Genomic DNA, 56,454 nt, shown 5'->3' on the forward strand with positions numbered 1-56,454 from the left:
AGCGGCACCGGCCCGTACACCTGCCGGAGCATCCGGAACGATGACGGCGAATGCACAGGAAATCCCAGATGACGACACCTTCCTGGCCGGTGAAGAGGTTCGGCCGGGGGTTTACCGCACTGCCGGACCCACCGATGACGCCACAGGCTGCTACTGGGCGCGTCTGAAGGGCACCACGGGCGATTCCAGCGAGATCATCGCCAACAGCTCCGGCAAAGGACCGATCACCGTCACCGTCCTCGCCGGCGACAAGGCCTTCCAGACCTCCGGCTGCCAGGCCTGGAAGCCTCTCCCGTGAGCCCATGCACAAGGAGCCGCACCGCGGGTCCCCCCCTCGGTGCGGGGACGCTGTTGGCGAATTCCAGGCCTGAACGTGACGTCGGTTTTCATGACCCGTTGCGGTCGTGAAGGTCGACGTTGTTTTGGGGAGGGTGTCGGTGTCTTTGCATGCCAGAAAGATCGTCGGGGTTCCGGAGGAGATGGCCCGGCCGGCGCTGGTGTCGGCCATGCAGTTCGTCGAGGGATGGTCGGACCGGCAGACCGCTGACGCGGTGGGCGGGCGGGACGCCCTACGACACCGACGCGCGAGGCAACGTGAAACGCGGCACCTTCTGGGACGGCTAGAAGGTTCACCTCAGCGAAACCTGCGAGCCGGACCGGCACCTGGACGGCGGAGGCTTCTCCCAGGCCGACTTCACCATCGACTGGGACAACCAACGGGTGACCTGCCCCAACGGCATCACCACCAGGAACCGGTGGGAGGACCGCTCCCCGTACGGGGCGGCAGTGGTCCGGGCACGGTTCCCGACGGCTGCCTGCCGGCCCTGCAAGGCACGAGACCAGTGCACCTGCTCCCACGATAGATCGGACATAGGCCGCTGGATCACCCTCCGCCGGCAAGCTGAGCAGGAGGTGATCCAGCAGACACGGCCCCAGGGAAACACCCCGGAGCGGAAGGAGCAGTACGCACACCGGGTCGGTGTCGAAGGACGGTCTCCCAGGGAGTACGAGTTTTCGACCTGCGGCGATGCCGGTATCACGGCCTACCCGAGGCCCAGCTGCGACACCAGCTCACCGCGACCGCGATGAACTTCCACCGCCTCAGCGCATGGCCGACCGACGCCCCAAGAGCCCGGACCCGTATATCCCGTCTTGCAACTCTTCCGGCCTGCCCGTCAGACGCGGCAGGACTGCGTCCACCAGGGGCCGGGGGGTGGCCATCAGTCCCACGAGTTGAAGAGCGTTGCGCCAAGGGTCTCCGGCCGCCAGTGCTTGATCTGACGCCACTCCGTCACAGACAGAGCAGAGGTGTCCGACTCCGCCAGCGGCGACAGGAGCTGTGCCGCGCTCAAGACGACAAAGCCGAGGTCGGTGAGGGCGGTGGTCCACGTGGGAGGCTCCTGGAACTCGTCGGTGTACCAGTAGCGCCGGTCTCCGACAAAGGCGATCAGCGGGTGGTGAGCGTGGAACAGCGCGATGTGCGCGCCGTCCCGATCGCTGATCGTGGCGCTGTGGAAGTTCTGCGGGTACTCCTGCTCCGTGAAGTCCTCGACCTGTCCGCCCGCAGCCCGGGCCGCGGCATACCAGGCGGCACGGCATGTCCGGGGATCGGTACTCGGCAGGGGCGGGTCACGCCGATCACGGAACCCGGTCACGCCCGGCTCCAAGCGGAAGGCGACTTCCGAGTCCTCCACGTTCACCCCTCCGAGCAGCCGTTCAACTTGGTGGCACAAGCCTAGTGATCACCAACCTCCGTCGACACAGGACATTTGCCAAAAATGTCGTGAGGGTGCCAGGGGGGCATGGACGGTACGGGTGGCGATTACCGGTCACAGGCTTTGGAGGAGTCACCCGGGACCGCTCTGGGCAGCGCGAACCGGTGGACTCGGCAGCGGATGGCCGGGGGTCAGAACACCATGTTGTAGGGGCTGTTCGGTGCGGCACCCAGGACCGGGCCGGCCGTCCGGGCCTTGAAGGGGGCCTTCCAGTCGCCCGTACCGGCGTAGAAGTACGAGGTGTTCCCCGTGTCGCGGGCGTACAGGTCGGGCCTGCCGTCGCCGTTGGCGTCACCGATGCCGACGATGTCGGTGTACGGGCCCCAGCCGCCGCCGATCGGCGTCCGGGGGGCGAAGGTGCCGTCCCCCTTGCCGAGGTACAGCCACAGTTTCCCGTCCTTGTCGCGGGCGATGAGGTCGCCGGCCGGTTCGCCGCCGATGTTCCCGGTGGCGGTGATCTGGTTGTAGATCCCCCAGCCGTGGCCGATCTTCTCGCGCGGGGCGAACGGAGCGGAGGCGGTACCGGTGGACTCGTACAGGTACAGGTCGCCGGCCTTGTCGACGGCGACGAGGTCGGGCGTCCCGTCACCGGTGAGGTCGCTGCCGCCGGTCAGCTCCGTGTACGTGTTCCAGCCGCCGCCGACCTTCCGCCGGGGCGTGAGCGCCTCGCTGGAGAGCGGCCCGGCACCGTAGTGGATCCAGAGTACGCCGCTCTTGTCGCGGGTGACGAAGTCGCCCGCTTCACCACCCGTGTTGCCGATGGACTCGATCCGGTCGTAGTCGGCCCAGCCGACCCCGGCCCGCTTGCGCGGTGCGGCGGCCGTCAGGGTCTTCGCGGACGTGTCGTAGGCGGTGTCGATCTGCCACACGTCGCCCTCGGCGTCCCGGGCGAGCAGGTCGGGGGTGTGGTTGTCGTTGAGGTCGTGGGGGTCGGCCGTGTGCTTGGCGTGGAACTCGCCGGAGGCGTTCAGGTCGGGACCGATGCCGTTCTGCGGGACGGCCCGGAACGACCAGTCGTAGACACCGTTGTACGCGGCCCTGCCCAGCTTGGACTTCGCGGCGATCTCCGCCCAGGACAGGCCGAAGGTCCGGTCGTCGTAGGTGTAGGCGCCGGCGGACTCGCGGTAGAGGTGCATCGTGAGCTCGAAGGTCTCGCCGGACCTCCGGTGGGTCAGCTTGAGGTGCACGTCGGCGTTGACCCGGGACATCCGCCACTTCAGGTGGATCTTGGCGGGGTCGTCGTCGAGGTCGAGCGCGTGGAGGTCGGTTCCGAGGTAGGTCAGCTCGGTCGGCCGCCCGTTGGAGGCGACGAGTTCGGCGGTCGGCCTGCCGTCCTCGCCGGGGGCGATCCGGTAGAGGCCCTCGCCCTTCCCGACGAGGCCGCCGCGCACCAGCAGGGTCCCGTCGGGAGCGGGCACGGCGTCGGTCATGTGGTCGAGGAGCCTGATCGTCTCGTCCGTGGTCGCGGACCTGGCCGTGAGCGCCTGGATCACGTCGACCGGCGGGGAGTCCATGTCCCGGTCGAGCCCGATCGGCGTGCCGTACGTGACCCAGGTGCCCAGCACGCCGACGTTGGTTCCGCCGTCGAGCTGCTTCCCCACGGCGACGCGCCGTACCTTCTCGGTGATCCGGTCGGCGATGGCCAGGGTCACGGCGGAGCCGGTGCCCTCCGACCAGGCCGCGTGCGTGTCGGAGAGGCCGTGGGTGCTGCCGGGGAGGCTGCTCTCCAGGACGGAGTGGGCCGGACCGGCCGTGGCGGTGGCCACGTCCACGATGGTCAGCCGGGGGTCGAGAACGGTCTCGGAGCGAGCGACGACGTCGACCAGCGCGGCCCCGGAGCGGGAGGCCTGGACAGAGCCGATGAGCGCGCCTTCGGGCAGGCCGGACACTTTCCGGGCGGACTGCGCGTCACCCGTCGCGTCGAGAAGCAGCAGTTCCTTGGCGCCGTCCTCGTTCGTTCCCGTGGCGAAGAGCGTGTCGCCGACGAGGCCCGCGAACCGGTAGTCGGCGCCGAGCTCGGTGAAGTCGACGTCGACGGGGGCGGCGCCCGTGGTCATGTTCCGCAGCGTGATGTGCTGGGACCGGTCGTTCCACCGGCCCTCCTCGGACGTCATGACGATGTCCGAGGTCTCCGTGAAGAAGACCTCGGCGCGCGTCGATCCCGTCGCGGGCAGCGTGATCGTCGTGCCGTCCGCGTACGCCGTCCAGCGGAGCTGGTGGGTGTCGCCGACGAGGGCCCGGTTCAGGAAGCCGGCCCGGCCGGCACCGAGGAGGACACCTCCGGGATCGGCGATCGGGGCCGCCGCCTCGGCCACCGCCTTGAAGGAGGCGGGGGCCGCCGTCGCCGGAGCGGCGAGGAGCCCCGCTCCGAGGGTGATCGCGAGGACTGTGGTGACGGCGGTGGTGAGACGACGTCGGCTGGCGCGTGCTGCGTTCAAGAGATCCCCCATGAGATGCGAAACAACGCGCAAACATGCGCGCGTTGTTCGATCAGACTCTTGATCGGCACCACAGGTTGCAGGGAAGGGGGCAACTTCTTTGCTGATCGTTTCAGAATGAGGTTCGTAGGCGTCGCAAGCAGATGACGTGCAGGCGTTTGAGCTGGTGGAGCCGGACGAAGGCCCGTTCCGCGGCCCATGGGGTCTTGCCCAGGTCGGAGCCGTGTTCCGTGAGCGATCAATCCGACAGTCACATGATCCGCCGGGCGGAACCCAAGCACGTTCTCGCGGTCGTGTTCCTCACTTCTCGGTGGCGGGACGGATGATCCAGCGCGTGCCGACCAGGACGAGCCCCACGACAACCAGGGCTGTGCCGACGGTCATCTGCGTCTCCCCGGTGTCCACCTGCTCCCGGGCGGCCGTGTACGCGGCGTCCTGGTCACTGTCGAAGCCGAGTACGTCGCCCCACGCGGATGCGGAGTTCATGTCGGCTCGGTTGGTGCCGGTGACTTTGTTGTCGTCACCGACGAGCCACAGGATGCCACCGAGGAGAGTGAGGGCGAGTCCGGCGAAGGTGGCGATGAGGCGGGCGCGTCTGGGGTTGCGGGCAGTGGCAGCCATGGGGATCCTCACTTCTCAGCGGTGCGGTCGGCGGTGTTGCGGTCGTGCAGCAGGTTCATGGATACGCCTCATTCGCACAGCACGGGCCCCGGCCGTTCGCCTTGGCACTCTCCCACCGCAGGAGCAGTGCTGACCCTCGTAGACGTGACAACGAACGGAGTACGGGCCGTTAGCAGGCGATTGTCGTCGGCGATGACCTTGGTGCATCAAGAAGTTCATCGCCGCGTCCCTCAGGCTTCGGTGACGAAGTAGATGGCCCGGTGCTCGTCGATCTTCTCCAGCAGGCCGCTGTCCGCCAGCCGCCGGTACACCTCGCGAATGTACTTCTCGGAGGGGTGATACCCGGCGTCCCGCAGGGTCTGCATGCCGCGGCTCGGGTCCCAGGTGCCGCCGAGTGCGCGAAGGGACTTCTCCAGCGACTCCCGCTGACTGCTCTCCGCCTTCTGCACCTTGGCCATGTGATTGCGGATGCTGCCGGGGGCGCCCTTGTAGTCGCAGTGGTCGCACTTCTTCCAGGCGCCGGCCTTGACGGCTGCGTCAGTGATGGAGTTGTCGGGTCCGTAGCCCTTCTCCTTGAGGAGTTCGGCGACGGAGCCGTTGTGGTGGACGGCAAGGTAGGCGGCTTCGGCGATCTTGTCGTGGCCGGCGGCGAAGGTGCGGCCGTAGCCGGTCTCCTTGCCGCATCCGCAGTAGCAACGATCGGTGGTTGCGTTTTCTGTCATGGCGTCAAGTTAGCCAACCAAGCCATGCCCGACAATGCTTGGGAATCTTTGGATTCCAAGGAGTGGTGAAGGCGGGTGTGCCCCGCACGCCTGGACCATTCCTTCCACAGGATCCGCTCTCCCGGAGAAGCGCATAACGTGTGCCGTAGGCGGGACGGGGACCATCCCCGTGCAGGCAGGGAGCGGCGGCGTGGTGAGCAGATTCCGGAACGCTCGCCCTCACGAGGTGCGGCCCGCAGGCGGGCGTACCCCGTCCGGCCGCCGACCGGGACGGGCGGATCAGACCGGGGCCGAGGAGGACAGGACCGGACGGCCGATGTGGTGGCGCTCGATGTCGACGCCGTACGCCCGGTCCCAAGCCTCCCGGAGTCGCGGCCGAAGGCGCATCCGTGGACGCTCGTACGGCGTGGGGTACGCCCCGACGGAAGAATCTGCAGGTTCACCTCCAGCACCGTGGCCGGGGGAGGCGGTCCGAAACCGCTGCCACGGAAAGACGGCTTGCGGCGGAGCGTGAGCCGTCGCCGTATGTCAGAGGAACAGCCGCGCTGTTCCGCCGGCGGCAGAACAGCGGCCCGATCGGAGTCGACGATCACTACAGTCCGGTCGCATGACGACGATTACGACGCGCACGGTCGAGTACCCGGCCGACGGTCTGACGATGATCGGGCACCTCGCGCTCCCGGCCGGAGTCGATCGCCGACCCGCGGTACTGCTCGGGCCGGAGGGCATGGGGCTCAGCGACGTCGAGCGCCGCCGGGCCGATGCTCTGGCCGAGCTGGGATACGTAGCGCTGGCCTTCGACCTTCACGGCGGGCGATATGTGGCCGATCCCGAGGAGATGCTGGCCCGTTGTCTGCCGCTGCTCGCCGCCCCCGACCGGATGCGGGGCATCGGTCATGCGGCGCTCGACGTGTTGCGCGCCGAGCCGCGGACCGACCCTGCCCGGATCGCCGCCGTCGGCTACGGCACCGGGGGCGCCGTCGCGCTGGAACTCGGGCGCGACGGCGTCGACCTGCGTGCGATCGGGACGGTCAACGGACTGACCACGGGCCGACCGGGTGAGGCGGCGCGCATCCGCTGCCCGGTGTGGGCCGGGGTCGGGTCGGAAGACCCGATCATGCCGGCCGCGCGACGGCACGCGTTCACCGCCGAGATGCAGGCCGCGGGCGTCGACTGGCGCCTCGTGGTCTACGGCGGCGCCTTGCACGCCTTCCACCACCCGCCGGTCGACCACCCCGTGGTCCCCGGCGTCGGCTACCACCCACGGCACGCGCAGCGAGCCTGGCACGACGTCGTCGACCTGCTCGCCGAGTGCCTGACCGTAACGGAATGATCTGGTCGGCAGCCGTGATTCCGGGCCGCGGGCCAGGTCGTCGACCGCCACCGGCTCCGGTGGTCGTGCCCTCGACGCGGTCAGCGGCCGGCGGGGTCCGTGGGGAGGTGCAGATACGGGACGGTCGCCGGGGTCCGCACCCAGGTCGTGGAAGGCATTACTCCTGGCGGGGTCGAGGAACTCTTCGAGGGCGGCTGGTTCGCCGAGGGGCACGAAGGCGTTGCATCATTCATCAACTGCGAGTGGGAATCGCTGCTCTCGGACCGGCCCTTGGAGGGGTTCTGATGATCAGAAGAATCGGCTTTGCGGTCGCGGCGGCATCACTCATGCTGCTCGTCGGCTGCAGCAGCTCGCAGGACACCGCCGACGCACCGCGTTCCGGCACGCCGGCCGGAGCACAGTCGTCCACCGCCGTGGACGACGACAACGGCACAGTCGAGTGCGCCGACCGGCCCGGACCGGCTGATGCGGACAAGCAGTACGGCGAAGGTGTTTACCGCGTCCCCGAAGACATGTGTCCCGGCACCTACTCCACGCTCGGCGCGGTCGACGCCTCCGCGGGCCGATGCAGTATCGACAACGACTCGACCCACCCGGACGCCAAGGTGAAGGCGCGCTACGTCCCGGCAGGCGAGATGGCCACCTTCGAGGTCGAGCTCGTGGACGAGCAGATCAAGATCTCCGGAAACTGCGAACCCTGGCTCCGCGTCGAGTAGTCGTCCGGCGCGTACGGCACCGTGAAGCGGCGCCCGACTCCGATAGTCGACCTCTGGCTTCGACAGCACCGGTTTTCGCCAGGGCTGGTGAAACCAGCCACTCTCAGTGGACAGCCGGAAAAGGTCGACTGATCCATCCCCGCGCAGGCGGGGAGCAGTCCATCGGAGCGGGTCGTACAGCGCCCGCTCGCCGGGCGCCGTCCCAACGAGCTCGTGCACGGTAGGGAGTTTCCTCCGGATCATCTGATCGAGCGATCTGCGTCCGCGGACGCAGGATGGCCCGGCGTCCGCCTCAGTACCGCTTCTCGTCGGCCGGGAAGGGCGCGGGAGAGCTCTCTTCGCGTCGAACCGAATCCGTGCCCACGGTGAACGACCTGAAGTACTCGCGCAGCTTCATGACGGCTATCGGAACCCCTGCCTGAACCCCACCCAAGACAGCACACAAGATCAGAGACCTCGGCTCCTCCGTGAACCGACCACCGATCCACCAGAACGTGGTCACGGCCAGCCACAGTGCACCCCACAGAAGAGGCGCCGGGGCCCTTCTCAACCCATCATGCATGAACGGAGGTTACCGGCCAGACGCACTTCCTTCGCCACCCTGACCAGGCCAGTGACGTGATCCGAAGGAAACGGTCCGGCCCGAGGGCTGTCCCGCAATAGCCGCTCATAGCTCCGGGAACGGCGGGATGCAGTCCATCTCCTGCAAAAACTTCCGAGCAGGCGTCGCTTCCTCTGGCCGTACGGAGGAGGCGACGCCCTCGATGACTGACCGGCCCGCGTACACAACTGTCCTTGCTTCTGCCTCCCAGCCGGGCTGCTGCTGGAAGCTCGCATCGTGCTTGCGGTCCTGCGCTGCCGCAGCGGCGGAATGCCACTGGTCGGCCCGGCAGATGCTTCCCAGCAGGTCTGGCAACTCGGCCTTGCAGGCCACGTGCGGGGACCCGAGCAGTTCAAGAAGGAACGGCACCGTGGGAGCTGTCGCCTCGCCAACGACGAACCCCAGAGCACAGATGGCATCGCCCAGGTCGTCGATGGCGATGCGGGCCGTGTCCTCATCCCCGTATGCGATCCGGGACAGCAGAGGGGGAACACCGTCGGCTGTGGCGCCCGTCGCGTCGCGTAGTTCGCCCAGCGGACCCCGGAAACGCCCTTCAACAGACTTCCCACGCCCTGCTCCTCATCAGATCGTCGTGCCGGTCCTGGCAGTGCTTTGAGCATGGTGCAGCTATGAGTGAGGCCCTGACCATGCGGCCCGTGACGGGGGGTGCTGCAGGACCCCGGCTTGGCGTCATGATCTTGCTGTGACTGAAGTGATCACCGCGTCGGCCGTGGAGGTTGCCGCTGGAGGACGGAGTGCTGCTGTTCACGACGTACTGGCGGACAAGCTTGACGTTGCGCCGGCTTGCCCCGCTCTTCGGAGTATCGAAGTCCGCGACCGACCGCGTCATCAGACACCTCGGCCCCTTGCTCGTGCTCCGGCCGCGCAAGCGGTTCCGCAAGAACACTGTGCTGATCGTGGACGGAACCCTGACCCCCACACACGACCACACGGTGGCCGAGCAGTCGAAGAACTATCGATACTCCACGAATCGCCAATTCGTCATAGACGCCGGCACCCGCATCGTCGTGGTGGTCGGCCAACGCCTGTCCGGCAATCGCAATGGTTGCAAGGCATAGGAACTGTCCGACGCCAAACCCGCAGTCGGCCGCACCACTGTGGTCGCTGACTGGGGCTACCGGGGCACCGGTCTGGTCATCCCGCACCGTCGCGAGCGCGGGTAGAGCGAACCGCCCGCCGCGAATGTCCAGCAGGAGGCCGTCCAGCGGAACGCCGACGCGCTCGGCGTAGGCCTGGTTCGGCTTCGGATCGGGTCGATCAGCTTCCCGGCCGCCGCTCGGTGCGGCGGAGGACGTGGGTCCTGCCGGTCCGGGGCGCTTCCTGGTCCCGACGGCGCTCCGTGGTTCTGGGCGTCGTACGCGAGGGTGAGCAGGGATGGGTACCGTCCTGCGGCTTCAGCGGCTCGCCGAACGGCGCCGCGGGCGCCTGGAGGGATGCTGCGTGGCTACGGGCTGCTGCCCGCCCGTAGCCACGCTCGCGAGGGCCCGGGGCGTCGGGAACCGCGCGGTCGGCGAGACGGTCCGGGTGGTTGTACTCCGTCAGTGGAGCTGGTGGTCGCTCCACAGTGAGCCGGTGTGCTGCCGGGGGGCGAACGGTGTCGCCCACTGGCCCGTGCCCCGGTGGAGGAGAAGGGCGGTCTGCGGGGAGTCGGCGGCCGGATTGCCGTCCACTTCCTCTCCTACGACGTCGTTGCGGCCGTCGCCGTCCACGTCGCCGACTGCGAGGATCTGCTGGTAGTGCTGCCAGCCGCCGCCGATGCGGGTGCGGGCGGCGAAGGTGCCGTCGCCCCTGCCGAGGTAGAGCCAGAGGACGCCGTCCTTGTCGCGGGCGACGAGGTCTCCGGCGGCGGCGCCCGCGAGGTCGCCGGTGGCCGTGATCTGGTTGTAGACCTGCCAGCCGCCGCCGATCTTCACGCGCGGCTTGAAGGGGGCCGTGGCGCTGCCGGTGCCGCGGTAGAGCCACAGGACGCCGGAGCGGTCGGTGGCCAGGAGGTCATTACGGCCGTCGCCGGTCAGGTCGGAGCCGCCGGTGAGCTTGTCGTACACCTGCCAGCCCCCGCCGATCCGGGTGCGCGGCGCGAAGGGCGCCTTGTGGGTGCCCTTGCCCGCGTAGAACCAGAGCACGCCGGAGCGGTCGCGCGCGACGAGGTCGGCGTCGCGGGTGCCGGCGAGGTCCCCGGTGGGGGTGATGCGGTCGTAGATGTTCCAGCCGCCGCCGATCTGTGCCTCGTACGGCTGCTGGAAGGGCTTCAGGCTCCGCAGCTGCCGGAGATCGTACGCGCCGAGGTGGCCGGACTCCGTGCGGGAGAGCACGTCCGGCGAGCCGTTGCCGTCGAAGTCGTGCGGGCGGGGCGCACGGGTCAGCGTGAAGGCGCCCTGGCGCTCGACGGCCGGGCCGACGCCGTTGGCGGGCTCGGCGCGCATCGTCCAGGTGTAGGCGCCGTTGTGGGCCGGCAGGCCGTCGTCGTACAGGCCGTTCCAGTCGAGCGGGAAGGTGGTCGCTCCCTCGCCGGGCGTCTTGCCGGTGATCTTCACGGTCCGGCCGGATGCCGTGTGCCTCAGCGTCAGGGAGGTCTTGGCGTTGGGGCGGCTGAGCGTCCAGCCGGCCGGCAGTCTGCCGCCCGCGCGGTCGAAGTCGACGGCGCCGGTCGGCGGCAGGGTCTGCGTCAGCGCGGTGAGGGCGGTCGGCTGTCCGGAGGAGCGGACGAGGGTCGCGGCGGGTCTTCCGGTGTCGGCGTCCAGGGCGATCCGGTACAGGCCCTCGCCCTGGGCGAGGGTGCCGCCGACGGCGAGCAGGCCGCCGTCGGCGTCGGGGGCGAGGGACGTGGCGTGGTCCAGGAGCGGGAACGCCGCGCCGGTCTTCACCGAGCGGACGGTGACCTGGTGGAAGCCGTTCGGGGAGAGCGCGGTGCCGCCGCCCGGCTTGGTGTGCGCGATCCAGTCGCCGAGGGTGTGGAGGACGGCGCCGGTCGCGGTGCCCGGGGAGTCCAGCGGCACCGGCTGGGCCTGGTTCGTGCCTCTGGGGGCGACGACCAGCCTCTTGTCCGGGGAGGAGGCGTTCTCCAGCCAGATCGCGTGGGTCGGGGTCACGGTGACGGACTCGACGGAGGTCGTGTACGCGAGGGCGTACGACTCGACGACCTCGCCGGTGGCCACGTCCACCACGCCGAGCCGGCGCGAGGCGGTATCCGGCGAGCGGAGGATCACCGCGAAGGTGCCGGGGCCGGTGGCGTAGTCCCGCCAGGAGTCCCAGCCCTCCGGCAGGGGCACCGTCCGGGAGACGACCTCGCCGTCTTCCAGGGAGACCAGGTGGTGCCGGTCCACGCCGTCCACCCGGCCCGACATCACCAGCGTGGTGCCGACAACCTGCCGGAGCGTGTACCCGGCGGCCGAGGCGCCGAGCACGGAGGTGTCGATCACGACCGGCTTCGCCGCCCCGCCCATGTCGGTGAGCGTGTACACCGCCCCGGCCCGGGAGACGACGAGGTCGGTGCCCGGGCTGCCCCAGGAGGTCCCGGCGGGGAGCGTCGTCGTGACGCCGTCGGCGTACCGCGTCCACCGGTGGACGATGCCCGTTCCCGTGCCCGTACGGGTGAACATGCCGGTCCTGCCCGCGCTGACGACCTCCGAGCCGGCGGGAACGGTCAGCGGCGGGGCCACCTCAGCGGGCGCGGGCGCGGGCGTTCCCGGGGGCGCCGCGAACGCCGGGGCGGTCAGGCCGCCGCCCGTCACGGCAAGGACGAGAGCGACGGTGGTGGCGAGCGTACGGTTCAACGGAGTGTGCCTCCCTGGCAGTGGCGGGGTGTGACGGGGTACGACACGCCACAGCCGCATGACTCGTGAGGCGCCAGGGGGGTTGTATGCCGGGTCGGAGAACTTTGCAGTCTGTCAGGTCCGGGGTTTCTTCATCGCCTGTACGGCCGGGCGGTTCCCGTCGTCGGCCCCCGGTGCCGTCGGTCAGCCGAAGTCGAGCGTCTCCTGGGCGAAACCGGGCGGAGCCGGAGTCGGGCGGGGCGGAGGCGGCGTGCCGTCCTGATGGGCGGCCGTCCAGCGTTTGACTAGGTCGTCCTTCCAGCCCTTGGGAGGGGGCCAGGGGACGCCCCAGGCGGTGAGCTGGTCGCGCTTCCAGCCGCCTGCGGGCGTGCGGGCGGCCTCGATCTCCTCCGGTGAGGGCAGGACGGTCATCTCTGCTCGCTCCTCGTCGTCGACGACATGGTGGCCTTCAGTGTTCCAGGGCGGGCGCCGGTGGCCACGGACAGCGGCTCCGGCCGGCGGGGGTCGGGGCCCCTTCCCGTCCGGGGCAGAGGCGGGCGGCGGGACGGAGCGCGGCGCGCAGGTCGGTGATCTGCTGGTCGCGGATGCCGGGGGCGGGGTCGGGCGGGATCTCCGCGGGTGGGTGTCCCTTGGTCGTTGGTCAGGTGATGCGGGTGGTCGGAGTGGTGGTGTTGTCCGCGTACCGGTTCCGCTGCGCGCGAGCACAGTGGACGGCGTCGCCGAGCAGGCGCTCGGCGGCCTCGCGCGGATCGCCGGACAGGTGGCCGGCCACGTTCCCCGTGAGGTTCGCAGACGCTGTCGGAGGTGAGCAGCAGTAGCTCCGGCCGTGCCCGGGCCGCGCGGCTGCCCAATCGCCGGGTGGTTCCAGCGGCGTTCGGTCTCCTCGTCGTCGTGGGCTCCCCCGGGGCAGACGGTCGGGGCCCACCGACAGGCGGACGGTTGTCCCTGCTCTGTCGGAACCGGTCCCTCGTCTTATCGAGGTTCGGGCGGATCCGTCACGCTGCCGTGGTGGACCGCGTCGAGGCGGGCGAGTTCGGTGGTGGTGAGGCGTAGGGCGCCGGCGGCGATGTTGGCCTGTAGATGGGACGGGTCACCCGTGCCGGGGATGGCCAGGACGTGGGGGCCCTGGTGGAGTGTCCAGGCGATGCGGATCTGTGCGGGCGTCACGCCGTGCGCCCGGGCCACCGCTCGTACCTCCTCGTGCTCGTCTCCGGTCGCCCCGGCCTGTCGGCCATTGGCGGCGAGGGCGTAGAACGGCACGAAGGCGACGCCCAGTTCGCCACAGTGCCGTACGAAGGCCTCCTGGTCGGGGCGGACGCCGATGCCGTACATGTTCTGCACGCACACCACCGGCGCGATCTCCCGGGCCTCGGCGAGGTGCTCGGGGGTGACGTTCGACAGTCCCAGGTGCCGGATCAGTCCCGCCTGGCGCAGTTCGGCCAGGACGCCGAACCGCTCGGCCACCGGGGCGGTTCCGACGACCCGGAGGTTCACCAGGTCCAGGTGGTCGCGGCCGAGCTGGCGCAGGTTCTCCTCGACCAGGCCCCGGAGTTCGCGTGGTCCGGCGTGCGGGAGCCAGGCGCCGGACGGGTCGCGGGGCTGCCCGACCTTGGTCGCGATGACGAGGTCGTCCGGGTAGGGCGCCAGGGCCCGGTTGATCAGCTCGTTCGCGGAGCGCAGCGGGGAGAAGTAGAAAGCGGCGGTGTCTATGTGGTTGACGCCGAGTTCCACGGCGCGACGCAGGACGCCGAGCGCCTGGTCGCGGTCGCGCGGGACGGCGCCGGGTACGAGGGCCTCGCCGGTCTGCGGCAGCCGCATCGCGCCGAAGCCGATCCGGCGGACGGTGAGGTCGCCCAGCGTCCACGTGCCCGCCGCGGCGGCGGTGTCGATCTCCGAGTCGTTCATGGGGGAAGGATCTTCGGACGATACGCTCGGTGCCATCGATTCGCGCATACCTGAATTCTCGAACCGGACGGCGGACGGACACGGTGGCGGACCTTTCGTTCTCGACGGACGACCTGGCGCGGATGCGGTTCTGCGTCTCGCCGATGTGGCAGGTGGGGACGAGCTTTCGGCTCCTGCGCTCCGGGGCCGCCGACCCGCTGCACCGCCGCTGGCTGGATCAGGTGCGCCCTCGGGTCACGGCCGCCGGGCTCGACCGCGGATGGCTGTCGGATCTGATCCCGCCCGGCGCCGGGTACGTCCCGGACTTCCTGAACCCCGCGCCGCCCGGCCCGGCTCCGACACTCGCCGAGGAACTCGTGGCCGTCGCGGCGACCACGCCCGAGCGGGTGCGGCGGGACCTGGAGCGCCTGCGCCGTCACGAGGGCCGGCTCACCGGCCGCCTCCACACGCTCCACGGCGATCCTCGGCGCGGGCTGGAACAGCTGGCGGAGGAGGTCGAGGCGTACTGGGAGCTGGCCCTCGCGCCGTACTGGAGCCGTGTCAGGACGCTGCTCGACGCCGATGTCCGTCACCGGGCCCGGCAAGCCGCCGAGCGCGGAGCCGGACATCTCTTCAACGAGCTTCACCCCCTGGCCAGTTGGCACGAGGACGTGCTGCGTCTGGTCCACCGCCGGCCGCGCACCTTCACCCGGGCGGCCGCGGGCGGCGGACTGGTGCTGGTCCCGTGCGCCTTCAAAGGCCCGGGCCTGTCGACCCTCGTCGCGCCTGCGCAACCGCCCCAGCTCGCCTACCGCGCCCGCGGCATCGGGACCCTGTGGGAACCCCGGCCCGCCACCGGCACCGCGGCCCTGGCGGCCGTACTGGGCCGCACCCGCACCCTCCTCCTGGCCGAGCTGGACGCACCGGCCACCACCACCGAACTGGCCGCCCGCACCGGCGCCTCCATGGCCGCCGTCTCCCAGAACCTCACCGCCCTGCGCGACGCCGGCCTCGTCACCGCCCACCGCACCGGCCGCACCGTCCTGTACGCCCGGACCGAAACCGGCGAGGCCCTTCTCACCCCGCTCGCTCCCGCTTCCTGATACCTGGCCTTGAAACCCCGGCTGTTTTCCCGGCTCCGGGTAGGGCCGCTCGTTTCCCTGGAAAGCCTGGATGATCAGGGCTACACCGTCGTCGACCTCCTCGGTCCGCCAGCCGTGGATGCCCAGCAGACCGTCCAGCGGGCCGCCTACGACGGTACGACTCCCTCCGTGGCCGCCGTGGGCCGTGGCAGACGTGGCGTCGGCCAGGTCGGTTTCCACGCCCAGCGGGCCAGGTCGGGCGTGATGACCAGGTCCACCGCGAGGTCGAGGGTGTCGAAGCCGGTCTGGCCGCGGCGGGTGGGGTGTTCGAAGTTGACGTACCAGTTCCGCGGCCGGCGCCCGCCTTCGTTGTCGGAGACGAAGAACGCGTTGATGCTGAACCAGGCCGTAGGCGGTCTCCTGCCACACCGCGTCCGCCAGCTCCCACTCCCCCGTCGCCAGCGCCTCGAACGCCTCCGCACGCAGCGAACGGTCCCCCTCGTCACGGGCCCTGGCGTACAGGGCGGGCCAGCGGGCATCCGCCCCGGGCGCACACGCGGTCACCAGTGCCTCGTCGGTGTCCGCGAGGACCCTGAGTGCCTGCTCGCTCCACACCCGGCCCGTGCGGTGCACATCGCGCCGTACGACCGTCTCGCCCGCCTCGAAGCCGCGCACCGCGTCCTCCTTCACCAGTCCCGGCCGGGACGTCCGACCGAGCTTGTCCACCTCAACGCGCCCCGGCCGGGACAGGCAGGCCTCCGTACGGGGTGGTTCGGGTTCCTCGGGCTGCACTTGCCGTCCTTGGGCCCGTCCCCGCGCGAGCAGAGAACGGCCGCGCCGCCGGACGGGGTCGTTCGGCAGGCCGGGTCCATCCCCGCGGGCACGAGGAACAGAATTGCCGAGTCCTCTTCGGTATGCGGTCGGGATCCGCCCCGGAGAGCGCGGGGGCCAGAGCGACGATCACATCCCATAGGTGCGCCGACAGTTCTGCTCCCGGTCTACGCCCCGTGCGAGGAGTCCAGTCGGGGAACGCCCTGGCGGCGCGACCATCGCCTCGTGGGCAACCCGGCAAATCAACCACGCCAGGCAGGCATCCGCTGTCAAGATGGTCGGGAGGACGAGGAGGCTGTCGTGAACGAACCACTGCCCGTCGACGGCAAGGGGCCGAAGCTGCCGCCGACCTACCCGCCCCGTACCCCGCCCCCGCAGAAGAAGCCCGTCGAGCCTCCTCGACCGCAGCCGAAGACGAAGCCCGTCTCCACCACGCCGGCCGTCACCTCGCTGCCGCTTCCCGGCCCCGATCAGGCCCGCGTACAGACCCGTCGCCCTCGGATGACCGTCAGGGCCCGGCGTGCCGCGAACTGGGCGCTCACGGCCTACCCGTGGACCGCCGCCCAGGTCGTCGACAAGGCCACCGACACCGTCCGTGCCTGGGGTCATGTCCACCCCGGCGACGAAAACCTCGCGGCGACCGTTCGTCTTCTCGTCGGCGCCGCCACCGCCGACCAGGGCCGGCGCATCAGCGTGCACCTCGCCGACCAGGACGACATGCTCCTCATCGCCGTCCTCAGCCACACCGAGTCCGAACCCGACGAGACGATCCTCACCGGCCTCGCCGCCGTCCCCGGCACCGCCAGCTGTGGCACCGACGTCTCCCACGACGGCCGTCGCGTATGGGCGGTGCTGTCCACCGAGCGACCCCGCACCCGTACCACCCCTGCGGCCTGACACCGTCTGGTCCGCCGCCGTCCGGGGCGGTCGATGTGGTGGTGGTCGGTGCCGACGTCGCAGTCGCCGCCCCGCGCCCTGCCGATCAGGTGGCCGGTCGGCTCGGCGGTCGTAGCGCTCCCGTGTCGGTTTCCTCGGCGTGCCAGTGGCCGAGTCGTACGAGGACGGCCGCCGGCGGTGTGTCCGATGGCGGCCGTTCCCGAGGGCGGAGCGTCAGAGCTGCTGTATCCGGATGTCCCGGTACGAGATCACGTCCGTCGTCCCGTGGACCTGCAGTCCGATGTAGCCGGACGCGAAGCGCCGGCCGTCGGTGCCCGGGTCGTCACCACGCGGTGGGGTGAAGGACTGGCCGCCGGTGTTCTCGAACTCGTTGATCAGGACTCCGTTGCGGAAGACGGAGTAGTGCTGGTCGACGACGCGGATCTCGTAGTCGTTCCAGGTTCCCTTCGGGGTCACGTGCGCGCCCGCGAGGCCGACCCGGTCGAAGCCGTAGAGCGAGCCGGTCTTGTACGTGTCGCCGTCGGGCCGGTCCAGGACCTGGACCTCGTGGCCGTACTTGATGGCGACCCACTCCGGGCGGGGCTCCCCCGGGTGGTCGTGGACCTGGGGGAAACGGACGAAGACACCGCCGTTGGCGTTGCCGTTGCCCGGGGCGTCGTCACGCCACTGGAGCTTGAGCGAGAAGTCGCCGTACTTGCGCTGCGGGAACCACAACATGCCCATGCCCGGCACGGTCGTGCTGCTCGTGATCGAGCCGTCCGCGTTGAGCCCGAAGCTTCCGCCGCCGACGTGCTGCCACTTGGCGAACGACGACGCGGTGCCGTCGAGGATCGGGGTGTAGCCCTCGGTCTGGCCGGGCGTGCCGATGCCGGACCGCTTGGCCGCCTGGTTGATCTTCTTGCGCTCGCGGCCGTCGATCACCCCGTCGGCCAGGAGACCGTCGAGGACCTTGCCGACGTGCTTGAGGAACAGCGCGTGCGACGACCAGGACTTCTCGTCCTCGATCAGCTCTCCGATCGTGCACCGGCCGCGCGTCATCCGGTTCGGCACACCGCTGTCGACGGTCCCGACGAAGACGGTGAGGCGCTCGTCGTGCTCGGGGCACGACGGGGCGGGCACGCCGCCGCCCTCGGCGACGGTGAACGCCGTCGTCTTCGCCGCGGCCGTGTTGCCGGCCCTGTCGGTGGCCCGGTAGGCCACCGTGTGCCGGCCGACGCGGTCGACGAGCACCGGCGCGGTGTGGGCGAGGTAGGGGCCGCCGTCGAGCGAGTACTCGATCCTGTCCACGCCGGAGTCGGCGTCGGTCGCCGAGACCGTCACCCTGGCGCCGGTGACGTACGCCCCGTCGGAGTTCCTCGTCCCCTCCACCTTCACCGACGTCTCCGGCGGCGTCTTGTCGACGGCCGGCGGGGCGACGACGGTGAACGAGACGGACTTCTCCGCGGCGACGTTCCCGGCCTTGTCGGTGGCCCGGTAGCGGACGGTCCTCTCCCCCGCCTCGTGCACCATGACCGGGCCGGTGTACGCCGTCCAGGCGCCGCCCGCGCCGAGCGCGTACTCGATGGTGTTGACGCCGGAGCCCGTGTCCGACGCGGTGACCGTGACGGTCGCCATGTCGATGTAGCGGCCCTCGGCGTCCTTCTCGCCGCTGACGGTCGCCGAGGTCTCCGGCGCGGTGGTGTCGTCCGTCGGGGGCGCGACCACCGCGAAGCCGACGGACTTCTCCGGCGCGGTGTTGCCCGCCCTGTCGGTGGCCCGGTAGCGGATCTCGTGGGTGCCCACCCGGTCCACGACGACCGGGTTGGTGTACGGCTGCCAGGCGCCGTCCGCGCCCACCGCGAACTCGGTCCTCTCGACGCCCGAGCCGGTGTCCGTGGCGGTGACGGAGACCGTCGCCCGGCCCACGTACGCCCCGTCGGCGTTCTTCGTGCCGTCGACCTTGACCGAGGTCTCCGGCGGGGCGGTGTCCTCGCCGCCGTCCTCGGTGACGACCAGGATGCCCTGCATCGCGCCGTGGCCGGGGATCGTGCACTTGAAGAGGTAGCGGCCCGGGGTGAGGGTCACCTCGGCGGTGTGCCTGCCGCCGTTGGCGTCCGAGGGATTCGCGAGGATGTTGAGCGGGACGTCGTTGTTGTACTCCGGGTCCGACACGTCGAAGGTGAGCGTGTGCGGCATTCCGGTGGTGTTGCCGGTGGCGGCGCTGTTCTCGAAGACGATCGTCGCCGGTCCGGCAACCGCCGTGGTGGGCTGGGTGACGTACTTGTCGATGGCGTCGCCGGCCGTCCAGGTCAGCGTCTGTACGGCGGCCTCCGGCTCCCCGCCGACGCCCGGTGCGGGGGCCTCGCGGCCCCACGCGCCGTTGGTCAGGCCGAGCACCATCAGGAGCACCGCGAGCAGCGCCGTCCCGATCCGTGCCGGCCGTGGGTCGCTCGCCCTCATCGCACCGTCTCCTTCCGGACGACGTCCGCGGCGGCCGGGGTCGCCGGGCCGCCCTTGTAGGTCACGCGCCACAGCGCCGACTTGGCGTCCGAGGTGAAGAACCCGCGGCCGTAGTCGAGGAGGTAGAGCGCCCCGTCGGGGCCGAACTTCCAGTCCATGAGGTTCCTGATGCCGTCGGCGCCGACCGGGATGATCTTCTTGAGGTTCTCCGCGTGGACCGGGAGGCCGCCCTTGCCGACGGTCTTCGGGTCGGTGAGCACCGCGTGCCGGGGCTGGTCCTGGTCGTAGAAGTCGCCGACGAACCACTTGCCGTCCCAGTACGACGGCCACTTCACCGTGCTCGTGCTCGACTCGTCGAAGCGGTAGACCGGGCCGTTCATGGTGGCCTGGCCGCCGCCCTTGAGCCACGGCAGGAGGTACGTGCCCTCCTCCTGCCGGTAGCTCGGGATCCCGTTCGCGTCGCGCGGGAAGTCCGGCGCGCCGCCCTGCGGCGAGTACCAGATGGTGTTGCCCGTGACCGGCGGCAGGTTGACCAGGCCGTCGTTGTGCGGCGACTCGTTCTTCGGCGCGTCGCAGTCGTACCAGCCGAGCGGCTTGGCCGGGTCGGGCAGGTTGCGGTCGCGGTAGGGCTGCTTGTTGCCCATGCAGTACGGCCAGCCGTGGTTGCCCGCCTGGGTGATCGCGGCGAAGGTGTCGTACTTCGCCGGGCCCCAGGTGGTCGACGGGGCGCCGGCGTCCGGGCCGACCCAGCCCGCGTACAGCGTGTCCGTTGCGGGGTCGACGGCGATCCGGGCCGGGTTGCGGACGCCCATCACGTAGATCTCGCCGCGGGTCTTGCCGCCGCCTTCGGCCGTCTCCTCGCCGGTGAAGAGGTTGCCCTCCGGCAGGGTGTAGGTGCCGTCCTGCTCGGGGTGGATGCGGAGGATCTTGCCGTTGAGGTTGTTGGTGTTGCCGGCCGTGCGGCGGGCGTCGGCGAAGGACAGGCCCTTGTAGTGGGGCTCGGGGTTGTTTCCGGAGTAGCCGCCGCTGAATTGGGAGGAGTTGTTGTCACCGGTGGCGATGTACAGGTTGTCCTTGGAGTCCCAGGCCATTCCGCCGCCCGCGTGGCAGCAGCTGTGGATCTGTACCGGCCACGTGAGGAGCACCTTCTCGCTGGACAGGTCCAGCTTTCCGGTGGCGCGGTTCAGCGTGAAGCGGGAGACGTACCGCTGGGCCGTCCTCGTGTTCCGGTCGATCCGCGCGTGCGGGGTGTAGTGCAGGTAGACCCATCCGTTGTCCTCGAAGCGCGGGTCGAGCTCGATGCCGAGCAACCCCTCCTCGTTCTTGACCAGTTCGTCTCCGCCGCCCTTGTTGCCGAACACGGTGAGCGAACCGGCCAGGCTGACCTGGTGGGTCTTCGGGTCCCAGATGTGGATCTCGCCCTGGCCCTTGCCGATCTCGGGGTCGTTCCAGTCGGTGACCACGGGCCTGGAGGAGTCCGCTCCGCCGCGGCCGATGTAGAAGACGCGGCCGTCCTTCGCCGTCACCAGGCCATGCGGCTCGCCGATCTGGTCGTTCCGGCCGGGCTGGTTGGGCTTGGTCAGCCGCTCGGCGGTGTAGTGGGCGTCGATCGCGGCCTGGCAGTCCGCGCGGACGAGGCGGGTGGTCCAGTGGAGCGCGCCGCGCAGGTGGGCGCGGAAGTCGGTCTCCTGGTAGCTGTCGGCCGTCCCGCCCATCGCGGTGTAGAAGGACCGGCCGCCGTCGTAGTCGCGGCACCAGGAGACCGGGTGGTCGGCGCCGTTCGCACCCGTGCCCGGCCGGTAGGAGTTCTCCCGGACCCGCGCCACGGTGTGCACGGTGCCGGACGGGTTGGTCGCCCAGTTCAGCCACTTGTCGGGCCGCTTCCACTCCAGCGGCAGGCTCTTGGTGGCCGGATGCCGGCGGTCTCCGACCTCGACGACCGCGCGTTGCACGGTGGTCGGGTTGGTCTTCGCCGGGCGGGCGCCGATCAGGCCGCCGAACCAGTCAGAGTACGGCTCGGTGCGGGCGGCGTCGTGCAGGCCGAGGAAGCCGCCGCCGGCCTCGACGTACGCCTCCAGGCCGGCCTCCTGGTCGGCGTCGAGCACGTCGCCGCCGCCGGTGAGGAAGACGACCGCGTTGAACCGGCCCAGCCTCGGCTTGGTGAAGACGGAGGCGTCGTCGGTCGCCTCGATGGTGAAGCGCGTGGCGGCGGGCCCGGTGCGGCCGATCGTCTCGATCGCCTCGATGCCGGCGTCGACGACGGGCGATTCCTCGGTGGCCGAGGCGTGGAAGACGAGCACCCGGACGTCGTCCCCGCCCGGTGGCGACGGCAACGACAACGTTGTCCTGAGATCATCTGGAGCCGGTTTCGCGGTGGCGGGAGAGATCCCGCCGAGCAGTCCGGCGGTGAGGGCGCCGACCACCAGGCCGGTGGCCCAGACGTGTCGGGTCCGCCGTCTTCCGCGGCTCAGAACCCTTGGTTCCACGTGTTGTTGACGCGGTTCTCGCCTCATGCGTTCACCCAGCCCTCATCGGTCGTGGCTACAGCGCGGACGAAGCTAGACCTCTTTCGGCAGAAGGCCAAGACCTATGACCAGAGTGTCTCGAACTTTGTCCTGAGCGTGGATAAACCGAGGGAGCGGGGCTACGGTGTGCCCGGTCCCAGGGGGCACTGCGGCCCCGTCAATGACGCCCGGCAGGTGGGGAGTTCGGCATGGACAGACGGAGTTTCAACCGACGGATGTTCGCGGGCGGCGCGGTCGCGGCGGGTGTGACATCGTTGTCCTTCGCGGGCTCGGCCACCTCCGCGCCGACCGTGGAGAACCCGCCACGGACCGCCCCGGCCGGCGGCCGGGTCCGCCACCTCAAGCTCTACGCCGAGAAGCTTCCCGACGGGCAGCTCGGCTACGGCCTGGAGAAGGGCGGGGCGACGATCCCGGGTCCGCTGATCGAGCTCGACGAAGGCGACACCCTGCACGTCGAGATGGAGAACCTGACCGATGCCGACGCCAGCCTGCACGTCCACGGCGTCGACTACGAGATCACCTCCGACGGCACCCGGCTCAGCAGGAGCCACGTGCCTCCCGGCGAGACCCGTACGTACACCTGGCGCACCCACGCCCCCGGCCGCCGCAAGGACGGCACCTGGCGGGCGGGCAGCGCGGGCTACTGGCACTATCACGACCACGTCGTCGGCACGGACCACGGCACCGGAGGCATTCGCAAGGGCCTCTACGGGCCGGTCGTCGTCCGCCGCGAGGGGGACGTGCTGCCGGACAGGACGTTCACGATCGTCTTCAACGACATGACGATCAACAACCTGCCCGCCGGTCCCGACTTCAGGGCGACGCTCGGCGAGCGCGTCGAGTTCGTCTCGATCACGCACGGCGAGTACTACCACACCTTCCACATCCACGGTCACCGCTGGGCCGACAACCGCACCGGCCTCCTGACCGGCCCCGACGACCCCAGCCGCGTCGTCGACAACCTCATCGTCGGCCCCGCCGACTCCTTCGGCTTCCAGGTCGTCGCGGGCGAGGGGGTGGGCCCCGGCGCGTGGATGTACCACTGCCACGTGCAGAGCCACTCCGACATGGGCATGGCCGGTCTGTTCCTCGTCGCCAAGGCGGACGGCACCATCCCGGGCTACGAGCCGCACCATCCGGGAGGGGGTGAGGGCGGGGGCCACGAGCACTGACCTGCCTTGTGTCGAAGGTGCTCTCGCGGCGGGACGGGCGGGGGGGTGGCCTCGGGTGGCGCCCCTGGGCCGGCGGTCGCCGCACCGGTCCCGTACGCACACCGCCGTCGAGGAGCGGTGGTACGTGCCCGACCAGGCCGCGCGGACCGGCCGCCACGGTTCGCGCATCAGGACGTCGTCGGCCCGCTGCCCGGCGAGGCGGAACGGAAGGGTGTCCGTACTCCCTGGGCGGGGGCGGCGCAGTGGGTGCGGGCGGTGTGCTCCGAGCGCCGGATCCCGGTCGGCCTCGCGCGCTCACCCCAGTACCAGTAGCACCGCCAGGGCGACGAGGAGGGAGTCGATGCGGTCGAGGAGGCCGCCGGAGCCGGGCAGCCAGCGGCCGGCGTCCTTGGCGCGGGCGCCCCGCTTGACCATCGACTCCAGCAGGTCCCCCAGCGGGCCGCCGACCGCCACGGCCACCGCCGTCTGCCACGTCAGGCAGGACAGGACGGCCAGGGTGAGCACACCGGCCACGGCCCCGGCCAGCGTGCCGCTCCACCGTTTGGCGGGGGACAGCGGGGAAAGCCGCGGGCCGCCGAGACGGCGGCCCGCCGCGTACGCGGTGATGTCGGCGACCGACACGGCCACGAACAGCACCAGGCCGAGGGCGCCGAACGGGACGAGACCGGCCAGGACGCCCAGCCACACGAGTCCCAGCAGGCCCGCTCCCAGGCGGCGCAGTCCGTGCTCCGCATCGCCGGAGAGCAGCGGCACCCCGGCGATCGCGAGCGCCCCGGCCGCCGCCACCCGCGGCACCTCGCCCGGGGCCAGCCAGGCGGTCAGTACGAGGGCGACGACCGCCGTGCCCAGTACCAGCCGGTCAACCGGACCCAGCCGGAGCAGCCCGCCGAACTCCGCGACCGCGACCGCGCCGACCACGGCCGCGAGCACCGCGATTCCCGGCGGGCCGAGCCAGAAGGCGGCGGTCACCAGGGGCACGCCGAGCGCCCACGCGCACCAGCGGACCATCAGCTCGCGGCGCCGGGTCGCCGCCACCGCGACGCCCCCGGCCGCCAGTGCTCCGCCGAGATACGGTACGAGGGCGGCGACCGTCGTCACCGGAGGACCCGCCCCGGGGCGCCCAGCGCGTCCAGGGCCTTCTCGCACGCCGCCACGATCCGCGCGTTCTCCGCCGTGTCGCGGACCGCGATCCGCACGGTCCGTCCCTCGTACGCCGGGGACAACGGCGACAGGTCGCGCAGGAAGACGTCGTGCCGCCGGCACTCCCCCACCAGCCGCGCCGCGCTCGGCCCGTCCGGCGGCAGCGTCACCGCGAGGAAGTTCGCCACTCCCTCGTCGACCGAGGAGAACCCGCCCAACTCCTCCAGGTCATGGGCCAGTTCCTTGCGCAGGACGTGGGTGCGGGCCCAGCGCTCCGCGTAGTACGCGGGGTCGCGCAGCGCGGTCACGGCGGCCAGCTGGGCCGGGAGGCTCACGGGCCACGGCGGCGTCCAGCGGCGCAGTTCCCCGGCCGTCTCGGGGCAGGCCACCAGATAGGCCGCCCGCATCCCCGACAGGGCGTACATCTTCGACAGCGAGGTGCAGACCACGACCCGGGCGTCGGCCGAGGCGAGGCCGGCGAGCGAGTCCGCCGGATCGACGTAGCCCAGGTACGCCTCGTCGATCCACCACCGGGTCCGCGCGGGCGAGGCCTCGATCACCGCGCGCAGCGCGTCGGCCGGGGCGTGGCGGCCGGTCGGGTTGTTCGGGTTGACCACCACCACGAGGTCGTACCGTCCGTCGCCGGTCGCGGCGGCGAGCCGGGCCGGGTCGAGCAGCCAGCCGTCCTCGCGGCGCAGCCGGAGCCGGTCGACCCTGCAGCCGATCACCCGCTCGGTGACATGGGCGTACTCCCCGTAGCCCGGGTCGAGCAGCAGCACCCGGCTCTCCGGCGTCAGCCACCGGCCGAACGCCCGGAAGATCAGATCGGACGAGCCCGCCCCGACGGCCAACGACTCGACCGGCAGCCCGCGCACCCCGGCGATCTCCGCGAGCAGTCCCTCCGCTCCCGTCGGCGGCGAGGTCCGGGCCGCCCATCCCGGATCCTCCGAAAGGACCGCGCGGACGTCCGGCGACGGCGGGAACCAGGCGTCCAGCACGTCTGCCGAGACCACCTCGTGACGGCGGGACAGCGTCCGGAAGCCGGTGCCGATCGCCGAGAAGAACGCCCCGCCGTGCTCGCAGCCGTCCGCCCTCGGCGCGAAGGGCACGTCGAGCCGCCAGTCCAGGCCCGCCCGCAGCCGTTCCAGGGTCCGGCCGTGGCGCTCCGCGACCGTCCTCGTCAGCTCGGCCACGGTGCCGCTGAGGACCTCGAACGAGACCGCGCCCGAGCGGATGGTGCGGCCCACCGGCCGCAGTCCGGCGGCGAGGTACATGTCGAGGAGTTCCGTGCGTCCCATCGCCACCACCCGGCGGCCGCCCCGCGACGCGACCCAGCGGAGCGCCGCGTACATGAGCAGCGGCGCCGCCGCGGTGGACCGCCAGCGCTCCTCGACGGTCAGGACGCGGATCTCGAACGGCGCCTCCTCGGTCAGGACCGGCAGCTCCTCGCGCGTCAGGTACTTGTCGAGGGAGTAGCGGCCGGCCCACGGCGGGGTGAGGCTGACGAAACCGATCCGCGTCCCGCCGCGCGCGGCCACGAGATAGACGTTGTCGCCGTCGAGTCCGTCGCTCAGCCTTCTCGACGGGTCCACCGGATGCTGGCCGAGTTCCTCCGCGTACACCCGGTGGCGCAGTTCGTGGATCCAGTCGTGGTCCTGAGGCGTGGCGGTGCGCAGGTGCAAGGCATGGTCCATCCGTGTGTCCCCTCGAGGCGGTCCGGCGTTCGCGCCCCAGCATGGAGGAGCCCGGCGGACGGCACCTGAGTACGCGTACTCAGCCCGTGGAACGGTCCCCGGTCCGTCTCAGGCCGAGAGCAGGTCCACCACGAAGACGAGGGTGGAGCCCGCCGGGATCAGCGGCGAGGGCGACTGCTTGCCGTAGCCGAGGCGCGGGGGGACGACGATCTCGCGTCGGCCGCCGGCCTTCATCCCCCTGATGCCCCGGTCCAGGCCCTTGATGGCCCTGCCGCCGCCCACGGCGAACTTGAACGGGCGGCCGTGCTCCCAGGAGGAGTCGAATTCCCTGCCCGTCTCGAAGGTGACCCCGACGTAGTGGATCTGGACGACCCTGCCCGGCTTCGCCTCGGCCCCGTCCCCGAGGACGAGGTCCCGGGTCGTCAGCTCGGTGGGGGCGTCGCCTTCCGGGAGGTCGACGCCGGGCTTCGTCGGTTCGCTCATCGCGGCCTCTTCGCTCTCTGCCGGGAGCCCTCGTCCGGAGCAGCCGGGCGCATGGTCGTCCGTGCGTGACGGGTCCACCCTATGCGCCGGTTCCGGGGGCGGCCGTGCGAGGCCGGCCCCGGAGGTGGTCCGGCGGGGTTCGGGAGGGGGTTGCAGGAGCGGGTTTCGGGAGGGGGTTTCAGGAGCGGTCGAGGGCTCGGGCGAGGAAGCGGCGGGTGGACTGTTCCCTCGGGGCCGTCAGTACTTGTTCCGCGGTGCCCTGCTCCACGATGACGCCGCCCTCCAGGAAGCAGACCCGGTCCGCAACGCGTCGGGCGAAGTCCATTTCGTGCGTGGCCATCAGGATGGTCAGGCCGCGCTGCTTGAGGTCCGCGACGACGTCCAGGACCTCGCCCACGAGCTCGGGGTCGAGGGCCGAGGTGATCTCGTCGAAGAGGAGCAGCTCCGGCTCGGTGGCCAGGGCGCGGGCGATGGCGGCGCGTTGCTGCTGGCCGCCGGACAGCCGGTCGGGGTGTTCGCGCGCCTTGTCCTCCAGCCCGAGCCGGGCCAGCAGTTCGCGGGCCGACGCCTCGGCCCGTCTGCGGGGGACGCCGTGGACGCGGCGCGGTGCGAGGGTGATGTTGTCCAGCACGCTCAGGTGCGGGAAGAGGTTGTAGGCCTGGAAGACGATGCCGATGCGCCGGCGGGCGACGTCGGGGTCCAGACGGGGGTCGGTCAGTTCGGTGTCGCCCAGGTGGACGGTGCCGTCGTCGACGACCTCCAGGAGGTCCACGCACCGGAGGAGGGTCGACTTGCCCGAGCCCGAGCCGCCGATGAGGCAGACGACCTGGTGCTCGGCGACGTCCAGGTCGATCGATCGCAGGACCGGCCGTGCTCCGTACTGCTTGCGGACGCCCCGGATGCGCAGCAGGGGCCGGCTCATCGGTCCGCCCCCGCCCAGGTGCGCCGTGCCGCCCGCCGCTGGAGCCGGTCGGCGAAGCGGGTCAGCGGAATGGTCACCGCGAGGAACAAGAGGGCCGCTCCCAGGTAGGGGGTGTAGTTGAAGTCGTAGTCGGCCTTGATCTGCGCCGCCCGCAGCACCTCCAGCGGGCCGAGTACGGCGACCAGGGCGGTGTCCTTCTGCAGGGCGATGAAGTCGTTGAGCAGGGGCGGGAGGACGTTGCGCACCGCCTGGGGCAGCACCACGTGCCGCAGGGTCTGCCGTTCGTTGAGTCCCAGTGCCCGCGCGGCGTTGCGCTGTGCGGGGTGTACCGAGTTCAGCCCCGCCCGGAGGACCTCTCCCACGTAGGCGGCGTAGGAGAGGACCAGGGCGATGACTCCGAGGACCCAGGGCTCGGACGGCGTGCCCTGCAGTTGCAGGGCCGGCAGTCCGAAGCCGATGAGGAAGACCAGGAGCAGGGTCGGTACGCCGCGGAAGACGTCCACGTAGACGGCCGCGGCGAGCCTGAGCGGCTGCAGGCCCGGGGCGCGGGACACGCGTACCAGGGCGATCAGCAGCCCCAGGACGAGGATCAGCACCTCGGCGATGAGGAACATCTGGATGTTGAGCCAGAAGCCCCGCAGGAGTTCGGGGAAGGCGGCGCGGAGTTCGGCGCCGTCGAGGAACAGGCTGTCGACGCGTTCCCAGCCGGGCGAGGCGACCGCCGCCGCTCCCAGGGCCGCCAGGCCGAGGACGGTGCACAGGGAGGAGATCCAGGCGTGGCGGCGTTTGCGGGAGCGGCGGAAGCGCTGCCGTGCGAGTTCGTGGTCGCTGGGTCGGTGGGCGTCGTCCGGTGACGCGGCCGGCGGGTGGGGCACGGCCGTCTTCTCGAGTTCCACGGTCGGTCCGTTACCGCTTCAGCTCGGGGACGTTCGCGGAGGCGGACAGCCACTGCGAGGTGAGCCCGGCGAGCGTTCCGTCGGCCTTGAGGGCGTTCAGGGCCTGGTTGACGCAGGAGGTGTAGCCGCTGTTCTTCGGCAGGAGCAGGCCGAACTCCTCGGGGGTGCCGCCCGCGTAGCCGAACTGGCCGATGATCTTCGCGTTCTCGACCTCCGCTCCGGCGAGGTAGAAGACGGTGGGCAGGTCGGTGACGATCGCGTCGATCTGCCCGTTCTTCAGCGCGTTGACCTCGTCCTTGGTCGTGTTGAAGACGCTGGGCCGGCGCGAGGGCTGGAGCTGGTCGAGCACGGCCTGGTAGCTGGTCGTGGCCACCTGGACGCCGATCTTGGCGTTCTTGAGCGCGCTCAGGGACGTGGCGTTCGCGAAGGTCGAGTCTTTCAGGGTCAGGATGGCCTGGTTGGCCGTGTAGTAACTGGTGGAGAAGTCGACGGCTTTCGCGCGCTGCGGGGTGATGGAGATCTGGTTGATGTCGAAGTCGAAGGCCTTCGGGCCAGGGGCGTAGGAATGGGCGAAGGGCTCGACGACCCATTTCACCTGCTCCCGGGAGAATCCCAGCTTGCCGGCCACCGCATAGGCCACGGCGCTTTCGAATCCCTTTCCGTTGGAAGGGGTGTTGCTGTCGAACCAGGGCTCGTAGGCGGGGGAATCGGTGGCGACGGTCAGCTGGCCGCTTTTGTGGAGGCTGGGGCTGTTCACCGTGCAGTCGGGGGCGGGGGAGCCGGAGGCTCCGGGGGTGCTCTGCGGCTGGGGCGCGCAGGCGGTCGCCACCAGCGCGGTGACGGCGGCGACGGAAGCGGCGAGGGTCGTTCGGATGCGGGGCATCAGGGGTCCTTGGAAAGGGAGTCCGGGAAAGGGGTACGGAAAAGGGAGGCCGGTGCGGTGCGTTCAGCGACACAGATCGGCGGCGCAGCGCACGTTGTCGACGTGGCGGCGGCGTACCAGCGGAAGAGTTCCGGACATGCGTTTCAGCATTCCGGTTCGCGGAGACCGGCGTCAATCTCGGCCGTGGGCAACGGGGTAACGCGTTGATAACATGTCAGCTGGTGAGACGAAACACCTGGTCGCCTTGGCGCAGACCGAATGCCTCGGCCGCGGAACCGCCGCGGACGACCAGTTCGGCGAAGCCGATCCCGGAACTCCCGACGGTGATTCCGGGTTCGCCGAGGGGGACGTCGGGGAGCCGGTCGTAACAGCGCACCCGGACGTCACGGCCTTCGTTCCGGTTGTGCACGAGCAGGTCCTCCCCGGTGGCGTGGCCGGGGAGTTCGGCGGCCGGCCGGTCCAGCTTGCAGTTGCCGAAGTTGTCCACGACGGCGACCCGCACCTCGGGTGCGGCGGACCGGCCCACGTCCGTCGGCTTTCCGGGGACCGGGTGTCCGTCGGCCAGCCAGCGGGCCAGCAGGGGGGCGTACCAGAGGCTCCGGAACTGGGTGCGGGCCATCTCCTCGATCTCGTCGGGCGTCAACCGGGCCCATCCGGCGGCGGCGGTCTCCAAGACCTCGCGGACGTCGGTGACCCGGACCTCCGTCAGTCCCAGGTAGGTCGCCAGCGGGGCGAGGACCCGCGGGTTCGCCGTGCTGACGACGAGGTGGTCTCCGTGGCGGAAGTGGCAGAACGGGATGCCGTTGGGCCAGTGGCCGTCCCTGGGGGCGATGTTGACCAGGACCACCACCGGCTGCGTCGGCCCGCCGATCAGGTCCGTGGAGCGGAGCAGGTCGAGCAGCGTGAGGGCGGCGCCGCCCTCCGGGTCCGGTCCTTCCAGCGGCAGGACGGTCGGCGTGGCGCCGAAGAGGGCGGCGATCCGGGTGGACTGCCGGGCCAGGGCATTGGGGTCGGCGCAGTCGGTGAGGGAGATGACCGGTGGGAGGGTCATGGCGGGGGCTTCGCCTTCTGTCAGTGGGGAGGGGGTCGGCGGCGGGGGCCGTTGGCGTCCGGGGCCGCCGGTGGTCGGGTGAGGACGACAAAAAACGGACCCTCCGTAGTCGGAGGGTCCGTCGCGTCCTGCGCGCACACGGCTTCGCTAGCGAAGCGCCTCCGGAAGCGGGGGCATCATTCGCATCATGGCGAGGGTGGCGGTGTGCTGCATGGGCGGGACGTTAGCACTGGGGAGGGGTGCCGGGAGCCTCTGTCCACGGAGTGAACACCCAGACCGTGACCGGCCCGGTCCTTCATACGGACCCGGCCTCTTTCTCCCCATCCCCCTCCCCCGGACCGGACGAGACGGGATCATCGGTACCGGGGCCGTGTCGGCGGACGGGCCCGGTCCCGTCCGTTCACCGCCGCTCGGAGCGAGGAGCCGTATGAGCCACACACCGCCCGGGGCCGGTCGGGCGCCGGTCGAGTTCCTCGACGTCCGTGCGCTGACGTTCGTCGAGGAGCCGACGCCCGTGCTCTCCCCCGGGGAGGAAGGGGAGGTGGACCGGCTCTGGGAGGAGACGACGGCCCGCAGCCCCGCCACGTTCGACGGGCCGCTGGTGGCCTGCCTCGGCGTCGACCGGCCCGGGCCCGGGGAGCTGGTCGTGCGCTGGGCGCCGATGCCGTACCGCTACCGCGCCCTGCGCCGGATCCGGCCGCCCGCGCGGGTTCCCGGGTCCGTGTTCGTCACCGCCCTCGTGCCCACCGGGGACGGCCTCCTGGTCGGGCGCGGGTCCCCCGACACGGCGGCGCCCGGCCGGTGGAGCCTGCCGGGCGGTGCGGTCGAGCCGCCCCCGGCCGGTGCGCCGCTGGACGTGGCGGAGCTGCGCCGGCACGCCGTCCGCGAGCTGGTCGAGGAGACCGGAGTGCGCGTCGGCGGGGAGGAGCCGCGGCTGTGGGCCCTCACACGGTCCGACCGGTTCGGCGGCCTCGGCTTCCACTTCCTCTGCCCGTCCACGTCCAGCGCTCTCGTACGCCGTCTGCACGCGGGGCTGTCCACCGTCCAGGCCGGTGACGGCGGCACCGGTCCGGAACTGGACGAGATCGCCTGCGTGTCCTCGGCGGCCGAGGCCGGGCGCCTCGGCGCCACGGCGGACTACCTGCCGCAGGTGCTCGACCGGTACTTCACGGACGGACCGGCCTGAACGGCCGTCCGCTCCCGCGGCGTGGTCCCTGGTGGTGCGGCCGTTCGGGAGGGGTGCGCCACGATCGGCCGCGGGGCGCTCGCGGGGCGTCGTGGTCTCTGCTCCACTGAGGGGATGAGGTGGGTGCGGGCCGCCGGCGGCGGGAGGAGCGGGGCGGCCGGGTGGCGGATGTTTCCCGAGGGCCATCCCCGGGCGCGGTTCGCTCCGCTGCTGCTCGTCCTGACGTTCCTCAGCGGGCTGGTCGACGCGGCGAGCTTCCTGGGGCTGGGCCGGGTCTTCGTGGCCAACATGACCGGCAACGTGGTGTTCCTCGGGTTCGCCCTGTCCGGCGTCGCCCAGTTGTCGGCCGCGGCCTCCGCCGTGGCGCTGACGGGCTTCCTGGCCGGGGCGGTCGCGGGCGGCGCGTGGCGGCGGAACGCCGAGCCCGGGCGGCTCTTCGCGCCGCTGGTCGGGATCCAGGCGCTCCTGGTCGCGCTCGCTCTCGCGGGTCAGGGGGCCGGGTGGGGTCGCTACGCGGTGCTGGTCCCCCTGGCCTGCGGCATGGGCCTGCAGAACGCCGTCGTGCACCGCCTGGGAGTGCCCGATCTGACCACGACCGTCATGACCCGGACCCTGACCGGGCTGGCCGTGGACCGGCCGGGGCCGGCGACCGTACGGCGCGGGGCGTCGGTGGTGACGCTCGCGGCGGGAGCCCTGGTCGGCGGACTGCTGCACGCCCGTGCCGGGGTGGAGGCGGTCCTCGTCGCGGCCCTGGTCCTGTCGCTCGCCGTCGCCCTGGCCGCGCTCCGCGGACGCTGAACACCGGGGCCGGTGGCGGCGTCCGGGGAGCCGCCGGTCACGGCCGGGGGTTCGTACCGAGCCGGTCGAGTTCTCGTCCGGCGTTCGTGGCGATGGCGGCGGCCAGGTCCTTCGCCTCCCGCGCTCCGCCGGAGGTCTGTTCGCTCGCGCAGAGCGTCCTGGACTGCGCGAGGTGGGCGCGGAGGCCGTCGGTGAGGATCCGTTCGAACTCCTTTCCCGTCGCCTTCTCCGCTCTTCCGAGGGTGCCGAGGCCGACCATCCCGGGCATGTCGTGCCCCTCGTGGGGGCGGGTGTCGGGGACGCCCGAGAGCTCCAGGAGCGCGCGCAGTCCCGCCAGTTCCTCCTCCAGTCGCGTTCCGGTGCGGGCCGCGAGGGCCACGAGGGCGGGGTCCTTCGTGCGTGAGGGCGCCAGGCCGGTCAGGAGGCGGGCCCGTTCGTTCATGGGGATCATCAGCTGGATCCACGCGGTGTCGGTGGCGTTGAAGGCCGCTGCCCGCGGCGGGCCGGTCACCGGCTGCGTGGTGCAGCCGGTGACCAGGAGCGCCGCGAGCAGGGCCCACGCCGTCCGCGCGGTCAGAAGGTGCCGGCGGAGTTGCACTTGGCGCTCTGCACGATGCAGTTCTTCACCCGCTGTCCCAGGGCCGCGTTGTCCCAGGCGTTGAAGAAGTCCCCGTGGATGGAGGACGCCATGCCGGAGGAGAGGGAGAAGCCCGCGGAGCTTCCGGAGGTCGGGTAGCCGATGACGAAGGAGACGGACGGGATGGCGACGGGGTGGTCCCCGCCGCACTTGCCGTTCTGGGCGAAGGCGACGTGCGACTTGTGGTCCGGGCTGTCGAGGTGCTTGCCGTCCCAGCAGTCGGGGAAGAGCAGCTGGTGGACGAGCTTGGCCTTGGGAGCGCAGACCGGCCAGTTGCCGTCGGCGCTGCGGCCGGTCTCCCCTCCTTCACCGGCGCAGAAGAACTGGTTGGCCGAGCCCGCCGGGGTGGGGACCTGGGACTTGGCGTTGCCCGCGATCATGCGGAACCCCTGGGGGAAGGGGACGGTCGCCGTGGGGTCGGGCAGTCGGGAGCCGTAGTAGACGATGACCCCGTCGGACTCGACGGCCCTGCCGCCCTCGTAGAGGGTGGGGATCCAGTACGCGGACAGGTCCTCGGCGGGGGTGCAGCTGGTGCCCGTGTGGGCCAGCAGGCTCTGCGTCGTGGTGAACGCGTCGGTGCTCCTGTTGCCGAAGAAGCTGTGCATGTGGGACGCGCCGGGCAGGCCCGGGACGACGATCGGGTCGTCGGGCTTGGAGTGGCTGTAGGCGCAGGTGGCGTTGAACTCGGGCACGCGGACCGTGTCGGCGGGCACCGGGGCCGGGGTCATGGCCCGGAACTGCGCCAGCTGGGCGTTCCACGCCGCCTGGTCGACGGCGACCCAGCCGGGTGCGGTGCCGCCGCCGTTTCCGGTGCCGTTGTCGAAGGAGAACCAGTTGATGTTGACGAAGTCGCCGGGCGTGGTGCTGCGCAGGACGGCGAACAGCGTCTGCGGGCCGGTGGGGTGGGTGGTGACGGTGGCGGTCCGGGTCGCCCAGGTCTGCCAGCCGCCGGTCGGGGAGATCGGGAAGGTCGCGAGCAGCGGTCCGGTCCGCGAGCCGGTGCGCAGTTCCACGGTGCCGGGGCCGCCGGTGGCGGAGGCGACGCGGGCCGAGGCCGTCAGGGGGCCGGCGGCCCCGAGGTCGACGTCGTCGAAGCGCATCCAGTCGCCGTCGGCGAGGTAGGCGGCGTTCTGGCCGCCGTCGGTGTCCGCGGTCGTTTCGACGCCCACGCCGGACTGTGCCGCGTAGGACTCGGCCTGGACGACGACGGTGGCGGCCCAGGCGGTCCGGGCGGTGAGGGTGATGCCGAGCGCGGCGGCCAGGGCGATCGCGAGCGCACCGGCCATCAGGGTGTGGAGGGGGAGGGATCGTCTGCGCATGTCTGTTCCTCTCTGGTGTCGAGGGGGGAAGAGGAGCGAGGGGGATGGGGGCGGGGCCGCTCTGGTTCGACTTCGGCGGCGGCCCCGCCGGGTCCTCGGCCGGTGCCGGTCCGGCTACTGGTAGACGCGGACGTAGTCGACGAGCATCTTGGACGGGAAGGGGGTGGTGGCATCGGTGGGGCCGGGCCAGTCGCCGCCGACCGCGAGGTTGAGGATCATGTAGTGCGGGTGGTCGAAGATCCAGGGCCCGCGGGTCCGCTCGACCTGCTCCTTGTCGAGGGTGAGGACGGTCCGCCCGTCGAGGCTGTAGACGATGCCCTTGCTGGTCCAGTCGGCGGCCCAGGTGTGGAAGTCGTCGGAGAAGTCGGCGTCCTGGGGCAGCCGGTACGGCGCGCCGATGCCGCCGCCGCCGTTGTAGGCGGGCGCGTGGACCGTGGAGTACGAGGTCTTCACGTCCTTGCCGAGGACCTCCAGGATGTCGATCTCGCCGTTGTAGGGCCACGGCCGGCCGGTCAGGAAGTCGGCGCCCATCATCCAGAAGGCGGGCCAGAGGCCGTTGCCCTTGGGGACCTTGACGCGTGCTTCGACCCGTCCGTAGGTGAACTGGAAGGTGGCGCCGGTGTTCATGCGGGCCGAGGTGTACTGGCAGGTGGTGCTGCCGGTCAGCGGGTCGGGCGGGCATCCCCTGCCCGGGGTGGCCTGCTTGCGCGCCTCCAGGACGAGGTGTCCGGTGCCGTCCAGGGCGGCGTTGTCGTGGTCGGTGTAGTACTGCAGCTCGCCGTTCTGGCCGGTGCCCGGGTCGGCCCTCCACTTGGCCGGGTCGGGCTCGGCCCCGGCGGCGCCGTCGAACTCGTCGCTCCAGACCAGCCGCGGCGGGTTCGCCGGGTCGGGCGGGAGCGGCGGTGCGGGGTTCGGCGCGCCGCCGGTGCCGTACACCTGGAACTCCCAGAGGGAGTAGCCGTAGGCGGTGGCGCGCTCGGTGCCGTACAGCCGTACGTGACGGCCGGTGCCGGAGACCGTGAGGGTCTGCTTGAAGCCGGTTCCGGTCGTGGTCGAGTAGATCGGCGTCCAGTCGGTGCCGTTCGGTGAGACCTGGATCTGGAAGGACTTGGCGTAGGCCGGGTCCCACTGGAGGACGATCCTGTTGATCCGTGCGGTGGCGCCGAGGTCGACGGAGATCCAGGCGGGGTCCGTCCAGCCGGTGGTGGAGCTGGTCGCCCACCGGGAGGCGGGGTCGCGGTCGAAGGCCCGGGCGGGGGTGCACTCCCAGCAGTTCTGGTCGCTCTGGGACGAGGAGGCCGCGCCCGGACGGCCGTAGGAGAGCAGGGTGTCCCCCGTGTTTCCGCCGTCGGTGCCGGTGGTGCGGACGGTGAAGGTCCAGAGGGAGTAGCCGTAGGCGGTGGCGCGTTCGGTCGCGGCCATGCGCACGTAGCGTCCGGCGCCGGAGACGGTCAGTTCCTGGGTGCCGCCGGTGCCCGACGTGGTCTCGTACAGGGTCCGCCACGTGCTGGCGTCGTCGGAGACCTGGATCCGGAAGGACTTGGCGTAGGCGGCCTCCCAGGCGAGGGTCACGCCGCAGAGTTCGCGGGTGGCGCCGAGGTCGACCTGGATCCACTGGGCGGCGGCGAAGGCGCTGGACCAGCGGGTCGTGCCGTCGCCGTCCACCGCGTTGGCGGCGGCGAAGGCGCCCTCGGTGCTGGAGGCGGTGGCGTTCCCGCCCCGGGCGGCGTCCGTGCTTCCGCAGGTGGCGCCGGCGGTGGAGCCGTACACCTGGAACTCCCAGAGGGAGTAGCCATAGGCGGTGGCGCGTTCGGTCGCGGCCATGCGCACGTAGCGGCCGGTGCCCGAGACGGTGAGGTTCTGGACGCCGCCGGTGCCCGAGGTGGTCTCGTACAGGGTCCGCCACGTGGTGGCGTCGTCGGAGACCTGGATCCGGAAGGACTTGGCGTGGGCCGCCTCCCAGTGGAGGGCGACCCGGCCGATGGCGGCACTCGTGCCGAGGTCGACCTGGATCCACTGGGCGTCCGTGAAGGCGCTGGACCAGCGGGTGCCGGTGTCGCCGTCGACCGCGGCGGCCGGGGCGAAGGCGCCCTCGGTGCTGGAGGCGGTGACGTTCTTGCCCTGGGACAGCGGGGCTTCCGCGGCGCGGGCGGGCGGGGCGGGGGCGGCGGTGAAGGTGAGCAGGGTGGTCACGACGGCGACGAACAGACCGACGCGGCGAAGCAGCGGACGCACGGCGTCTCCTCAAGGGGGGAAGGGTGAGGGAGCGCTCCCTGAGGGGTGAGAATGGGCCGGTCCGCATCGGCTGTCAAGGCTTCGGTTCACTCGCTGGAAACACCACGTACTCATCAACGACCTTTCCGGGAACGGTTTCTCATGACCCGTCAGGAGGGCGTGATGCGTGCCGTACCAGGGGAAAGGCAGGGACGGAGGGGCCATGCGACCGGGGGCGCGGGGCGGCCCGTCGGCGGAGCGGCTGTCGTCTTCACCCGGCCGTTGACATGGGTGTCGGAGGGGGGTCATCCTCGCCGGAGAACGCTCCCCGAAGGGGTCGGGCGCCGTCGATCGAATGGACCGGGATGAAACGCCCCACGCTGGAAGTGGTCGCCGCACGCGCGGGCGTGTCCAAGTCGAGCGTCTCCCGGGTCGTCAACGGCGAGACGACCGTCGCCCCGCAGATCCGCGAGGTCGTGATGCGGGCCGTCCGCGAGCTGGGTTACGTGCCCAACGCGGCCGCCCGCAACCTCGTCACCCGCCGGACGAACGCGGTGGCCGTCGTCGTCTCCGACCCGCCCCAGGGCGTGGTCTCCGACGACCCCCTGTTCTCCACCGTCGTGCGTGCCGTGAGCAGGGAACTGGAGGCCGCCGGGAAGCAGGTCGTCCTGATGCTCGCGGAGTCCGACCGGAGCCGGGCCCGGGTGGAGGCGTACGTGGCCGGGGGGCACGTGGACGGCGTCATGCTGGTCGCGCTGCACGGGACGGATCCGCTGCCGGCGGCGCTGGCCAGGACGGGTCTGCCGATGGCCTCGTTCAACCGCACGTCCGTGCCGCAGGTGCCGTACGCGGGCCTGGACAACGCCGGCGGCGCCGCGCTCGCCGTGCGGCACCTGCTGGAGCGGGGACGGCGCAGGATCGCCGCCATCACCGGGCCCCTGGACCTGTTCGAGGCCCGGGAGCGGCTCGACGGCTACCGGGAGGCGCTCCGGGGAAGCGGCCGCCGGTCGATCGTCGCGCTGGGCGACTTCACCCGGGCGTCGGGAGCCGAGGCCATGCGGCAGCTCCTGGAGGACGATCCGGCGCTGGACGCCGTGTTCGCGTCCAACGACCTGATGGCGATCGGGGCCCTGCGGACGCTGCGGCAGGCGGGCCGCCGCGTGCCCGAGGACGTGGCGGTCGTCGGCTTCGACGACATCGAGGCCGCCGCGTACACCGCGCCGGCGCTCACCTCCGTACGCAGCCCCATGGCCGATCAGGCCATCGCCACGGTCCATCTCCTCCTCGGGCTCATCGAGGGCGGCCCCAGGGAGCCGGTCGTCATCCCGCACGAGCTCGTGGTCCGCGAGTCGACCTGAGCGCGTGCCGGGGTACGGCGGACGGCGGCCGCCCGGGGAGGAATCCGGGCGGCCGGTCATGTCGGGGGCGGTGGTGTCGGGAGTGCGGTGGTACCGGGAGTGCGGCGGTGCCGGGAGTGCGGTGGGCGTGCGCGTGGTCGGGGGCGTCGCGTCAGCTCTTGACGCGGATGCGGACGCGGTCGAGGGGGGCGGGGGAGATCGTCTTGTGGGCCTTGAGGTAGTCCACGAAGCTCTCGTGGTCGGGGCCGTTGCGGACGGGGGCGGTGTAGCCGGCGAAGGCGCCGTATCCGTCGGCTCCGATGACCGTGTAGGCGAGGGCGGCGACCCGGTAGGTGCGGGCGGGGTCGAGCGGGCGGCCGTTGATCACCACGTCGCGGGGAGAGACGCGGCCGCCGACCGGCAGGGCCGGGTCGTAGCTGTACGAGACGTTGCGGGACACGGCGAGCGGTGCGGACTTCACCGTCCCGTCGGCCTGTTTCTGCCACTGCTGTTCGAGGATCGCGTCGAGTTGACGGCCCGTCACGCTGACGGTGAGGACCGGGTTTCCGTAGCCGTAGGCGTTCCAGGACTCGCCGAACAGGATGCGTCCGTCCGCGTCGGCGGGGTGAGCGCCCTTGGCGAACGGCAAGTCACCCCGGACGGCGTTGCTGCCCTTGGCGGGCCGTGCGGAGATCAGCGCCAGGTCGGCCCGGCCCGCGCGGGTGCGGTTGGCGTTCCAGTACTGCACGTCGGCGTACAGATCGGCCGCGGTGCTCTCCCCCGCGACGTTCGGCGTCCGGGTGAAGGAGCCCGTCTGCCGGGCGAGCGGCTCGGCGAACCGCCGGGCGCCGCGCTCGACCCAGTAGTCGACGATCCTCTGGACGTCGCGGTCCGGTGCCACGTCGCGCGTCACCGCGTGGTTGACGGACCGGGTGCGGTCCCTGAGGACCTCGCCGGTCCTCGGATCGAGGAAGAGGTTGATCTCGTTGATGACGGCGCCGTGGTTGCCCGCCTCCACGATCGGGCGGGGTACCCCGGCCGGGTCGGGCACCATGCAGTTGAAGCGCCAGTGCCAGTCTCCCGTGACGATGGCGTCGATCTCGGCGGGGACCTTCTTCGCCAGTTCGAAGACCGGGCCGGAGACGGAGTCGCACGCGTCGTAGCCCGCGTTCGCGGTGTCCTTCGGCGAGCCGCCCTCGTGCACGTTGAGGACGATGGCCTCGACGCCGCGCCGCTTGAGCTGCCTGGTGTAGCGCGCGATGGTCTCCGCCTGGTCGAGGGCGCGCAGCTTCGGCTGGAAGGAGGTCGAGTTGGTGACGGCTCCCTCCACCGTGGTGCTGATGAAGCCGACGGGTATCCGCTTGCCGCCGGCGGAGGTGAACCACTCGACGCGGTACGGGTCGACCACCGGGCGGCCGGTCCGCGCGTCGACGACGTTGCCCGACTGGAAGTCGAAGTCTGCGCCGTGGAAGCGCCGTCCGGTGGAGTCCGTGAAGCAGCTGTCCACGTCGATCCGGCCGAAGCAGCGGCCCTCCTGCATGTGCTGGACCAGGAACTCCGGGGAGACGTCCAGCTCGTGGTTGCCCATGGCCGAGAAGCGGACGCCGAGCTTGTTGAGGACCTCGATCGTCGGTTCGTCCTGGAAGGCGTCCACCTCGAAGGGCCAGCCGGCGAAGCTGTCGCCGGTGGCGAAGGTGACGGAGCGGGGGTGGCCGTTACGGAGCCGTTCGAGGTGGGTGGCGAGGTAGGCGGCGCCGCCGACGGTGACCGAGGTGCCGCGCCCGGTGGGGATGGAGCCGCCCTGCGCGGCGGTGGGCGGCTGCAGGTGGCCGTGGAAGTCGGTGATGCTGAGGAGTTGGACGTCTACGGTGTCGTCTGCGGCTGCCGGTGAGACGGACAGTGCGCCGCCGAGGAGGGCGGTGCCCGCGGCGATGACGCCGATCCGGCGAAGGAAGTTTCTCAAGGCGATGACTCCTTCGGAGTGGGACGAGCGCACTCATCCCACTCCGTGCGGGTGTCATGGCCATGAACGTCGTGCTGCGGTCCAAGGCATGGGGAATGACCGCTTCAGCGAAGTGCCGTCCGGCGGGCGGGCGGTGGAAACGGGAGGGGGCCGGGGGCCCAACTGCCGTGGCCGCGGGGGCGAAGACGGTTCCTGCCGGACGACCGGGCCGTCCTGTCGCAATCGGTCGGCGTCCTGGAGCCCCTGGTGCGGGCCGCCGAGGCCGCGGTCCGTCCTGTCGTGCTCGGCCGGCTGCCCCTCGTGTCTGTCTCGGCGGAACCGGCGCCAGGTCGACCAAGTCGTCGGAGTACCCCCGGCGCGGGTCGGTGAGCCGGTGGTGGCGGACGACCGGGTCCCGCATGAACGCGTGCCGGGTGAGCGGGTCGGTGCCGCGACCGGCTCACCGGGACGAGCGGCTCCGGGCGCTCGGCGATGCCCGGGGGGAGGGCAAGCTGTGCGCGCCGACCACCTGCCGGTCTTCCGCTCGGGGCCCGGGTCGAGGCGACGAAGCCGACCTCGGCCGGCTGTTCGACGTCCGCGGCGGGCGACCGCCGCGCGCCTCGACGGTGCCGGCCGTCGGGGCCGACCAGGCCCACCCGGCCCGGCCCACCCGGGCGGGCGGTCACCGGCCCCTCGTACTCCGGCTCCCGGCAGGCCCGGAGCACGGCGCTCCGGTTGACCGCCACCCGCCTGGCCACCTCGACGAGGGAACGCGCCGCCGGTTCCGCGCATCCTCACCACTGCACCCAGAGGCGTGACGCCTCTCCGACCTCGCAAGAGACAGCGAGTACCGCCATGAACGCGTCCCCCGTCAGCCCCGTCACCGCCCCGGTGTCCACCGCGAGCGGAAGGAGCCGGGCCTTCGCGACGACGTCGGCATGTGCCGGAGGGCTCCTCCTCGGCGTCCTGACCAACCTGGCCCAGGGCTGGCTGCCGGGGTCCTGGAACCAGATCGCCAACTCCGGCGCGGTCTGGTCCGTCGCCGCGTTCGTCGCGGGCGCGCTGTCGGCCCGGCGGGTGGGCCTGCCCGTGGCCGCCGTCGCGGGGCTGTGCGCCGAGTCCGGTCTCGTCGTCGGGTACTACGGCTACGCGGAGGTCGCGCGCGACGGCATGGGCTCCCTGTTCGCCCCCCTCGTCTGGCTGGGCATGGCGTGCGTCGCCGGTCCGCTGTTCGGGGTGGCGGGCCACTGGTGGCGGAGCGACAGTCCGCGCCGGCGCGTCATCGGTCTCGCCGCCCTCGCGGGCGTCTTCGGCATGGAGGCGATCCACTACGCCTGGGGCCTGCACTACGCCCCCCAGGCGTGGGCCTGCCTCGCCGCCCTGGTCCTGGTGACGCTGCTCATGGGCCGCACCCACAGGGAACGCGGACTGGCCCTGCTGACCTCCGTCGCCTTCTCGCTGGTGGCTCACCTCGTCTTCCACAAGCTGCTCCTGGAGAGGCTCCTCGGCTGACGCGTCCTCGTCCCGTCCCGGTTTCCGCTCCGGTTGCCGGTCCGGGCCGCGTGAGTGAGCTTGTAGGGGGTACGGGGAGGTTCCGAGCGGGACCGACCGATCCCCGGTCGTCCGATCCTCAGGAGGAAACATGACTCACCCGGAGCAGGACCCGAACCAGCAGGAGGGCCCCGCGGACGGCGGCGCGGCCGGTACCCCCGGCGTGCACGACGGTGGTGCCGACGGCGGTGCGGAAGGCCCCGCGGACGGCGGCGCGGCCGGTACGCCCGGCGTCCATGACGGTGGTGCCGACGGCGGCGCCGAAGGCCCCGCGGACGGCGGCGCGGCCGGTACGCCCGGCGTGCACGACGGTGGTGCCGACGGCGGCGCCGAAGGCCCCGCGGACGGCGGCGCGGCCGGTACCCCCGGCGTGCACGACGGTGGCGCCGACGGCGCGGCCGACGAGACCGGTCGCGGCGTTTGAGCACGGCCCCCACGACGCTTCGGGACACCGCCGCCGAGACCGGCCGCGGTGTCCTCGAGTCGCGTCTGACGCACCTCAGCCGCGAGGACTTCGCCCGGGACGTCTGGGGGCGGACCCCGCTGCTCACGCGCGGGGCCGGTGACTTCTCCGACCTGTTCTCGGCGTCCGCCGTGGACGAGCTGGTCTCCCGGCGCGGGCTGCGCACGCCGTTCCTGCGCGTCGCCAAGGACGGCTCCACCCTCCCCGAATCGTCGTTCACCTCCTCCGGAGGGGTCGGCGCGACGGTCGCGGACCAGCTCGACGACACCGCCCTGTGGCGGAGCTTCGCCGACGGCGCCACCCTGGTCCTGCAGGCACTGCAGCGCACCTGGGAGCCGGTCGCGGACCTCGCGTCGCGGCTCGGCACGGAGCTGGGGCACCCGGTGCAGGCCAACGCGTACGTCACCCCGCCGCAGAACCGCGGGTTCGACGACCACTACGACGTCCACGACGTCTTCGTCCTGCAGATCGCCGGTACCAAGCGCTGGATCGTCCACGAGCCCGTGCACCCGGACCCGCTGCGCGACCAGCCCTGGACCGACCACCGCTCCGCCGTCGCCGACGCCGCCCGGGGCGAGGCGCACCTCGACACCGTGCTCGCGCCCGGCGACGTCCTCTACCTGCCGCGCGGCTGGCTGCACGCCGCCGAGGCGCAGGGCGCGGTGTCGATCCACCTGACGCTCGGCGTCCACGTCTGGACGCGGCACGCGCTGGCCGAACAGCTCACGCGGGCCGCCCTCGCGCTCCTGCGCGACGATCCCGGGATGCGCGGCTCCCTCCCGCTGGGCGCGGAGGGACCGGACGACGAACTCGACCTCGTCCGCCGGCGTCTCGTCGCCGCCCTCGCCGAGGCCGATCCCGCGCCCCTGTTCCACCGCGCCCGTCGCGGCCAGGCGCGCCCCGGACCCTTGGGGCCGCTGGCGCAGCTCGCGGCCGTCGACGGGCTCTCGGCCACGACGCCGGTGCGGCTGCGCGAGGCGCTGGAGGCACGGCTCGACGGCGGGCGGCTCTCCACCCGCGTGGGCTGGCTCGACTTCCCGGAGGCGGATCTGCCTCCCGTGCGCCGGATCCTCGACGGGGAGGTCCACCACGCCGGTGACCTCGGTCTTCCCTTCGTCGAACGACTTCTGCGGGCGGGCGTCCTGGTGCCTGCCGGGCCGTGAAGCGGGCAGCATGACGGCTCCCGCGCGCTTCTTCTGCGCCGACGCCGCCCGGCTGCGCGGCGACGCGCTCGCGGGCACCGCGCCGTACGGCTCGGTCTGGATCCTCATCGAGCACCGGGCCGGCTGGCCGCCCAACGGCTTCGACGGCCTCGACCTCGACCCGGAGGTCAAGGCGCGGGTGTACGCCGCCGCCCAGGCGCTGCGCGCCCGGATGCTGCTGATCAGGCGCCACGGGCGCCGCAGGCCGGACGATCCGCCGCGCTGGGCCGTCCTGCGGTACGACGGGGACGGCGCCCACCGCCAGAAGTGGGGCGTCTGGCGGAACGACAAGGACTTGGTGGAGATCGTCGACGCCCTGGACTCGCCCGGGGAACGGGACCACCCGCCCGTCGTCCTGGTCTGCGCCCACGGCACGCACGACGCCTGCTGCGCCGTCCGGGGCCGTCCGGTGGGGCGCGCGCTGAGCGACCGCTGGCCGGAGCTGGTGTGGGAGTGCACGCACGTGGGGGGCGACCGGTTCGCCGCCAACGTCGTCGTCGCGCCCGACGGCGTCTACTACGGCAACCTCGACGCCGCCTCGGCAGTGACGGTGCTCGAAGGACACCTGGCGGGCCGCATCGGCGCGAACCACCTGCGCGGGTACACCGACCTCGTCCCGTCCCAGCAGGCCGCCCTGTCCGCCGTGCTCCGGCACGCGGGCCCGTCGGGGCGGCACGACTACGCGATCGAGGAGACGGTCCGCGAGGGCGACCGGTGGCGGATCCGCGTCACCGGCCGCCTCGCCGGCCTCTCGGACTTCGAGGTCGAGGTCCGCGCCCACCGCTCCCCTCCCCTCCGGCTCACCTGCCGCGGCCTGTCCGCCGCCTCGGCGGTGTCCTACGAGGTCGTCTCGCTCCACGTCGGCTGATCCGGCGCCCGGCTGCGGTGCGCGCAGGAAGATCCGGTCCGTCGAGCCGGTGGTCATGACGGGGCCGGAAGGGGGTAGGCAGAAGCGCAACGAACACCACGGAACACCCCTGGGAAGTGACCGCCATGACTGACGACGCCTACCTCTTTCTCGTCGACGCCGACCTCGGCCCGGGCTGGCAGGGCACGCCCGTCTCGCTCGTCGGGGAGCTGGAATGTCTGGAGACCCCGGCCGTGCGGGCCTGGCTCGACGCCCACGGGACCGACGTGAACTCCCCGGCGCTGCGCGTCGTGCCGCCGGAGCAGACCGGGATGATTCCCGAGGAGGCCGAGCGGCTGCCGGTGCCGCTGGACGGGGAGGAGCTGGAGCGGGTGCGCCGGGCCGGTGCGACCGATCCGGTGGCGGCCGTCGAGGAGGAGCTGCTGTCCTACCGCGACAGCGAGGAGGGCCGCGACGCCCTGCTGCACAAGGCGCTGGCCGCCGGCGTGCCGGCGCACCGCATCGTGGAGCTGTCCGGGGTGGATCCCGCCTGCCTGCCGTCCGTGCCCCGTTCCTGAAGCGCGGCTCTCCGCCGGCGGCCGGGCGTCAGTTCCCTTCGGTCTCGAAGGTGCGCAGCAGGTCGGCGGCGACGCTCACGGCGATGGTCGCGGGTTCCTTGCCGGTGATGTCGGCCAGTCCGATCGGGGTCTTGATCCGGTCGACGGCGGCCTCGTCGTGGCCGCCTTCCGTGAGGAGGCGCTTGCGGAAGCGGCCCCATTTGGCCGACGAGCCGATCAGTCCGACGGAGCCCAGGTGGGGCGTGCGCAGGGCCGCGTCGCACAGGGCGGCGTCCTCGGCGTGGTCGTGGGTCATGACCAGGACGTGGGTGCCGCGCGGCAGTTGTTCCAGGACCTCCTCGGGCAGCAGGGGCGTGTGGTGGACCCGTACCGCCGCCACCGCGTCCGCGAGGACGGCGAGCCGGTCCTCGGCCAGGACGGCGGAGCGGCTGTCGATCAGGTGGAGGTCGAGGTCCTGACGGGCCAGGATGCGGGCCAGTTCCATTCCGACGTGTCCGACGCCGAAGATCGCCACCGTCCGTACCACCGGCAGGGGTTCGAGCAGGATCGAGACCGTCCCCCCGCAGCACTGCACGCCGTGCCGGTTGGTCACCTTGTCGTTCAGGGCGAAGTCGATCAGCTCCGGTTCGGGCGCGGGCGCGGCGATCAGCTCCCGGGCCCGGTCGATCGCGACCGCCTCGACGTTGCCGCCGCCGATCGAGCCCCACGTCTCGGTCCGCCCCACGACGAGTTTCGCCCCGGCGTCGCGGGGGGCATGACCGCGCACGGCCGCGACGGTCACGAGCACGCCGGGCTCCCGGCGTGCCCGCAGCCGCGCGACCGCGGTGACCCAGGTCATGTCAGGCACCGCGCGACGCTTCCGCCCCGGGCCGGGCGGCGTCGCCGGCCCGGCGGGCCGCCTCGACCGCCCAGTACACCGCTTCCGGCGTGGCGGGCGAGGCGAGTTCCACGCCGGTTCCGGCGGGGCCGAACGCCGCGGCGGCCTGCCGCAGGGCCTCCCGTACCGAGAAGGCCAGCATCAGCGGGGGCTCGCCCACGGCCTTGGAGCCGTAGACCGCGCCCTCCTCGGTGGCGTTCTCCAGGAGGCGCACGTGGAACTCCTCGGGCATCTCGGAGAAGCTGGGCAGCTTGTACGTGCTCGCCGCCCGGGTCAGCAGCCGGCCGCGGTGCGGTCCGTCGCCGGTGTCCCAGCGCAGGTCCTCGAGGGTCAGCCAGCCCGCGCCCTGGACGAAGCCGCCCTCGACCTGGCCGATGTCGATCATCGGGGAGAGGCTGTCGCCGACGTCGTGGACGATGTCCACCCGCCGGATCCGGTACGCGCCGGTGAAGCCGTCCACCTCGACCTCGGCCGCCGCGGCGCCATAGGAGAAGTACTTGAACGGCGAGCCCCGGAACGTCTTCGCGTCCCAGTGGAGGCCCTCGGTGCGGTAGAAGCCGGCCGCCGACAGCTGGACCCGCTGGAAGTACGCGGTGCGGACCAGGTCGTCCCAGGGCAGTTCCCCGTCGCCGCCGAGGACCCGGGCGACGCCCTCGACGATCCGTACGTCGGAGGCGTTCGCGCCCAGTCGGGTGGCGGCCACCCGCGTCAGCCGTTCGCGCAGCTGCTCGCAGGCGTTCTTCACCGCCCCGCCGTTGAGGTCGGCCCCGGCGCTGGCGGCGGTGGCGGAGGTGTTGGGCACCTTGTCGGTCCGGGTCGGGGCGAGGCGCACCTTGTGGAGCGGGATGCCCAGGGTGGTCGCGGCGACCTGCAGCATCTTGGTGTGCAGTCCCTGGCCCATCTCGGTGCCGCCGTGGTTGACCAGGACCGAGCCGTCCTTGTAGATCAGCACCAGCGCGCCGCCCTGGTTGAAGGCGGTGAGGTTGAACGAGATGCCGAACTTGATGCCGGTGACGGCGAGCCCCCGCTTGGTGTGCGGGTGCGCGGCGTTGAACGCGGCGATCTCGCGCCGGCGGTGGGCGACGTCGCCGTCGTCCTGGACCTGCCGCCAGACGGTGGAGATCCGTTCGGCGTGGGTGACCGGCTGTCCGTACGGCGTCGTCTGGCCCTGCCCCGGGCGGTAGAAGTTCCGCTCCCGGAGTTCCATGGGGTCGAGGCCGAGCAGCGGCGCGCACCGGCCCATGATGTCCTCGATCACCAACATGCCCTGGGGTCCGCCGAAGCCGCGGAAGGCGGTGTTGGAGACCTTGTGGGTCTTGGCGACGCGGCCGGCGACGCGGGCGTTCGGGATCCAGTAGGTGTTGTCGATGTGGCAGAGCGCGCGGGCGACCACCGGCTCGGACAGGTCGAGGCTCCAGCCGCCGTCCGCGGTCAGGGTGGCGTCCAGGGCCTGGACGCGGCCGTCGGCGTCGAAGCCGATCCTCCACTCGGCGTGGAAGCCGTGGCGCTTGCCGGACATGGTCAGGTCCTGGGTCCTGGTGAGCCGGACCCGGACCGGCCGGCCGGTCAGCCGGGCGCCGAGCGCGGCGACGGCCGCGAAACCGTGCGGCTGCATCTCCTTGCCGCCGAAGCCGCCGCCCATCCGGAGGCACTGCACGGTCACCTCGTGACTGGGCAGCCCGAGCACGTGCGCGACGATCTCCTGCGTCTCCGAGGGGTGCTGGGTGCTGCTCTGGACGAACATCTGTCCGTTCTCGTCGACCAGGGCGAGCGCCGCGTGCGTCTCCAGGTAGAAGTGCTCCTGGTCGGAGAACTGGAACTCGCCCGAGAAGACGTGCGCGGAGTCGGCGAAGCCGGCGTCGACGTTGCCGGTGAGCATCACGGGCCGGGCGCCGTGGAAGCTCTCGGCGGCGATCGCGTCCCGCAGCGAGATCAGGGAGGGCCGTTCGTCGAGCTCCACCTCGACGGCCTCCGCGCCGAGGCGCGCCGCCTCCACGGTCTCGCCGAGCACCCAGGCGACCGCGTGGCCGTGGAACATGACCTCGTCGGGGAAGAGCGGTTCGTCGTGCTTCATCCCGGCGTCGTTGACCCCGGGCACGTCGGCTCCGGTCAGCACGCGGACCACGCCGGGCACGGCGAGCGCGGGTCCGGTGCGCAGCGCGGTGATCCTGCCATGGGCCTTCATGACCTGGACCGGGTGGGCGTGCAGCACGTCCTTGGTGCGGTGCACCAGGTCGTCGGTGTAGAGCGCGGCGCCCGTGACGTGCAGGTGGGCGCTCTCGTGCGGCATCGAGACGCCGACGACGGGCTTCGGGGGACGCTCGGACAGATGGCTCATGACGACACCGCCCCGGTGGTTCGCACGTACAGCTTCCTCAGGCTCTGGCCGAGCATCTCGGCGCGGTAGGCGGCACTGGCCCGGTGGTCGTCCATGGGAGTGCCCTGGGTCCGCAGCACCCGGGCCGCGGCCTCGACGGTCTCCTCGGTCCACGGCTCGCCCTCCAGGGCGGCCTCGGTGGCGAGGGCGCGGATCGGGGTGGCGGCCACGCCGCCCAGGCCGATGCGCGCCTTGCGGACCGTCCCGTCCTCGATGTCGAGCGCGAAGGCGACCGCCACGCTGGAGATGTCGTCGAAGCGCCGCTTGGCGATCTTGTGGAAGGAGGTGACCGGCGCCAGGGGCAGCGGGACGCGCACCGCGCGGATCAGCTCGGCGGGGCGGCGCACGCTCTGCCGGTAGCCGGTGAAGTACTCCGCCAGCGGGACCTGGCGCTCGCCGTCGGCGTCGGCGAGCACCACCGACGCGTCGAGCGCGAGCAGGACCGGCGGGCTGTCCCCGATGGGGGATCCGGTCCCCAGGTTGCCGCCGAGGGTCGCGCCGTTGCGGATGAGCCGGGAGGCGAACTGCGGGAAGAGCTCGGCGAGGAGCGGCACGGCGCCGTCGAGACGGCGTTCGATCTCGGTGAGCGTGAGCGCCGCTCCGATCTCGATGTGGTCGGACGCGAACCGCAGTTCGCGCAGTTCGGGCAGCCGGTCGACGGCGACGACGTGATCCGCCCGACGGGAGAGGATGTTGACCTCCACGCCCCAGTCGGTGGATCCGGCGATCACCACCGCGTCGGGCCGTTCCCGCAGCAGCCGCAGCGTTTCGTCCAGGGTGTTCCTGCGCAGGAACGTACGGCCGTCCCGGGTGTACTCGGTGGCCACCGGTTCCGGCGGGGACTGCTCGCGGCGCCGGGCCAGGGGGTCCCCTTCCGCGGGCGTGCCGACGGCGAAGGCGGCGTCGCGGATGGGGCGGTAGCCGGTGCAGCGGCACAGGTTGCCGCTCAGCGCGTGCAGGTCGAAGCCGTTCGGACCGTGCTCGGGGTCGGTGTGGGCAGCCGGGTCCGCGGATGCCCGGCGGTCGGGCCGGTAGTACTCGGCGGCCATGCTGCAGACGAACCCCGGTGTGCAGTAGCCGCATTGGGAGCCGCCGCGGACCGCCATCTCCTCCTGCACCGGGTGCAGGGCGGCCGGCGCGCCGGGCTCACCGGCGGTGGCGAGGCCCTCCGAGGTGACGACCTCCTGGCCGTCGAGGGCCGCGACCGGGAGCAGACAGGCGTTGACGGCCACCCAGTCGGTGGGGCCGTGCGTCCCGGGGCGGGCGACCAGGACCGCGCAGGCCCCGCACTCGCCCTCGGCACAGCCCTCCTTGGTGCCGGTGAGGCCGCGCTCGCGCAGGAAGTCGAGGACCGTGGTGTGGGGCGCGGCCGGTGAGATCGGTGCTTCGTCGCCGTTGACCGTGATGCGCGCCGCCGTCACGACAGGCCCGCGTTTCGGCGTGCGGACGAGCGGTTCATTGTGTTCGTCAATGTTCGGGCAGCTTTCTGTGCTCGGACGCGCCGCGCGGGAGGGATGTGCGCGAGAGGGCGTGCGTCAGCGAGGTGCGGGAAAAGAGGTACCGGAAAGGGGGGCGGGAAGGGGGTGCGGGGAACTACGAAGCCCGCGAGGCGCCGTGGACGGGCGCGGGAGAAAGGGGCGCGTTCAGCAGCCGTGCGCGATCTGGCCCGGAACCCAGGCGGTGCACTCGGCGAGGCGACCGAGGTCGGAGTGGGTGGACATCCGTGGATCGCCTCCTTCCGGGAGCTGTGGGACGACGCTGACCGCAAGCTAGTGGCCGACGCCGTGGAGGTCAAGGGAGGGGCGTGACGGAGCGGTGGTCGCCTTTCCTCCTGGCGGACCGTCGCGATCGCTGCTACGTTTCCGGAGGCCGTACGAGAGAACGAGGAGGTGGTACCCGTGAACGCAGTATCGACATGGGTGCTCCCCTCAGGAATTACGGTCGGGCGATAGGTCGTCCGGGAGCGCCGTTCCAGAGCACTCCCGAAAGGCACGACCGTGCACTTCCTTTCCGAACGACGCCTCGACGACGGCGTCCTCGAACGCACCTTCACCCTCGGCGGGATCCCCGGCATCCTGTGGACGCCCGCCCCGTCCCCCGCACCGGCGCCGCTGATCCTGCTCGGCCACCCGCCGCTCGGGCTCCGCAGGATGTATCCCCGGCTGGTGGACCGGGCCCGGCAGGCGGCGGCGGACGGCTTCGCCTCGGCCACCATCGAGCTTCCCGGAAGCGGCGACCGGCCCCCGCTGGCCGGAGCCGAACGGGCCCGTGCCGATCTGCGCCGGGCCCTGGAGGCCGGCGGGCCGGTCGACGACGGGATCGTCGACGCCCTCGTCCTCCCCCTCGTGGAGGAGGCGGTCCCCGAGTGGCGGGCCGCCCTGGACGCCCTCCTGTCGCTGCCCGGGATCGGCGGGCCGGTCGGGTACTCGGGAGGAGTGATCTCCGTCGGCATCCGGCTCGCGGTGGTCGAGCCGCGCGTCTCGGCCGCCGTGCTGTTCGCCGGGAGCCTGGTGCCCGCCGCCATGTTCGAGGAGGCCCGCCGGGTCACCGTGCCGCTGCACGTCCTGCTGCAGTGGGACGACGAAGGAAACGACCGGCAGGCGGCCCTGGACCTGTTCGACGCCTTCGGCTCCGAGGAGAAGACGCTGCACGCCAACATGGGCGGGCACACCGGCGTTCCCGCGTACGCGGGGGACGCCGCGGCCCGGTTCTTCACCCGGCATCTGAAGTAGGGCCGGGCGGGCGGGCCGGTGACCTTCCACGGCGTCACGCCGGGAGGCACCGGTCCGCTCCCGGCACGATCGTCAGGTGCGTCGCAGCGCGCAGCTCCCCTCGGCGCAGGAGCGGCGCAGCCGCCCGGCGGAGACCGTCTCCACAAGGCCGACGGCCCAGCACATCGGGCAGCCGCGCAGGGCGACCAGACCGATCGGGGCGAGCAGCAGCCCCACGGGCCCGACGGCCCGGAACAGAACCAGTGAACCGACGAGCGCGCCGAAGCCGATCGCGCCGCGGGCCAGGTGGCGCGGGACGGTGGCGCTCGCGAAGCCGCCGCGCCGGGGCGCGCGGTCACCGGCGGGGACGCCGGACGAGGCGGCGCTCGTCGTGACGGGGGCGGGCGTCATCGTCCTCGTCGTGGCGGGGTCAGGTGTCATCGTCCTCGTCCTTTCGTGGATGCCGGCTCTTCGCGCAGTGCCTCGCGCACCGCCGAACGGGCCCGGTGCAGACGGGACTTCATCGCGGCGGTGCTCAGCCCGAGCCGGCCCGCGACGGCACGGCCGGGCAGGCCCTGGACGTCCCGCATGATCAGCACCTGGCGCTGGTCGGCGGGCAGGGCGGCGATGGCGGCACCGACGCGTTCGGCTTCCAGGAGCAGCAGGGCCTCCTCCTCGGCGGACCGTACGGCGTCGCCGGATGTCCGGTTCTCGTCCGCCGCCCCGTAGTGGCCCGGGGCGGTCGGGCCGTGGGAGAGCAGGGCTCGGGTACGGCGCAGGCACTCGTTGTGGACGATCCGGAACATCCACGACGCCAGCGCTCCGGAGGCCCGCAACATGCCGATCTTGCGGTAGAGGACGAGCAGCGCCTCCTGGGCGGCGTCCTCGGCGTCCTGGGGTGTGGCGCACAGCGTGCGCGCGAACCGGTGCACGTGGGGGTACGAGCCGTGCACCAGGGCGGTCAACGCCTCCGTGTCGCCGCGCTGCGCCGAGGCGACCAGGGTCTCGCCGGGCCAGGTGCGGTCAGCCACGCCGACGCCTCCGGCGGCGCGGCACCGTGACGGCGCACGCGCACAGCAGCAGCGCGGCGGCCGTGGCGATGACGACGGTGGTCATGGGTTCCTCCCGGTGGGTCGTGGAGCGGACGGGGTCGTCCGCACGTTCATGAATGAGAGGCGGGGCGGGCACGAAAGGGTTCGCCCTCGTGCCGAGGAATGTCCACGGAGGAATGTCCACGGCCGACGGAGAACCCGCCTTCGGCCATACGGACCCCGGTGTACGGACCCCTGTGTACGGACCTGGCTGCTACGGGGTGAGCCAGCCGCGCAGGAGCCTGCTGACGGCCGGCATCGCCACGTACGTCATGAGCACGTTGAAGACGCAGGCCGTGACGGCGCTGCTGAGGAGGAGCGGGAGTGCGGCCAGGTGGGGCAGGAGGAAGAGGCCGCCGAGGACGGAGATCGGATAGACGGCGAGGGTCGCGCCGATCGCCATCTTCCACCGGGGCGGCGCGGGGCGGACGGAGCCCGGCTCGGCGAACCAGGTCTCCATGCCGGTCAGTTTCCGCCGGGCGATCTCGGTGTGGTGGTGTCCTTCGCAGTCCGCGAACCAGGCCGCGCGCTCGGGCGACTCCTGCCAGGTCCGACATGCCGCGGCGTCTCGGAAACGGTGGACGAGGAACCACGGGGCGTCGCCTCCGGAGGAGCGGAAGAACCCGTACCCGAGGTGGCCGGGAAAAGCGGCCGCGGTGTCGAGGATGCCCTTCGCCCACCGTTCGAAGGCGGCTTCGTGGCCGGGGTCGACCCGGCGGGCTATCAGGAGGGTGACCTCGCCGGTGTCGGCGGGAACGGTGGCGTGCTCAAGGCTGACCGCGGTCAAGACGTACTCCTCGTGATCTCGCCGCGCCCCCGGTACTGTACGTGCCCTGCGGGGCCGGGCCGGTCAGACGTGGCGCAGGTGGTCGCGCAGCGCCCGGGCCGCCTGGCCCATCAGCGCGTCCGCGCCGGGCTGGACGGCGGCCGGCACCAGGGATTCGGTGAGCACCGCGACGGCGTAGGCGCCGCCGTCGGCGTGCTCGACCACGCCGATCTCGTGCCGGAGGTTGAGCAGGGTGCCGGTCTTGGACCACCAGGTGGTGGCGTCCGAGGCGAAGTCGGGGGTGAGGCGCTGGCGGAGCACGTTGTGCAGCATCAGTCCGCGTACGGCTTCCGCGACCCCCGGGTGAAGGGCCGTGGGCGCCCAGAGTTCCTGGAGCAGGTCGACCCAGGCCCTGGCGCTGCCGGTGTTGGCACGTGTCGTGTCGAGCTGCGGCACCCGGTGGCCGCGTCCGCCGGTGCCGGCGTCGATGGCCAGCGCGTGCGCGAGGTGGGCCTGGGCGGTGTCGAAGCGTTCGACGGGGGTGTCGCTGAGCTCGTCGGCGGTGTGGCGCACGGAGATGCCGTGGATGCCGAACTCCCGCAGGAGGGCGGTGACACGGGCGGGCGGGGTGAGGCCGAAGAGGGCGTCGGCGGCCCGTTCGTCACTCAGGCAGGTGCTCAGGTAGAGCAGGTCGTCGACGGCGATCCGCGCGGGGTGGCGGAAGCGGGTCAGGCCGGTGGGTCCGGGAGCGGTGCTGCGTCCCGGAGCGACGTCGAGCGGGGCGGCGCCGTCGAGTTCGCCGCGCCGGATGCGTTCGAAGGTCGCCACCGCCAGGGGGACCTTGACCAGGGAGGCCGAGGGGAGGGCGGTGTCCGGGTCGACGCCGATCTCCTCGCCGGTGCGCAGGTCGCGCACCAGGAGGCAGCCCCGCAGTCCGCCGTCCGCCAGCCGCCGCTCCACCTCGCCGATCAGTGTGTCGGTGCGCACGCGCCCGCCTTCCGTTTCCCGTCCGTTCCGTTCGCGCTCGTGCCCGTGTCCCCCACCGGCGTCCCGTCCTCGGCCGCGCCCAGGCAGCGGGCGAGGGCGCGGCCCAGGCGGCTGACCGTTCCGGCCGGGTCGCCGCCGTCCGCCGCGTGGAGCGCGAACCCCCGGGCCGGGGTCGGTTCGCCCGTCGGGCGCCAGTGCAGGCCGAGTTCGGCGGCCTGTCCGGGCGAGCAGAGCAGCAGGTCGTCCCCGTACAGCACTTCGGCCACCGCGTCCGTCAGGTCGGTCGCCGCGACGAACTGCGCGGGGCGCAGCCCGGCCGCGTCCCGCAGCCGTACCAGCGGGTCGCGGACGTGCGGCACGTCGTCCTCGGGCTGGATCCACAGCCTCCGCGCCGGGCCCGGGTCGGTCCGGCCGACCCGCAGGGACTCCAGCCAGAAACGGCGTGCGCCGGGGTCGGCGGCCGTGGCGACGCCCAGCGGCACCGACCAGACCGCCTCGTCGGACGGCACCGCCAGCACGGCGGCCCGCACCTGCCGGGTGCGGACCAGGTCCCGGCGTTCGGCGGGCGGCGCGGCCCGCAGGTCGAGGGCGATCCCGAGGGCCCGGGCGTCGGCGACGAGGCGCGCGAGCGCCACCGTGCCGCAGACGGCGGGCACCGCGATCCGCCACGGTCGGCGCCGCGCCGTCTCGGCCTCGTGGAGCAGTACGTCGGCGGCGCGCACCAGGGCCCGTGCCGAGGGCAGCAGGTCCCGGCCGAACGGGGTGAGCACCGCCCGTCGCGACGTGCGTTCGAAGAGCCGCTCGCCCACGTGCTCCTCGAGCGCGGCGACGCGGCGGCTGGCCACCGGCTGGGACATGCCGGCCGCGGCCGCCCCGACGGTGAAACTGCCGTGTTCGCCGACGCTGACGAAGGCTCGACTCGCTGCCACCAGATCCACGATCCGCAGCCTATGCGCCATCGTGTTTCATGCCGATTCCGCATGGAACGGCACGTGTCGGCATTGGACCGCATGACGGCGGCGGGTGAATGTGGTCCGGTACTCATGACACGCACCGGGCCGGTGCCGTGCGGGACCGGCCCCTACGCGCCCCTGCCCGGGGCGCACCGGAGGTCCGTACCATGCAGCCCACTCGCGTCAGGCGCGTCCTCGCGGGGTTCGCCGCCGCGCTCGTCCTCGTCCCGCTGACCGCCTGCGCCGAGCAGAAGGCACAAGCCTCCTCGCCCTCCCCCGCCGCGCCCTCCTCCCCCACCGCGTCCTCCGGTCCCGATGCGGCCGGTGCGTCCCACCGGCGTGAATTCCGTTCCCTGGAGAGCGCGTTCGACGCCCGGCTCGGTGTCTACGCGATCGACACCGGCACCGGCCGCGAGATCGCCTACCGGGACCGCGAACGGTTCCCCTACGCGTCCACCTTCAAGGCCCTGGCCGCCGGGGCCGTGCTGCGGAAGGAGAAGCTGAGCGGCATGGAGCGCGTCGTGCGGTACACGAAGGAGGAGCTGGTCGAGCCGTCGCCGGTCACCGAGAAGCACGTCGACACGGGGATGACGCTGGACGCCCTCGCCGACGCCGCCGTCCGGTACAGCGACAACACGGCGGGCAATCTGCTCTTCGAGGAGCTGGGCGGTCCGAAGGGCCTCCAGGCCGTGCTGCGGTCGCTCGGCGACGGCGTGACGCGGATGGACCGGATCGAGCCGGAGCTCGGCGACTGGAAGCCGGGTGAGGTCCGGGACACCAGTTCGCCGCGGGCGCTCGCCGGTGACCTGCGCGCCTTCGTGCTCGGCGACGTCCTGCGGGCCCCCGAGCGGGAGCGGCTCACCACGTGGCTGAAGACCAATCTGACGGGTGACGAGACCATCCGGGCCGGGGTGCCGGACACGTGGGTGGTCGGGGACAAGACGGGGACGGCGACGACGTACGGCGGGCGCAACGACATGGCCGTGGTCTGGCCCCCGGACGGGGCGCCGATCGTGATGGCGATCCTGTCGACCCGCTCCGGCCGGGAGGCGGAGCCCGACAACCGGCTGATCGCCCGGGCCGCCTCCGTGGTCGCCGGGGCGCTGCGCTGAGCGCGCGCTTCAAGCGCCGGGACGCAGAGGGGTGGCTACGAACTCCGTGGGCGCCTGCGGTACCCCGGAGGTCGTTCCGCCTGCGGTTCCGACGTGTGGGCCCGCAGCCTGTCGAGCAGTTCCGCGTTCCACTCGACGTACTCGATGCCCGCTCCGTCCGCGTGGCGGGCGTAGAGGAACCGGCCGGTCGGGCCGTCGGTCGCGGGGGTGGTGATGACGGCGCCGGCGCCCTCCAGGGTTTCCTGGAGGGCGTCGAGGTCGTGGACGACGACGGTCGCGGAGGCGTGGGCGTACTTCGCGCGTTCCTCGGCCGGTCCCGCGATGACCAGGAAGTCGCCGACGGCCCCGAGGGAGACCGCGTGGAACGTCAGCCGCAGGTGGGGCCGCTCGCCCGTGAGCCGCTCCAGGAGCGGCAGGGCGCGGTCGAGGTCGTCGACCCACAGGCGTGCGTAGGTCTTCAGGATGGTCATGGTTCTCCTCTCTCCCGGATCCCTTCCGGATCCCTCCCGGATCCCTTCCGGTTACTCGGCCACGGTAGGTGAGTATGTTCTGACGTGGGAGAACGCACTTTCCAGTGAGAGAGGCACCTGATGGAAACCGAGCAGGCCGGGCCCGGGGACGCGGACGCGGCACGCGCCGATTCCCTGGCGCGCGAGATCTTCCCGGGGGTGGCCGGCAAATGGGCCCTGCTGATCATCAACGCCCTGGCGGCCCGGACGCTGCGGTTCACCGAGCTGAAGACCGAGGTGGAGGGCATCAGCCACAAGATGCTCACGCAGACCCTGCGCGGGCTGGAGCGGGACGGGGTGGTGCACAGGACCGTCCACGCGACGGTCCCGCCCCGCGTGGACTACCGGCTCACCCCGGCGGGCGGGGAACTGCGCGACACGGTCAACGCCATGTGCGCCTGGACCCGCCGCCACCTGGCCGAGATCGAGGCCGCACGTCACCGCTTCGCGCGGTCCGGGTCGGAGAACCCCGGGTGAGAACGGCGGCGCAGGGCAAGAGGACATCGTGGTAGCGAACACCCTTTCAACGCCCCGGAAGCCTCCGGGCAACCGTGCCGCCGAGTCGCTGAGGCTGATCCGATCGGCCCTGCGCGGCACCGCCGTACGCCTCTGGCACGACAACATCGCCGACTACGCCGCGGCCCTCACCTACTACGCGGTGCTGGCGCTGGTGCCCGCCCTGCTCGTCTCGGTCTCCCTGGTGGGGCTGGCCGGGGTCGGCACCCGTGAGAGCCTCATCCTCGACCTCACCTCCTACGCTCCTCCGCAGTCGGCCCAGGTCCTCCGCGAGGCGCTGGAGGGGCTCACCTCGACGCCGTCCTCCCTGTGGGCCCTGCTCATCAGCGGCGTCCTGAGCGCGCTGTGGTCGGCCTCCAGCTACCTGGCGGTCTTCCGCCGCGCCCTGCACGCGATGTACCGGCTGCCCGACACGCGGCCGCCCCTGCGCGCCGCGCACGTCCTCGTCCTCACCGCCACCGCGCTCCTGGCCCTGCTCGTCGCGGGCGCCGCGAGCCTCGTCGCGACCGGCCCGCTGGCCCGCCGGCTCGCGGCGGCCGTCGGCCGTCCGGGCACGGACGTCGTGGCCGTCCTGCGCTGGCC

The 56,454-nt window shown here is 72.1% G+C and carries 50 protein-coding genes and 2 pseudogenes (1 of these 52 only partly in view); 20 read left to right on the top strand and 32 right to left on the bottom strand.

Annotated features, from left to right (window positions below; genetic code table 11):
• Positions 1-298: pseudogene (locus tag ACIQD7_RS31145) on the top strand (hypothetical protein); the annotation flags it as partial.
• Positions 299-720: 422 nt separating this feature from the next.
• Positions 721-1,089 (top strand): transposase, encoded by a 369-nt coding sequence (locus tag ACIQD7_RS31150; RefSeq protein WP_402446055.1) that lies wholly within the window; start codon positions 721-723, stop codon positions 1,087-1,089.
• A gap of 131 nt (positions 1,090-1,220) precedes the next feature.
• Here ACIQD7_RS31150 and ACIQD7_RS31155 read toward each other — a convergent pair whose 3' ends face one another.
• The 4 genes from ACIQD7_RS31155 to ACIQD7_RS31170 all read right to left on the bottom strand — a co-directional run bounded on the left by ACIQD7_RS31155 (position 1,221) and on the right by ACIQD7_RS31170 (position 5,556).
• Entirely contained in the window at positions 1,221-1,694 is a 474-nt protein-coding gene (locus tag ACIQD7_RS31155; RefSeq protein ID WP_402446057.1) for a hypothetical protein, read from the bottom strand.
• A gap of 212 nt (positions 1,695-1,906) precedes the next feature.
• Entirely contained in the window at positions 1,907-4,213 is a 2,307-nt protein-coding gene (locus ACIQD7_RS31160) for an FG-GAP repeat domain-containing protein (protein ID WP_402446060.1), read from the bottom strand.
• Between the two features lie 300 nt (positions 4,214-4,513).
• Positions 4,514-4,834: a hypothetical protein gene (locus ACIQD7_RS31165; RefSeq protein ID WP_402446063.1), complete on the bottom strand. Its 321-nt coding sequence runs from the start codon at positions 4,832-4,834 to the stop codon at positions 4,514-4,516.
• A 230-nt stretch (positions 4,835-5,064) separates the two neighbouring features.
• Entirely contained in the window at positions 5,065-5,556 is a 492-nt protein-coding gene (locus tag ACIQD7_RS31170; protein WP_402446066.1) for a hypothetical protein, read from the bottom strand.
• A gap of 607 nt (positions 5,557-6,163) precedes the next feature.
• Between ACIQD7_RS31170 and ACIQD7_RS31175 the strand changes: the two genes are divergently transcribed.
• Both ACIQD7_RS31175 and ACIQD7_RS31180 read left to right on the top strand, forming a co-directional pair.
• The gene (locus ACIQD7_RS31175; protein WP_402446068.1) at positions 6,164-6,889 is read left to right on the top strand and encodes a dienelactone hydrolase family protein; all 726 of its coding nucleotides are present in this window, start codon (positions 6,164-6,166) and stop codon (positions 6,887-6,889) included.
• 284 nt (positions 6,890-7,173) lie between these two features.
• Positions 7,174-7,605 carry a hypothetical protein gene (locus tag ACIQD7_RS31180; protein WP_402446070.1) on the top strand — a complete coding sequence of 144 codons (432 nt, stop codon included), beginning with the start codon at positions 7,174-7,176 and terminating at the stop codon, positions 7,603-7,605.
• A gap of 667 nt (positions 7,606-8,272) precedes the next feature.
• Here ACIQD7_RS31180 and ACIQD7_RS31185 read toward each other — a convergent pair.
• A complete protein-coding gene (locus tag ACIQD7_RS31185) occupies positions 8,273-8,575 on the bottom strand; it encodes a hypothetical protein (protein ID WP_402446073.1) in 303 nt (100 codons plus the stop codon).
• Between the two features lie 356 nt (positions 8,576-8,931).
• Here ACIQD7_RS31185 and ACIQD7_RS31190 point away from each other — a divergent pair.
• Positions 8,932-9,387, top strand: a pseudogene (locus ACIQD7_RS31190) (transposase family protein); the annotation flags it as partial.
• A gap of 378 nt (positions 9,388-9,765) precedes the next feature.
• On the opposite strand, the gene ACIQD7_RS31195 reads toward ACIQD7_RS31190, so the two are convergent.
• The 4 genes from ACIQD7_RS31195 to ACIQD7_RS31210 form a co-directional block, all read right to left on the bottom strand.
• Positions 9,766-12,000 carry an FG-GAP-like repeat-containing protein gene (locus ACIQD7_RS31195; protein ID WP_402446076.1) on the bottom strand — a complete coding sequence of 745 codons (2,235 nt, stop codon included), beginning with the start codon at positions 11,998-12,000 and terminating at the stop codon, positions 9,766-9,768.
• A gap of 183 nt (positions 12,001-12,183) precedes the next feature.
• A complete protein-coding gene (locus ACIQD7_RS31200) occupies positions 12,184-12,411 on the bottom strand; it encodes a hypothetical protein (RefSeq protein WP_402446077.1) in 228 nt (75 codons plus the stop codon).
• A 229-nt stretch (positions 12,412-12,640) separates the two neighbouring features.
• The gene (locus ACIQD7_RS31205; RefSeq protein ID WP_402446079.1) at positions 12,641-12,772 is read right to left on the bottom strand and encodes a hypothetical protein; all 132 of its coding nucleotides are present in this window, start codon (positions 12,770-12,772) and stop codon (positions 12,641-12,643) included.
• A 200-nt stretch (positions 12,773-12,972) separates the two neighbouring features.
• Positions 12,973-13,905 (bottom strand): aldo/keto reductase, encoded by a 933-nt coding sequence (locus ACIQD7_RS31210; RefSeq protein ID WP_402446081.1) that lies wholly within the window; start codon positions 13,903-13,905, stop codon positions 12,973-12,975.
• A 122-nt stretch (positions 13,906-14,027) separates the two neighbouring features.
• Between ACIQD7_RS31210 and ACIQD7_RS31215 the strand changes: the two genes are divergently transcribed.
• Positions 14,028-14,987, top strand: coding sequence for a DUF5937 family protein (locus ACIQD7_RS31215; RefSeq protein WP_402446375.1), 960 nt, complete (start codon positions 14,028-14,030; stop codon positions 14,985-14,987).
• A gap of 146 nt (positions 14,988-15,133) precedes the next feature.
• Here the strand turns inward: ACIQD7_RS31215 and ACIQD7_RS31220 are convergent, their stop codons facing one another.
• A complete protein-coding gene (locus ACIQD7_RS31220; protein WP_402446084.1) occupies positions 15,134-15,505 on the bottom strand; it encodes a DUF402 domain-containing protein in 372 nt (123 codons plus the stop codon).
• A 592-nt stretch (positions 15,506-16,097) separates the two neighbouring features.
• Between ACIQD7_RS31220 and ACIQD7_RS31225 the strand changes: the two genes are divergently transcribed.
• Positions 16,098-16,694, top strand: coding sequence for a hypothetical protein (locus tag ACIQD7_RS31225; RefSeq protein ID WP_402446085.1), 597 nt, complete (start codon positions 16,098-16,100; stop codon positions 16,692-16,694).
• Between the two features lie 213 nt (positions 16,695-16,907).
• Here the strand turns inward: ACIQD7_RS31225 and ACIQD7_RS31230 are convergent, their stop codons facing one another.
• The gene (locus tag ACIQD7_RS31230; protein ID WP_402446086.1) at positions 16,908-19,133 is read right to left on the bottom strand and encodes an OmpL47-type beta-barrel domain-containing protein; all 2,226 of its coding nucleotides are present in this window, start codon (positions 19,131-19,133) and stop codon (positions 16,908-16,910) included.
• A complete protein-coding gene (locus ACIQD7_RS31235; protein WP_402446089.1) occupies positions 19,130-21,646 on the bottom strand; it encodes a ThuA domain-containing protein in 2,517 nt (838 codons plus the stop codon). Before ACIQD7_RS31235 ends, ACIQD7_RS31230 begins: the two co-directional genes overlap by 4 nt.
• Positions 21,647-21,846: 200 nt before the next feature.
• Between ACIQD7_RS31235 and ACIQD7_RS31240 the strand changes: the two genes are divergently transcribed.
• Complete coding sequence (locus tag ACIQD7_RS31240) at positions 21,847-22,830, top strand: multicopper oxidase domain-containing protein (protein WP_402446091.1); 984 nt, start codon at positions 21,847-21,849, stop codon at positions 22,828-22,830.
• Positions 22,831-23,124: 294 nt separating this feature from the next.
• Here ACIQD7_RS31240 and ACIQD7_RS31245 read toward each other — a convergent pair whose 3' ends face one another.
• From ACIQD7_RS31245 to ACIQD7_RS31275, 7 genes are all read right to left on the bottom strand, one after another.
• Entirely contained in the window at positions 23,125-23,928 is an 804-nt protein-coding gene (locus ACIQD7_RS31245) for a phosphatidate cytidylyltransferase (protein WP_402446094.1), read from the bottom strand.
• Entirely contained in the window at positions 23,925-25,664 is a 1,740-nt protein-coding gene (locus tag ACIQD7_RS31250) for an aminotransferase class I/II-fold pyridoxal phosphate-dependent enzyme (protein WP_402446096.1), read from the bottom strand. Before ACIQD7_RS31250 ends, ACIQD7_RS31245 begins: the two co-directional genes overlap by 4 nt.
• 108 nt (positions 25,665-25,772) lie before the next feature.
• Positions 25,773-26,147 (bottom strand): FKBP-type peptidyl-prolyl cis-trans isomerase, encoded by a 375-nt coding sequence (locus ACIQD7_RS31255; protein ID WP_402446098.1) that lies wholly within the window; start codon positions 26,145-26,147, stop codon positions 25,773-25,775.
• Between the two features lie 178 nt (positions 26,148-26,325).
• A complete protein-coding gene (locus tag ACIQD7_RS31260) occupies positions 26,326-27,069 on the bottom strand; it encodes an amino acid ABC transporter ATP-binding protein (RefSeq protein ID WP_402446101.1) in 744 nt (247 codons plus the stop codon).
• Positions 27,066-27,965: an amino acid ABC transporter permease gene (locus tag ACIQD7_RS31265; RefSeq protein ID WP_240449798.1), complete on the bottom strand. Its 900-nt coding sequence runs from the start codon at positions 27,963-27,965 to the stop codon at positions 27,066-27,068. The genes ACIQD7_RS31260 and ACIQD7_RS31265 overlap by 4 nt, the downstream gene beginning before the upstream one ends.
• 10 nt (positions 27,966-27,975) lie before the next feature.
• On the bottom strand, positions 27,976-28,848 hold the full coding sequence (locus ACIQD7_RS31270) for an ABC transporter substrate-binding protein (RefSeq protein WP_402446104.1): 873 nt from the start codon (positions 28,846-28,848) through the stop codon (positions 27,976-27,978).
• A 214-nt stretch (positions 28,849-29,062) separates the two neighbouring features.
• Positions 29,063-29,899 (bottom strand): SAM hydroxide adenosyltransferase, encoded by an 837-nt coding sequence (locus tag ACIQD7_RS31275; protein ID WP_402446106.1) that lies wholly within the window; start codon positions 29,897-29,899, stop codon positions 29,063-29,065.
• 427 nt (positions 29,900-30,326) lie between these two features.
• On the opposite strand from ACIQD7_RS31275, the gene ACIQD7_RS31280 reads away from it, so the two are divergent.
• Together ACIQD7_RS31280 and ACIQD7_RS31285 are read left to right on the top strand one after the other, a co-directional pair.
• Positions 30,327-31,085: an NUDIX hydrolase gene (locus tag ACIQD7_RS31280; protein WP_402446109.1), complete on the top strand. Its 759-nt coding sequence runs from the start codon at positions 30,327-30,329 to the stop codon at positions 31,083-31,085.
• A 114-nt stretch (positions 31,086-31,199) separates the two neighbouring features.
• Positions 31,200-31,883: a YoaK family protein gene (locus ACIQD7_RS31285; RefSeq protein ID WP_402446111.1), complete on the top strand. Its 684-nt coding sequence runs from the start codon at positions 31,200-31,202 to the stop codon at positions 31,881-31,883.
• A gap of 37 nt (positions 31,884-31,920) precedes the next feature.
• Here the strand turns inward: ACIQD7_RS31285 and ACIQD7_RS31290 are convergent, their stop codons facing one another.
• The 3 genes from ACIQD7_RS31290 to ACIQD7_RS31300 all read right to left on the bottom strand — a co-directional run bounded on the left by ACIQD7_RS31290 (position 31,921) and on the right by ACIQD7_RS31300 (position 36,074).
• Positions 31,921-32,481 (bottom strand): DUF305 domain-containing protein, encoded by a 561-nt coding sequence (locus ACIQD7_RS31290; protein ID WP_402446114.1) that lies wholly within the window; start codon positions 32,479-32,481, stop codon positions 31,921-31,923.
• A complete protein-coding gene (locus tag ACIQD7_RS31295; RefSeq protein WP_402446117.1) occupies positions 32,457-33,839 on the bottom strand; it encodes a DUF1996 domain-containing protein in 1,383 nt (460 codons plus the stop codon). The genes ACIQD7_RS31290 and ACIQD7_RS31295 overlap by 25 nt, the downstream gene beginning before the upstream one ends.
• 114 nt (positions 33,840-33,953) lie before the next feature.
• Positions 33,954-36,074, bottom strand: a complete 2,121-nt coding sequence (locus ACIQD7_RS31300; RefSeq protein WP_402446119.1) for a discoidin domain-containing protein — start codon at positions 36,072-36,074, stop codon at positions 33,954-33,956.
• Positions 36,075-36,418: 344 nt separating this feature from the next.
• On the opposite strand from ACIQD7_RS31300, the gene ACIQD7_RS31305 reads away from it, so the two are divergent.
• Entirely contained in the window at positions 36,419-37,411 is a 993-nt protein-coding gene (locus tag ACIQD7_RS31305) for a LacI family DNA-binding transcriptional regulator (protein WP_402446121.1), read from the top strand.
• 151 nt (positions 37,412-37,562) lie between these two features.
• On the opposite strand, the gene ACIQD7_RS31310 is transcribed toward ACIQD7_RS31305, so the two are convergent.
• Positions 37,563-39,353 (bottom strand): bifunctional metallophosphatase/5'-nucleotidase, encoded by a 1,791-nt coding sequence (locus ACIQD7_RS31310; protein ID WP_402446124.1) that lies wholly within the window; start codon positions 39,351-39,353, stop codon positions 37,563-37,565.
• Positions 39,354-40,187: 834 nt separating this feature from the next.
• Between ACIQD7_RS31310 and ACIQD7_RS31315 the strand changes: the two genes are divergently transcribed.
• From ACIQD7_RS31315 to ACIQD7_RS31335, 5 genes are all read left to right on the top strand, one after another.
• Positions 40,188-40,844 (top strand): DUF6518 family protein, encoded by a 657-nt coding sequence (locus tag ACIQD7_RS31315; protein WP_402446127.1) that lies wholly within the window; start codon positions 40,188-40,190, stop codon positions 40,842-40,844.
• Between the two features lie 130 nt (positions 40,845-40,974).
• A complete protein-coding gene (locus ACIQD7_RS31320) occupies positions 40,975-41,307 on the top strand; it encodes a BatC protein (protein ID WP_078968604.1) in 333 nt (110 codons plus the stop codon).
• Positions 41,304-42,509, top strand: a complete 1,206-nt coding sequence (locus tag ACIQD7_RS31325) for a cupin domain-containing protein (RefSeq protein ID WP_402446130.1) — start codon at positions 41,304-41,306, stop codon at positions 42,507-42,509. Before ACIQD7_RS31320 ends, ACIQD7_RS31325 begins: the two co-directional genes overlap by 4 nt.
• 10 nt (positions 42,510-42,519) lie before the next feature.
• Positions 42,520-43,416 (top strand): sucrase ferredoxin, encoded by an 897-nt coding sequence (locus tag ACIQD7_RS31330; RefSeq protein WP_402446133.1) that lies wholly within the window; start codon positions 42,520-42,522, stop codon positions 43,414-43,416.
• A gap of 125 nt (positions 43,417-43,541) precedes the next feature.
• The gene (locus tag ACIQD7_RS31335) at positions 43,542-43,973 is read left to right on the top strand and encodes a DUF6003 family protein (RefSeq protein ID WP_402446135.1); all 432 of its coding nucleotides are present in this window, start codon (positions 43,542-43,544) and stop codon (positions 43,971-43,973) included.
• Positions 43,974-44,001: 28 nt separating this feature from the next.
• Here the strand turns inward: ACIQD7_RS31335 and xdhC are convergent, their stop codons facing one another.
• From xdhC to ACIQD7_RS31350, 3 genes are read right to left on the bottom strand one after another with little or no spacing between them, the layout of a single operon-like run.
• A complete protein-coding gene (gene xdhC, locus ACIQD7_RS31340; RefSeq protein WP_402446137.1) occupies positions 44,002-44,811 on the bottom strand; it encodes a xanthine dehydrogenase accessory protein XdhC in 810 nt (269 codons plus the stop codon).
• A gap of 1 nt (position 44,812) precedes the next feature.
• The gene (xdhB, locus tag ACIQD7_RS31345; protein ID WP_402446139.1) at positions 44,813-47,188 is read right to left on the bottom strand and encodes a xanthine dehydrogenase molybdopterin binding subunit; all 2,376 of its coding nucleotides are present in this window, start codon (positions 47,186-47,188) and stop codon (positions 44,813-44,815) included.
• Entirely contained in the window at positions 47,185-48,648 is a 1,464-nt protein-coding gene (locus ACIQD7_RS31350; RefSeq protein WP_402446141.1) for a xanthine dehydrogenase small subunit, read from the bottom strand. Before ACIQD7_RS31350 ends, xdhB begins: the two co-directional genes overlap by 4 nt.
• A gap of 576 nt (positions 48,649-49,224) precedes the next feature.
• Here ACIQD7_RS31350 and ACIQD7_RS31355 point away from each other — a divergent pair.
• Positions 49,225-49,959: an alpha/beta hydrolase gene (locus tag ACIQD7_RS31355; protein WP_402446144.1), complete on the top strand. Its 735-nt coding sequence runs from the start codon at positions 49,225-49,227 to the stop codon at positions 49,957-49,959.
• A 72-nt stretch (positions 49,960-50,031) separates the two neighbouring features.
• Here ACIQD7_RS31355 and ACIQD7_RS31360 read toward each other — a convergent pair whose 3' ends face one another.
• From ACIQD7_RS31360 to ACIQD7_RS31380, 5 genes are all read right to left on the bottom strand, one after another.
• Complete coding sequence (locus ACIQD7_RS31360; RefSeq protein WP_402446147.1) at positions 50,032-50,379, bottom strand: hypothetical protein; 348 nt, start codon at positions 50,377-50,379, stop codon at positions 50,032-50,034.
• On the bottom strand, positions 50,376-50,969 hold the full coding sequence (locus ACIQD7_RS31365) for an RNA polymerase sigma factor (protein ID WP_402446150.1): 594 nt from the start codon (positions 50,967-50,969) through the stop codon (positions 50,376-50,378). The genes ACIQD7_RS31360 and ACIQD7_RS31365 overlap by 4 nt, the downstream gene beginning before the upstream one ends.
• Before the next feature lie 274 nt (positions 50,970-51,243).
• Positions 51,244-51,816, bottom strand: a complete 573-nt coding sequence (locus ACIQD7_RS31370) for an antibiotic biosynthesis monooxygenase (RefSeq protein ID WP_402446153.1) — start codon at positions 51,814-51,816, stop codon at positions 51,244-51,246.
• Positions 51,817-51,879: 63 nt separating this feature from the next.
• Complete coding sequence (locus ACIQD7_RS31375; RefSeq protein WP_402446156.1) at positions 51,880-52,782, bottom strand: serine hydrolase; 903 nt, start codon at positions 52,780-52,782, stop codon at positions 51,880-51,882.
• Positions 52,764-53,720, bottom strand: a complete 957-nt coding sequence (locus ACIQD7_RS31380; RefSeq protein WP_402446158.1) for a LysR family transcriptional regulator — start codon at positions 53,718-53,720, stop codon at positions 52,764-52,766. The genes ACIQD7_RS31375 and ACIQD7_RS31380 overlap by 19 nt, the downstream gene beginning before the upstream one ends.
• Before the next feature lie 182 nt (positions 53,721-53,902).
• Here ACIQD7_RS31380 and bla point away from each other — a divergent pair, with 182 nt between their 5' ends.
• Positions 53,903-54,847 carry a class A beta-lactamase gene (gene bla, locus ACIQD7_RS31385; protein ID WP_402446161.1) on the top strand — a complete coding sequence of 315 codons (945 nt, stop codon included), beginning with the start codon at positions 53,903-53,905 and terminating at the stop codon, positions 54,845-54,847.
• A gap of 35 nt (positions 54,848-54,882) precedes the next feature.
• Here the strand turns inward: bla and ACIQD7_RS31390 are convergent, their stop codons facing one another.
• Positions 54,883-55,317 (bottom strand): VOC family protein, encoded by a 435-nt coding sequence (locus ACIQD7_RS31390; RefSeq protein ID WP_402446163.1) that lies wholly within the window; start codon positions 55,315-55,317, stop codon positions 54,883-54,885.
• Positions 55,318-55,437: 120 nt separating this feature from the next.
• Between ACIQD7_RS31390 and ACIQD7_RS31395 the strand changes: the two genes are divergently transcribed.
• Positions 55,438-55,833: a winged helix-turn-helix transcriptional regulator gene (locus ACIQD7_RS31395; RefSeq protein ID WP_402446165.1), complete on the top strand. Its 396-nt coding sequence runs from the start codon at positions 55,438-55,440 to the stop codon at positions 55,831-55,833.
• A gap of 28 nt (positions 55,834-55,861) precedes the next feature.
• Positions 55,862-56,454, top strand: the 5' portion of a protein-coding gene (locus ACIQD7_RS31400) for a YihY/virulence factor BrkB family protein (RefSeq protein ID WP_402446168.1). It continues 283 nt past the right edge of the window; 593 of the gene's 876 nt are visible here — the first part of the coding sequence; the start codon lies at positions 55,862-55,864; its stop codon lies off the right edge, out of view.

This window comes from Streptomyces sp. NPDC093071 (assembly GCF_044754545.1).
Taxonomy (GTDB): domain Bacteria; phylum Actinomycetota; class Actinomycetes; order Streptomycetales; family Streptomycetaceae; genus Streptomyces.

Excerpts from the sequence above, each read along its gene's own strand:
- ACIQD7_RS31165 (WP_402446063.1), bottom strand. The coding sequence starts at position 4,834 with ATGGCTGCCACTGCCCGCAACCCCAGACGCGCCCGCCTCATCGCCACC.
- ACIQD7_RS31170 (WP_402446066.1), bottom strand. The coding sequence starts at position 5,556 with ATGACAGAAAACGCAACCACCGATCGTTGCTACTGCGGATGCGGCAAG.
- ACIQD7_RS31175 (WP_402446068.1), top strand. The coding sequence starts at position 6,164 with ATGACGACGATTACGACGCGCACGGTCGAGTACCCGGCCGACGGTCTG.
- ACIQD7_RS31180 (WP_402446070.1), top strand. The coding sequence starts at position 7,174 with ATGATCAGAAGAATCGGCTTTGCGGTCGCGGCGGCATCACTCATGCTG.
- ACIQD7_RS31200 (WP_402446077.1), bottom strand. The coding sequence starts at position 12,411 with ATGACCGTCCTGCCCTCACCGGAGGAGATCGAGGCCGCCCGCACGCCC.
- ACIQD7_RS31210 (WP_402446081.1), bottom strand. The coding sequence starts at position 13,905 with ATGAACGACTCGGAGATCGACACCGCCGCCGCGGCGGGCACGTGGACG.
- ACIQD7_RS31215 (WP_402446375.1), top strand. The coding sequence starts at position 14,028 with ATGCGGTTCTGCGTCTCGCCGATGTGGCAGGTGGGGACGAGCTTTCGG.
- ACIQD7_RS31220 (WP_402446084.1), bottom strand. The coding sequence starts at position 15,505 with ATGCCCGCTGGCCCGCCCTGTACGCCAGGGCCCGTGACGAGGGGGACC.
- ACIQD7_RS31230 (WP_402446086.1), bottom strand. The coding sequence starts at position 19,133 with ATGAGGGCGAGCGACCCACGGCCGGCACGGATCGGGACGGCGCTGCTC.
- ACIQD7_RS31235 (WP_402446089.1), bottom strand. The coding sequence starts at position 21,646 with ATGAGGCGAGAACCGCGTCAACAACACGTGGAACCAAGGGTTCTGAGC.
- ACIQD7_RS31240 (WP_402446091.1), top strand. The coding sequence starts at position 21,847 with ATGGACAGACGGAGTTTCAACCGACGGATGTTCGCGGGCGGCGCGGTC.
- ACIQD7_RS31250 (WP_402446096.1), bottom strand. The coding sequence starts at position 25,664 with ATGGACCATGCCTTGCACCTGCGCACCGCCACGCCTCAGGACCACGAC.
- ACIQD7_RS31255 (WP_402446098.1), bottom strand. The coding sequence starts at position 26,147 with ATGAGCGAACCGACGAAGCCCGGCGTCGACCTCCCGGAAGGCGACGCC.
- ACIQD7_RS31260 (WP_402446101.1), bottom strand. The coding sequence starts at position 27,069 with ATGAGCCGGCCCCTGCTGCGCATCCGGGGCGTCCGCAAGCAGTACGGA.
- ACIQD7_RS31270 (WP_402446104.1), bottom strand. The coding sequence starts at position 28,848 with ATGCCCCGCATCCGAACGACCCTCGCCGCTTCCGTCGCCGCCGTCACC.
- ACIQD7_RS31275 (WP_402446106.1), bottom strand. The coding sequence starts at position 29,899 with ATGACCCTCCCACCGGTCATCTCCCTCACCGACTGCGCCGACCCCAAT.
- ACIQD7_RS31280 (WP_402446109.1), top strand. The coding sequence starts at position 30,327 with ATGAGCCACACACCGCCCGGGGCCGGTCGGGCGCCGGTCGAGTTCCTC.
- ACIQD7_RS31285 (WP_402446111.1), top strand. The coding sequence starts at position 31,200 with ATGAGGTGGGTGCGGGCCGCCGGCGGCGGGAGGAGCGGGGCGGCCGGG.
- ACIQD7_RS31295 (WP_402446117.1), bottom strand. The coding sequence starts at position 33,839 with ATGCGCAGACGATCCCTCCCCCTCCACACCCTGATGGCCGGTGCGCTC.
- ACIQD7_RS31305 (WP_402446121.1), top strand. The coding sequence starts at position 36,419 with ATGAAACGCCCCACGCTGGAAGTGGTCGCCGCACGCGCGGGCGTGTCC.
- ACIQD7_RS31315 (WP_402446127.1), top strand. The coding sequence starts at position 40,188 with ATGAACGCGTCCCCCGTCAGCCCCGTCACCGCCCCGGTGTCCACCGCG.
- ACIQD7_RS31320 (WP_078968604.1), top strand. The coding sequence starts at position 40,975 with ATGACTCACCCGGAGCAGGACCCGAACCAGCAGGAGGGCCCCGCGGAC.
- ACIQD7_RS31330 (WP_402446133.1), top strand. The coding sequence starts at position 42,520 with ATGACGGCTCCCGCGCGCTTCTTCTGCGCCGACGCCGCCCGGCTGCGC.
- ACIQD7_RS31335 (WP_402446135.1), top strand. The coding sequence starts at position 43,542 with ATGACTGACGACGCCTACCTCTTTCTCGTCGACGCCGACCTCGGCCCG.
- xdhC (WP_402446137.1), bottom strand. The coding sequence starts at position 44,811 with ATGACCTGGGTCACCGCGGTCGCGCGGCTGCGGGCACGCCGGGAGCCC.
- xdhB (WP_402446139.1), bottom strand. The coding sequence starts at position 47,188 with ATGAGCCATCTGTCCGAGCGTCCCCCGAAGCCCGTCGTCGGCGTCTCG.
- ACIQD7_RS31360 (WP_402446147.1), bottom strand. The coding sequence starts at position 50,379 with ATGACACCTGACCCCGCCACGACGAGGACGATGACGCCCGCCCCCGTC.
- bla (WP_402446161.1), top strand. The coding sequence starts at position 53,903 with ATGCAGCCCACTCGCGTCAGGCGCGTCCTCGCGGGGTTCGCCGCCGCG.
- ACIQD7_RS31390 (WP_402446163.1), bottom strand. The coding sequence starts at position 55,317 with ATGACCATCCTGAAGACCTACGCACGCCTGTGGGTCGACGACCTCGAC.
- ACIQD7_RS31395 (WP_402446165.1), top strand. The coding sequence starts at position 55,438 with ATGGAAACCGAGCAGGCCGGGCCCGGGGACGCGGACGCGGCACGCGCC.